This window comes from Rhodococcus sp. HM1 (genome assembly GCF_023218075.1).
Classification (GTDB): domain Bacteria; phylum Actinomycetota; class Actinomycetes; order Mycobacteriales; family Mycobacteriaceae; genus Rhodococcus.
Genome location: NZ_JALPTB010000002.1, coordinates 1 through 57,671 on the forward strand (window position 1 = coordinate 1; position 57,671 = coordinate 57,671).

General features: G+C 68.4%; 49 protein-coding genes (1 of these 49 running past the window's edge). 29 read left to right on the forward strand and 20 right to left on the reverse strand.

Translation table 11 applies throughout. From position 1 onward, the window contains the following. Positions 1-166 (reverse strand): DUF1707 domain-containing protein (locus M1M07_RS01120; RefSeq protein WP_248673173.1); only part of this gene is annotated, 166 nt, incomplete at its 3' end. Between the two features lie 98 nt (positions 167-264). Here M1M07_RS01120 and M1M07_RS01125 point away from each other — a divergent pair. Both M1M07_RS01125 and hutH read left to right on the forward strand, forming a co-directional pair. Then, entirely contained in the window at positions 265-870 is a 606-nt protein-coding gene (locus tag M1M07_RS01125; RefSeq protein ID WP_197256024.1) for a PadR family transcriptional regulator, read from the forward strand. Positions 871-872: 2 nt separating this feature from the next. Next, complete coding sequence (hutH, locus tag M1M07_RS01130; protein WP_197256023.1) at positions 873-2,414, forward strand: histidine ammonia-lyase; 1,542 nt, start codon at positions 873-875, stop codon at positions 2,412-2,414. An 18-nt stretch (positions 2,415-2,432) separates the two neighbouring features. On the opposite strand, the gene M1M07_RS01135 is transcribed toward hutH, so the two are convergent. The 4 genes from M1M07_RS01135 to M1M07_RS01150 all read right to left on the reverse strand — a co-directional run bounded on the left by M1M07_RS01135 (position 2,433) and on the right by M1M07_RS01150 (position 7,623). Next, positions 2,433-3,674 carry an FAD-binding oxidoreductase gene (locus M1M07_RS01135; RefSeq protein WP_248673027.1) on the reverse strand — a complete coding sequence of 414 codons (1,242 nt, stop codon included), beginning with the start codon at positions 3,672-3,674 and terminating at the stop codon, positions 2,433-2,435. A 110-nt stretch (positions 3,675-3,784) separates the two neighbouring features. Further along, positions 3,785-4,753: a formimidoylglutamase gene (gene hutG, locus M1M07_RS01140; protein ID WP_197256021.1), complete on the reverse strand. Its 969-nt coding sequence runs from the start codon at positions 4,751-4,753 to the stop codon at positions 3,785-3,787. Beyond that, positions 4,750-5,931 (reverse strand): imidazolonepropionase, encoded by a 1,182-nt coding sequence (gene hutI / locus M1M07_RS01145; protein ID WP_248673028.1) that lies wholly within the window; start codon positions 5,929-5,931, stop codon positions 4,750-4,752. Before hutI ends, hutG begins: the two co-directional genes overlap by 4 nt. Positions 5,932-5,934: 3 nt before the next feature. Further along, positions 5,935-7,623, reverse strand: coding sequence for a urocanate hydratase (locus M1M07_RS01150; RefSeq protein ID WP_248673029.1), 1,689 nt, complete (start codon positions 7,621-7,623; stop codon positions 5,935-5,937). 216 nt (positions 7,624-7,839) lie between these two features. Between M1M07_RS01150 and M1M07_RS01155 the strand changes: the two genes are divergently transcribed. The 6 genes from M1M07_RS01155 to M1M07_RS01180 all read left to right on the forward strand — a co-directional run bounded on the left by M1M07_RS01155 (position 7,840) and on the right by M1M07_RS01180 (position 15,618). Next, positions 7,840-8,640, forward strand: a complete 801-nt coding sequence (locus M1M07_RS01155) for an SDR family oxidoreductase (protein ID WP_248673030.1) — start codon at positions 7,840-7,842, stop codon at positions 8,638-8,640. 99 nt (positions 8,641-8,739) lie between these two features. Beyond that, positions 8,740-10,707: a molecular chaperone HtpG gene (gene htpG, locus M1M07_RS01160; RefSeq protein ID WP_248673031.1), complete on the forward strand. Its 1,968-nt coding sequence runs from the start codon at positions 8,740-8,742 to the stop codon at positions 10,705-10,707. Positions 10,708-10,735: 28 nt separating this feature from the next. Beyond that, entirely contained in the window at positions 10,736-11,512 is a 777-nt protein-coding gene (locus M1M07_RS01165; RefSeq protein ID WP_248673032.1) for an HAD-IIA family hydrolase, read from the forward strand. A 132-nt stretch (positions 11,513-11,644) separates the two neighbouring features. Next, on the forward strand, positions 11,645-12,175 hold the full coding sequence (locus tag M1M07_RS01170; protein ID WP_197256010.1) for a DUF6764 family protein: 531 nt from the start codon (positions 11,645-11,647) through the stop codon (positions 12,173-12,175). Positions 12,176-12,465: 290 nt separating this feature from the next. Next, positions 12,466-14,088: a chaperonin GroEL gene (groL, locus tag M1M07_RS01175; RefSeq protein WP_197256008.1), complete on the forward strand. Its 1,623-nt coding sequence runs from the start codon at positions 12,466-12,468 to the stop codon at positions 14,086-14,088. A gap of 495 nt (positions 14,089-14,583) precedes the next feature. Next, the gene (locus M1M07_RS01180) at positions 14,584-15,618 is read left to right on the forward strand and encodes an alpha/beta hydrolase family protein (RefSeq protein ID WP_248673033.1); all 1,035 of its coding nucleotides are present in this window, start codon (positions 14,584-14,586) and stop codon (positions 15,616-15,618) included. A 14-nt stretch (positions 15,619-15,632) separates the two neighbouring features. Here the strand turns inward: M1M07_RS01180 and M1M07_RS01185 are convergent, their stop codons facing one another. Next, positions 15,633-16,850, reverse strand: coding sequence for an erythromycin esterase family protein (locus M1M07_RS01185; protein ID WP_197256004.1), 1,218 nt, complete (start codon positions 16,848-16,850; stop codon positions 15,633-15,635). Between the two features lie 116 nt (positions 16,851-16,966). Between M1M07_RS01185 and M1M07_RS01190 the strand changes: the two genes are divergently transcribed. Continuing rightward, positions 16,967-17,680 carry a MerR family transcriptional regulator gene (locus tag M1M07_RS01190; RefSeq protein ID WP_197256028.1) on the forward strand — a complete coding sequence of 238 codons (714 nt, stop codon included), beginning with the start codon at positions 16,967-16,969 and terminating at the stop codon, positions 17,678-17,680. 10 nt (positions 17,681-17,690) lie between these two features. Here M1M07_RS01190 and M1M07_RS01195 read toward each other — a convergent pair whose 3' ends face one another. Continuing rightward, positions 17,691-18,686 (reverse strand): bile acid:sodium symporter family protein, encoded by a 996-nt coding sequence (locus M1M07_RS01195; protein WP_248673034.1) that lies wholly within the window; start codon positions 18,684-18,686, stop codon positions 17,691-17,693. Positions 18,687-18,770: 84 nt separating this feature from the next. Between M1M07_RS01195 and M1M07_RS01200 the strand changes: the two genes are divergently transcribed. Beyond that, positions 18,771-19,643: a LysR family transcriptional regulator gene (locus M1M07_RS01200; RefSeq protein WP_248673035.1), complete on the forward strand. Its 873-nt coding sequence runs from the start codon at positions 18,771-18,773 to the stop codon at positions 19,641-19,643. A 12-nt stretch (positions 19,644-19,655) separates the two neighbouring features. Here the strand turns inward: M1M07_RS01200 and M1M07_RS01205 are convergent, their stop codons facing one another. Continuing rightward, on the reverse strand, positions 19,656-19,859 hold the full coding sequence (locus M1M07_RS01205) for a PspC domain-containing protein (protein WP_197255997.1): 204 nt from the start codon (positions 19,857-19,859) through the stop codon (positions 19,656-19,658). Positions 19,860-19,943: 84 nt separating this feature from the next. Further along, the gene (locus M1M07_RS01210) at positions 19,944-20,327 is read right to left on the reverse strand and encodes a phage holin family protein (protein WP_197255995.1); all 384 of its coding nucleotides are present in this window, start codon (positions 20,325-20,327) and stop codon (positions 19,944-19,946) included. 118 nt (positions 20,328-20,445) lie between these two features. Between M1M07_RS01210 and M1M07_RS01215 the strand changes: the two genes are divergently transcribed. Both M1M07_RS01215 and M1M07_RS01220 read left to right on the forward strand, forming a co-directional pair. Continuing rightward, on the forward strand, positions 20,446-21,291 hold the full coding sequence (locus tag M1M07_RS01215) for a nitroreductase family protein (RefSeq protein WP_248673036.1): 846 nt from the start codon (positions 20,446-20,448) through the stop codon (positions 21,289-21,291). Positions 21,292-21,637: 346 nt separating this feature from the next. Continuing rightward, a complete protein-coding gene (locus tag M1M07_RS01220) occupies positions 21,638-22,597 on the forward strand; it encodes an alpha/beta hydrolase family protein (protein ID WP_248673174.1) in 960 nt (319 codons plus the stop codon). A gap of 36 nt (positions 22,598-22,633) precedes the next feature. On the opposite strand, the gene M1M07_RS01225 is transcribed toward M1M07_RS01220, so the two are convergent. After that, on the reverse strand, positions 22,634-22,960 hold the full coding sequence (locus tag M1M07_RS01225; RefSeq protein ID WP_197255991.1) for a hypothetical protein: 327 nt from the start codon (positions 22,958-22,960) through the stop codon (positions 22,634-22,636). Between the two features lie 194 nt (positions 22,961-23,154). Between M1M07_RS01225 and M1M07_RS01230 the strand changes: the two genes are divergently transcribed. The 3 genes from M1M07_RS01230 (at position 23,155) to M1M07_RS01240 (ending at position 26,130) form a co-directional block, all read left to right on the forward strand. Continuing rightward, entirely contained in the window at positions 23,155-24,288 is a 1,134-nt protein-coding gene (locus M1M07_RS01230; RefSeq protein WP_248673037.1) for a patatin-like phospholipase family protein, read from the forward strand. A gap of 88 nt (positions 24,289-24,376) precedes the next feature. Further along, positions 24,377-25,258 carry a phosphatidylinositol mannoside acyltransferase gene (locus tag M1M07_RS01235; RefSeq protein ID WP_248673038.1) on the forward strand — a complete coding sequence of 294 codons (882 nt, stop codon included), beginning with the start codon at positions 24,377-24,379 and terminating at the stop codon, positions 25,256-25,258. Between the two features lie 14 nt (positions 25,259-25,272). Next, positions 25,273-26,130: an alpha/beta fold hydrolase gene (locus M1M07_RS01240; RefSeq protein ID WP_248673039.1), complete on the forward strand. Its 858-nt coding sequence runs from the start codon at positions 25,273-25,275 to the stop codon at positions 26,128-26,130. A gap of 13 nt (positions 26,131-26,143) precedes the next feature. Here M1M07_RS01240 and M1M07_RS01245 read toward each other — a convergent pair whose 3' ends face one another. Continuing rightward, a complete protein-coding gene (locus tag M1M07_RS01245; protein ID WP_248673040.1) occupies positions 26,144-28,183 on the reverse strand; it encodes a prolyl oligopeptidase family protein in 2,040 nt (679 codons plus the stop codon). 36 nt (positions 28,184-28,219) lie between these two features. On the opposite strand from M1M07_RS01245, the gene M1M07_RS01250 reads away from it, so the two are divergent. Then, positions 28,220-29,503, forward strand: coding sequence for a wax ester/triacylglycerol synthase family O-acyltransferase (locus M1M07_RS01250; RefSeq protein WP_248673041.1), 1,284 nt, complete (start codon positions 28,220-28,222; stop codon positions 29,501-29,503). A 470-nt stretch (positions 29,504-29,973) separates the two neighbouring features. Here the strand turns inward: M1M07_RS01250 and M1M07_RS01255 are convergent, their stop codons facing one another. Further along, positions 29,974-30,642: a hemerythrin domain-containing protein gene (locus tag M1M07_RS01255; RefSeq protein WP_248673042.1), complete on the reverse strand. Its 669-nt coding sequence runs from the start codon at positions 30,640-30,642 to the stop codon at positions 29,974-29,976. Positions 30,643-30,759: 117 nt separating this feature from the next. On the opposite strand from M1M07_RS01255, the gene M1M07_RS01260 reads away from it, so the two are divergent. Beyond that, complete coding sequence (locus M1M07_RS01260; protein ID WP_248673043.1) at positions 30,760-31,452, forward strand: hypothetical protein; 693 nt, start codon at positions 30,760-30,762, stop codon at positions 31,450-31,452. On the opposite strand, the gene M1M07_RS01265 is transcribed toward M1M07_RS01260, so the two are convergent. From M1M07_RS01265 to M1M07_RS01275, 3 genes are all read right to left on the reverse strand, one after another. Beyond that, positions 31,370-34,669 carry a BTAD domain-containing putative transcriptional regulator gene (locus tag M1M07_RS01265; protein ID WP_248673044.1) on the reverse strand — a complete coding sequence of 1,100 codons (3,300 nt, stop codon included), beginning with the start codon at positions 34,667-34,669 and terminating at the stop codon, positions 31,370-31,372. The genes M1M07_RS01260 and M1M07_RS01265 overlap by 83 nt on opposite strands. Positions 34,670-35,063: 394 nt before the next feature. Then, positions 35,064-35,861 carry a FadR/GntR family transcriptional regulator gene (locus M1M07_RS01270; RefSeq protein ID WP_248673045.1) on the reverse strand — a complete coding sequence of 266 codons (798 nt, stop codon included), beginning with the start codon at positions 35,859-35,861 and terminating at the stop codon, positions 35,064-35,066. Between the two features lie 133 nt (positions 35,862-35,994). Further along, positions 35,995-37,071, reverse strand: a complete 1,077-nt coding sequence (locus tag M1M07_RS01275; RefSeq protein ID WP_248673046.1) for an NADH:flavin oxidoreductase/NADH oxidase — start codon at positions 37,069-37,071, stop codon at positions 35,995-35,997. 172 nt (positions 37,072-37,243) lie between these two features. Here M1M07_RS01275 and M1M07_RS01280 point away from each other — a divergent pair, with 172 nt between their 5' ends. Genes M1M07_RS01280 through M1M07_RS01290 form a run of 3 tightly spaced genes read left to right on the forward strand, consistent with a single transcriptional unit; the run spans position 37,244 to position 41,358 of the window. Further along, the gene (locus tag M1M07_RS01280; RefSeq protein ID WP_248673047.1) at positions 37,244-38,230 is read left to right on the forward strand and encodes a nitronate monooxygenase family protein; all 987 of its coding nucleotides are present in this window, start codon (positions 37,244-37,246) and stop codon (positions 38,228-38,230) included. Between the two features lie 8 nt (positions 38,231-38,238). Continuing rightward, positions 38,239-39,024, forward strand: coding sequence for an enoyl-CoA hydratase-related protein (locus M1M07_RS01285; protein ID WP_248673048.1), 786 nt, complete (start codon positions 38,239-38,241; stop codon positions 39,022-39,024). Positions 39,025-39,063: 39 nt separating this feature from the next. Beyond that, on the forward strand, positions 39,064-41,358 hold the full coding sequence (locus tag M1M07_RS01290; RefSeq protein ID WP_248673049.1) for an acyl-CoA dehydrogenase family protein: 2,295 nt from the start codon (positions 39,064-39,066) through the stop codon (positions 41,356-41,358). A 215-nt stretch (positions 41,359-41,573) separates the two neighbouring features. Here M1M07_RS01290 and M1M07_RS01295 read toward each other — a convergent pair whose 3' ends face one another. Both M1M07_RS01295 and M1M07_RS01300 read right to left on the reverse strand, forming a co-directional pair. Then, positions 41,574-44,021, reverse strand: a complete 2,448-nt coding sequence (locus M1M07_RS01295; protein WP_248673050.1) for a CoA transferase — start codon at positions 44,019-44,021, stop codon at positions 41,574-41,576. Between the two features lie 186 nt (positions 44,022-44,207). Then, positions 44,208-45,104: an acyl-CoA thioesterase II gene (locus tag M1M07_RS01300; protein WP_248673051.1), complete on the reverse strand. Its 897-nt coding sequence runs from the start codon at positions 45,102-45,104 to the stop codon at positions 44,208-44,210. Between the two features lie 57 nt (positions 45,105-45,161). On the opposite strand from M1M07_RS01300, the gene M1M07_RS01305 reads away from it, so the two are divergent. The 6 genes from M1M07_RS01305 (at position 45,162) to M1M07_RS01330 (ending at position 51,148) form a co-directional block, all read left to right on the forward strand. Further along, on the forward strand, positions 45,162-46,187 hold the full coding sequence (locus M1M07_RS01305; protein WP_248673052.1) for an aldo/keto reductase: 1,026 nt from the start codon (positions 45,162-45,164) through the stop codon (positions 46,185-46,187). A gap of 103 nt (positions 46,188-46,290) precedes the next feature. Then, the gene (locus tag M1M07_RS01310) at positions 46,291-47,316 is read left to right on the forward strand and encodes a phosphotransferase family protein (protein WP_248673053.1); all 1,026 of its coding nucleotides are present in this window, start codon (positions 46,291-46,293) and stop codon (positions 47,314-47,316) included. A 48-nt stretch (positions 47,317-47,364) separates the two neighbouring features. Beyond that, positions 47,365-48,669 carry an acyl-CoA dehydrogenase family protein gene (locus M1M07_RS01315; RefSeq protein ID WP_248673054.1) on the forward strand — a complete coding sequence of 435 codons (1,305 nt, stop codon included), beginning with the start codon at positions 47,365-47,367 and terminating at the stop codon, positions 48,667-48,669. Continuing rightward, positions 48,666-49,412, forward strand: coding sequence for an SDR family NAD(P)-dependent oxidoreductase (locus tag M1M07_RS01320; RefSeq protein WP_248673055.1), 747 nt, complete (start codon positions 48,666-48,668; stop codon positions 49,410-49,412). The genes M1M07_RS01315 and M1M07_RS01320 overlap by 4 nt, the downstream gene beginning before the upstream one ends. Positions 49,413-49,450: 38 nt before the next feature. Then, a complete protein-coding gene (locus tag M1M07_RS01325; protein ID WP_248673056.1) occupies positions 49,451-50,425 on the forward strand; it encodes an NADPH:quinone oxidoreductase family protein in 975 nt (324 codons plus the stop codon). Positions 50,426-50,464: 39 nt separating this feature from the next. Further along, positions 50,465-51,148: a TetR/AcrR family transcriptional regulator gene (locus M1M07_RS01330; RefSeq protein ID WP_248673057.1), complete on the forward strand. Its 684-nt coding sequence runs from the start codon at positions 50,465-50,467 to the stop codon at positions 51,146-51,148. A gap of 108 nt (positions 51,149-51,256) precedes the next feature. Here the strand turns inward: M1M07_RS01330 and M1M07_RS01335 are convergent, their stop codons facing one another. Both M1M07_RS01335 and M1M07_RS01340 read right to left on the reverse strand, forming a co-directional pair. Beyond that, a complete protein-coding gene (locus M1M07_RS01335; protein ID WP_248673058.1) occupies positions 51,257-53,407 on the reverse strand; it encodes an acyl-CoA dehydrogenase in 2,151 nt (716 codons plus the stop codon). 37 nt (positions 53,408-53,444) lie between these two features. Continuing rightward, positions 53,445-54,203, reverse strand: a complete 759-nt coding sequence (locus M1M07_RS01340) for an SDR family NAD(P)-dependent oxidoreductase (RefSeq protein WP_248673059.1) — start codon at positions 54,201-54,203, stop codon at positions 53,445-53,447. A 209-nt stretch (positions 54,204-54,412) separates the two neighbouring features. Here M1M07_RS01340 and M1M07_RS01345 point away from each other — a divergent pair, with 209 nt between their 5' ends. Next, positions 54,413-54,721, forward strand: coding sequence for a hypothetical protein (locus M1M07_RS01345; protein ID WP_248673060.1), 309 nt, complete (start codon positions 54,413-54,415; stop codon positions 54,719-54,721). Positions 54,722-54,760: 39 nt separating this feature from the next. Beyond that, on the forward strand, positions 54,761-56,269 hold the full coding sequence (locus tag M1M07_RS01350; protein ID WP_248673061.1) for a class I adenylate-forming enzyme family protein: 1,509 nt from the start codon (positions 54,761-54,763) through the stop codon (positions 56,267-56,269). Between the two features lie 65 nt (positions 56,270-56,334). Here the strand turns inward: M1M07_RS01350 and M1M07_RS01355 are convergent, their stop codons facing one another. Further along, complete coding sequence (locus M1M07_RS01355; RefSeq protein ID WP_248673062.1) at positions 56,335-57,138, reverse strand: FadR/GntR family transcriptional regulator; 804 nt, start codon at positions 57,136-57,138, stop codon at positions 56,335-56,337. Positions 57,139-57,319: 181 nt separating this feature from the next. Here M1M07_RS01355 and M1M07_RS01360 point away from each other — a divergent pair, with 181 nt between their 5' ends. Beyond that, positions 57,320-57,671 carry the 5' end (the start) of a MaoC family dehydratase N-terminal domain-containing protein gene (locus M1M07_RS01360; RefSeq protein WP_248673063.1) on the forward strand. 929 nt of this gene lie beyond the right edge of the window, so the window shows 352 of its 1,281 coding nt (coding positions 1-352); the start codon lies at positions 57,320-57,322; the stop codon falls past the right edge of the window.

Here is a 57,671-nt window from a genome sequence, read left to right on the forward strand (position 1 = left end):
GGTCCTCGGTGACGGCCCGGTAGACCTGCGCGACGCGGTCGTCGAACTCGGTCAGGGTCAGGCGGCCCGCGCCGACATGGGTGCCGAGGATCTGGACGAGCCGTTCGCGGTCGGCGTCGGAGATGCGGAGGCCGGCGATGGGGGTTTCGGGGGCGAGTGCGTCCATCGGGATCCCTCCCAGGATCTTCCATTGTGGAATGTCGCGTAAACCAGCATGCGATATGCCACAGTGGAATGTCAACCCCTCGGCGGAAGGAACCCGCGATGACAGGCCGTCCCCTCAACGCGACCGCGGCGTCGCTGCTCGGATTCCTGCACGAGGGCCCGAAGACCGGATGGGACCTGGTCGCGACCGCGCAGGACCGTATCGGCAAGTTCTGGTCCCTGACGACCAGCCAGGTGTACCGGGAACTCGCGGCGATGGAGACCGCGGGATTGATCGTGGCGGGGGAGAAGGGCCCGCGCGACCGCAAGCCCTACTCCCTCACCGACGCCGGCCGTCGCGCCTTCGCGGACTGGATCGTCCGGGAACCCGGCCCCGAGAACATCCGGTACCCGCTGCTGCTGACCGTCGCCTTCGGTGGCCATCTGCCGCCCGAGCGTCTCGCCGAGATGCTCGCCGCCCACCGCACCGCCCACGAACAACGCCTCTCCGAATACGAAGAACTCGCCGCGCTCGACGGAATCGACCCCTACTTCGGAGCGACCCTCGACTTCGGCGTGCTCTACGAACGCGCGGTGCTCGACTGGTTCGACCGCGTCGGGGACCGCCTGACCGGCCCGAACCCGAAAGGCGACACCCCGAGCGAGGACGGCGTCCACAATGACCTCGAAGCCCACAACGACCTCGAAAGCGAATCCGGGAGGTAGCAGTGGCCGGTGAGGTCGTCGTCGGAATCGGACCCGTCACCCCCGACGAGGTGGTGCGGGTCGCGCGCGGCGACGCGTCGGTCCGGTTGTCCGACGAGGCGCTCACCGCGATCGCCGACGGCCGAGCCCTCGTAGACGCGCTGGCCCGCGGCTCCCGGCCGGTGTACGGCATCTCCACCGGGTTCGGTGCCCTCGCCGTCCGGCACATTCCCGCCGAGGACCGGGCCCGGCTGCAGCGCAGCGTCGTGCGCTCCCATGCCGCGGGCACGGGCCCCGAGGTCGAGCGGGAGGTGGTGCGGGCGATGATGCTGCTGCGCCTGTCCACCCTCGCGACGGGTCGCACCGGCGTCCGCGTCGACACCGCCGTCGCGTACGCGGCCATGCTCGATGCGGGGATCACCCCGATCGTGCCGGAGCACGGCAGTCTCGGCTGTTCCGGCGACCTGGCGCCCCTCGCGCACGTCGCGCTCGCGCTGACCGGGGAGGGCACGGTTCGCGACCGCGCCGGTGTCGTCCTGCCCGCGGTGGAGGCGCTCGCCGAGGCGGGATGCATGCCGGTCGTTCTCGCCGAGAAGGAAGGCCTGGCGCTGATCAACGGCACCGACGGCATGCTCGGCATGCTCGTGCTCGCGTGCCGCGATCTCGCCGACCTGCTGCGGCTCGCCGACATCGCCGCGGCCATGAGCGTCGAAGCGCTGCTCGGGACCGACCGGGTCTTCGCCGCCGACCTGATCGCGCTGCGTCCGCACCCCGGCCAGGCGACCGCGGCGGCGAACATGGCCCGCCTGCTCGCCGGCTCCGGGATCGTCGCCAGCCACCGCACCGACGACTGCCCGATCGTGCAGGACGCGTACTCGCTGCGCTGCGCCCCACAGGTCGCCGGTGCGGCCCGCGACACCCTCGCCCACGCCGAACAGGTCGCGAGCCGCGAATTGTGCTCGGCCATAGACAATCCCGTCGTCACTGCAGATGGCCGGATCGAATCGAACGGCAACTTCCACGGGGCTCCGCTCGGCTACGTCCTCGATTTCCTTGCCATCGCCGTGGCCGATGTCGCGAGCATGAGCGAACGTCGCACGGATCGGCTGCTCGACGTCGCGCGCAACCACGGTCTGCCGCCGTTCCTCGCCGACGATCCCGGGGTCGACAGCGGCCACATGATCGCGCAGTACACGCAGGCCGGAATCGTCGCGGAGCTGAAAAGACTTGCGGCACCGGCGAGTGTCGATTCGATTCCGTCGTCGGCGATGCAGGAGGACCATGTTTCGATGGGGTGGTCCGCGGCCCGCAAACTTCGCCGCGCTCTGGACGGACTGACGCGGGTGTTGTCGATCGAAATTCTCACCGCTGCACGGGCGTTGGACCTTCGTTCCCCGCTGACCCCGGCGCCGGGCACCGCGGCGGTCCGGGATGCGTTGCGTCGCCGCGTGCCCGGACCCGGAACGGACCGGCACCTCGCGCCGGAGATCGACGAGGCGATGGCCATGGCCGCGTCGGGTGAACTTGTCGCCGCGGCCGAGGCGGTCGTCGGTCCGTTGCCGTGACGGTCGACCCGGCGACACTCATCGCAGGGGATCGAAACGGCGCAGAAGTGGATCCGGAATACCGGTCGCCATCAACTCCGCGAGCAGTCGGCCGGTCAGCGGACCGAGCGCGACACCCCACATGCCGTGCCCGCCCGCGACGAACACCCGCGGCGACAGGGTTTCGCCGATCAGCGGCAGACCGTCGGCGGTGCACGGACGCGACCCAACCCACTCCTCTTTCGTTGCGGACCAATCGATTCCGCTGAGCAACGGGCGGGTGGCATCGATGATCGCCTGCACTCGACGTGGATCGAACGGGGCGTCGGGGCTACGGAACTCCATCATCCCGGCGATCCGCAGCCGGTCGTGCAGCGGTGTGCACGCGACCCGCTGGGTCGGAAAGTAGATCGGATTCTTGGGCAGTTCCGCGGGGTGGACGCTGAAGCTGTAGCCGCGACCGGCCTGCACGATCGTCCGCACCCCGAAGGGCCGCGCCAGATCCCCGAGCCGCGCGCCCGTCGCGAGCACCACCGCGTCCGCCGAGTAGGCCTGCCCGTCCGGGCCGGTGACCTCCACGGACTCCGCGCGCGCACGTACCGACTCGGTGTCGAACCCTTCGACGATCTCACCGCCGCGTTCGCGCACGGAGTCGGCCAGGGCCGCGAGAAAGCGGGGCGGATCGATGAACCGCTGCCCCCGGATCAGCACCCCCACTCGCACGGCCTCGCCGAGCAGCGGCTCGAGCGACCGCACGGTGTCACGATCGAGAAGTTCGTAGTCGACCTCGCCGCCGGCGGCCCGCACGTGCTCGAACTCGTCGAGCAGGCCCTGCCGATCCGACTCGGACACGAACGCGGCCAGGAACGGATCGGCGGTGCGGGTCTGCTCGGTGAGCCCGCCGCGGATCAGGTCGTCGTAGGCGTCCAGCGCGACCCGGTTGGCCTGCGCGAACACCGCCATCGAGGCACGCCAGCGGCCGGGCGTGCAGTTGCGGGCGAAACCGGCGAGGAACCGGAGCAACCGCAGGTCGGTGGTCGGCGGCACGTACACCGGCGACGACGGAGTCAGCGCCGACCGCAGTCCGTAGCGCAGCACCGACGGCTCGGGCAGCGGCAGCGTCAACGCCGGAGCCAACCACCCCGCGTTGCCCCACGAGGCGTCCGCGGCGACACCCTCGCGGTCGAGCACCGTGACCTCGACCTCGCGCTCCTGCAGGAACCAGGCGGTGGACAGTCCGACGACACCGGCACCGACGACGATCACCCGACGAACGGTCATGACGCACTCCCGTATCCGAAATGCCCCATCCGGTTCCATCATGCACGCGTGTGCGCGACCGGGGCGGCGAACATCGGCTCGGATCCCGGGTCGTGGGGCGTGTCCCGGTTCTAGCGAGTGCCGGTGGGTCTTCCGGTGACGATCCGGTGCACGAGGCGCGCCGCGGTGCGCGCCGTCCGGTCGTCGATGTCGAAGGCCGGGTTGAGCTCGGCGACCTCGGCGACGGCGAGCCGGCCGCTGCGCGCCACCAGATCGCACACGTGCTGGACCACCTCGAGTGGAACCCCGTACGCGGCCGGGGCGCTGACGCCCGGCGCGATCGCGGCCGGGAGGACGTCCAGGTCGACGGTCAGGTGGACCAGGTCCACCGTCGCGAGGAACTCGCCGACGAACGTCTCGACGTCGGGCAGATGCGCGATGCGGCACTCGTCGTCGAGCAGGTATCGCACCCCGAGTTCGGAGGCGGTCGTGAACAGCGCGGTCGTGTTGCTCGGCTGCGCGATCCCCACCACCGCATACCGCAGATCCCGACCCCGCGACTTCTCCTCGCGCGCCATCTGCAGGAATGGGGTACCCGAACTCGGTGTCGCATCGGCCCGCAGGTCGAAGTGCGCGTCGAGGTTCAGCACGCCGCAGCGCGCGCCGTCACGCACGGCCGCGCTGCCCGCGATGCCCAGGTAGGTGCCGTACGCGACCTCGTGCCCGCCCCCGAGGACCGTGACGGGGTGTCCGTGGTCGAGCAGTGTGGTCACCGCGGCGCCGAGGCGGCGCTGTGCTCCCTCGAGGTCGCCACCGGCGACGACCACGTCGCCCGCGTCGTACACCGTCGACGGTCCGGACGGCGGCACCGCCAGCGACGCGAGCCCCGCGCGCAGTGCGGCCGGTCCGTCGGCGGCACCGGGCCGGCCCCGGTTGCGGCGCACGCCTTCGTCGCTGCGGAACCCGATCAATACGGGAGTCCCGGGTTCCGGGTCGTCGGGCCACGGCGTGACGGCACCGTGCCAGCGCAGGTGCTCCCGGCCCGGGCCGTCGTCGCGGCCGGTCCACGACTGCGCCGGCACATCCGTCCGCAGGATCATAGGCGAATTCCGTCCTTCCACACGTGCGAGACGAGGTGCACGCCCGGCCGGTACGCGAGGTGCACGTGCGAGGGGGCGTCGAGCGCGATCACATCCGCCCGGCAGCCGGGTCTCAGCACGCCGATATCGTTGCGGCGCAGCGCGTGTGCTCCGCCCGCGGTAGCGGACCACACCGCCTCGTCTGGGCTCATGTGCATCTCGCGTACCGCCAGCGCGATGCACAGGGGCATGCTCGTCGTGTACGAGGTGCCGGGGTTGCAGTCGGTCGCCACCGCGACCGTCACACCGGAGTCGAGCAGTCGTCGGGAATTGGGATACGTTTCCCGCGTGGAGAATTCGGCTCCCGGGAGCAAGGTTGCGACCGTGGTGCTGTCGGCCAGCGCCGCGATGTCGTCCGCGCTGGTGTGCGTGACGTGATCGACCGACGCCGCGCCGGTTTCGACGGCGATCCGCACGCCCTCGCCCGGACCGAGCTGGTTGCCGTGCACCCGCGGGACCATCCCCGCCGCGACACCGGCGCTGAGCACCGCGCGGCATTGGTCGGCGTCGAACGCGCCGCGCTCGCAGAACACGTCGATCCACTTCGCGTGGGGCGCGCACGCAGGGATCATCTCCTCGATCACCATGCGCACGTAGTCGTCTGTGCGGCCGTCGAATTCGGGCGGAGTGACGTGCGCGGCGAGCAGCGTCGTCTCCGGCGTGTGTGCCGCGGCCAGGCGCAGGCTGCGCAGTTCGTCGGCGACGGTCTGGCCGTATCCGGACTTGCATTCGATCGTCGTCGTCCCCGACCGGCGGGCCTCGGTCACCAACCGGGTCGCGGTCGCGTTCAGCTCCGCGTCGGTCGCCGCGCGGGTCGCCGCGATCGTCGAGCGGATACCTCCCGCGGTGTAGGGCTGCCCGGCCATCCGGGACGCGAACTCCTCGGCGCGGTCGCCGGCGAAGACCGGATGCGTGTGGCTGTCGACGAATCCGGGAAGTACCGTGCGGCCGTCCAGGTCGAGACGAAAGACATTGTCGGCGTGCGGTTCCCGACCGCTGCTGCCCACCCATTGCACGACACCGTCCCCGAGCAGGAGCGCCGCGTCTCGCAACAGGCCCAGCCGGCCCACCCCGATATCGGGATCGTTGGTGACGAGGACACCGATGCCGTCGAGCAGCGTCCACGGACCCGAGGTCACGACTCACCGCTCCTGCATGGGGATGCGCAGGCCGTGCCGGGCGGCGACCTCACCGGCCTTGTCGTAGCCGGCGTCGACGTGCCGCAGCACGCCGGTCGCGGGATCGTTGGTGAGCACCCGCTCGAGTTTGCGGGCGGCGAGCTCGGTGCCGTCGGCGACGCAGACCTGACCAGCGTGGATGGACCGGCCCATGCCGACGCCGCCGCCGTGGTGGATCGACACCCAGGTCGCTCCCGACGCGGTGTTGACCAGCGCGTTGAGCAGCGGCCAGTCGGCGATCGCGTCGGAGCCGTCGGCCATCGCCTCCGTCTCGCGGTAGGGCGACGCCACCGACCCGGCGTCCAGGTGGTCGCGGCCGATGACGATCGGCGCGGACACCTCACCGGAGGCCACCATCTCGTTGAATCGCAGGCCCGCCCGGTGCCGCTCGCCGTACCCGAGCCAGCAGATCCGCGCCGGCAGACCCTCGAACTGCACCTTCTCCCCGGCCAGGCGCAGCCACCGCGTCAGATGCGTGTTGTCCGGGAACAATTCGGCGACCGCCCGATCGGTCGCGGCGATGTCGGCGGGGTCGCCCGACAGTGCCGCCCACCGGAACGGGCCGCGCCCCTCCTCGAACAGCGGCCGGATGTAGGCGGGGACGAAGCCGGGGAAGGCGAACGCGCGGTCGTAGCCCCCCTTGCGGGCCTCGTCGCGGATCGAATTGCCGTAGTCGAACACCTCGGCGCCGCGGTCGAGGAATCCGACCATGGCCTCGACGTGCCGTGCCATCGACGCGCGTGCCTGCTCGGTGAACCAGGCCGGGTCCTTCTCGCTCAGCCGGTGCCAGTCCTCGAGTTCCACCCCGAGCGGAAGGTAGGACAGCGGGTCGTGCGCGGAGGTCTGATCCGTGACGATATCGATCGGCGCGCCGCGCTCGAGAAGTCGCGGGAATGCGTGGGCGGCGTTGGCGACCACCCCGATCGACAACGGGGTGCGGGCCTCGCGCGCGGCGACCGCCAGTTCGAGTCCGGCTTCGAGGGTGTCGGCGCGCACGTCGAGATAGCCGTGGTCCAGGCGTCTTTCGATGCGAGCCGGGTCGACGTCGACGCACAGGGCGACACCGTCGTGCATCGTGATCGCCAGCGGTTGCGCGCCGCCCATTCCGCCGAGGCCCGCGGTGAGGGTGAGGGTGCCCGCGAGGGTGCCGCCGCTGTCCGGGTAGCGCCCCGAGGCGGCGAGCTTCCGCGCGACCGCCCCGAACGTCTCGTAGGTGCCCTGGAGGATGCCCTGCGAGCCGATGTAGATCCACGAACCTGCCGTCATCTGCCCGTACATGATGAGACCGAGCGCCTCGAGCCGGCGGAACTCCTCCCAGTTCGCCCAGTCGCCGACCAGATTCGAGTTCGCGATCAGCACCCGCGGAGCCCACTCGTGGGTGCGCAGGACCCCGACGGGCTTGCCGGACTGGACGAGCAGGGTCTCGTCGTCGGCGAGGGTCTCGAGCGCGGCGACGATCGCGTCGAACGCCGCCCAGCTACGGGCGGCGCGCCCCGTTCCGCCGTAGACCACGAGATCGTCGGGGCGTTCGGCGACCTCCGGATCCAGATTGTTCATCAGCATGCGCAGCGCGGCCTCCTGCTGCCAGCCGCGACAGTGCAGGTCGCGGCCGCGGGGAGCGCGGACGGGCCGGGCGCCGGGCAGGTTCGTCATGATCACCTCGCGGTGTTCGGGCCTGTACCGATTACACCCTCTCGGTGCCGTGATGCGGTGGCGAAGCGCCGATTCGGCGCCGGTGTGCCGAAGTGGCGCCTCCGACCGCCATTTCGGCACACCGGCAGCGCAGCTGCTTGACCATCGCCAAGAATGATGTTCTGCTTTACGGAAACATCATTCTCGTCGAGGTTTCGCAGCAGGAGGTGGAAGCAAGTGGACCTGGGTTCCGCGCGCCACGCATTCGTCACCGGCGGCGCCAGTGGTATCGGCAGGGGTATCGCCGAGGCGCTCGCCGACGCCGGGGTGCGTGTCACGATCGCCGACATCGACCGGGAGGCAACCGAAGCGGTCGTCGCCACCCGCCCGGACGACTTCGCCGGGCTCGACCTCGACGTGCGCGACCGCGCGGCCTGGCGTGAGGCGAAGGCCCGGTCGGAAGCGGTGTTCGGGCCCGTCGACATCCTTGTCAACAACGCGGGAATCGGATTCAACGGCCGGGACTTCGCCGACCTGGACCCGGAGGTGTTCGACCGGATCATCGACATCGACCTGACGGGAGTGTTCAACGGGATCTCCACGTTCGCGGCCGACCTGCGCGTCCGCGGGCGGGGCCACATCGTCAACACCGCGTCCGTGATGGCCCTGACCGCGGGTGCGCCGGGCCGCGGGGCCTACAGTGCGGCCAAGAGCGCGGTCGTGGCGATGTCCGAGGCGCTGCGGCAGGAGATGGCGCCCCACGGGGTGGGGGTGTCGGTGCTGTGCCCCGGACTGGTCCGGTCCAACCTCGACAGCACCACCACCCGGCTGGGCGGTCAGGTCGAGAACGTCGCCCACATCAAGGGCGACGGCAGCCTCGGCATGGACCCGGCGGAGGCCGGCGCGCGGGTGCTCGACGGCATCGCCCGCGACCTTCCGTACATCCTCACGCACCCGCACTATCTGTCCCACGTCGAGGCGCGCATGGATTCGCTCCGCCGCTGTTTCGCGGAGGCGGAATCCGTCCGTGTGCCGTAGTGGCGCCCCTGACCGCCACAAAGGCACACGAGCAGCGAAGCTGCCTGCCGTCATCAGTAGGATCGACGGTCGTCAGTTCTGCTTCGAAGGGGACCGAAAATGAGCACAAACGTCGAACAGCGTGAGTTCCAGGCCGAGGCCCGGCAGCTGCTGGACCTGATGATCCATTCGATCTATTCGAACAAGGACACGTTTCTGCGGGAACTCGTCTCCAACGCGTCCGACGCGCTGGACAAGCTGCGACTGGAGTCGTTCCACAACAAGGACCTGGAGGTCGACACCTCCGATCTGCACATCGACCTCGAGGTCGACAAGGACAAGCGGACCCTCACCGTCCGGGACAACGGCATCGGCATGTCCCGCCACGAAGTGATCGACCTCATCGGCACACTCGCCAAGTCCGGCACCGGGGAACTGCGCCGCAAGCTGAAGGAAGCCAAGGACGCCGCCGCGTCGGAGGAACTGATCGGCCAGTTCGGCATCGGCTTCTACTCGGCGTTCATGGTCGCCGACAATGTCACCCTGGTCACCCGCCGGGCGGGGGAGGAGACTGGCACGCGCTGGGAATCCGGCGGCGAGTCGACCTACACGATCGCCGCCGTCGAGGACGTGCCGCAGGGCACCTCCGTCACCCTGCACCTCAAGCCGGAGGACGCCGACGACCACCTCTACGACTACACCTCCCCGAGCAAGCTGCGCGAGATCGTCAAGAAGTACTCGGACTTCATCGCCTGGCCGATCCGGATGGAGATCGAACGCACGAAGACCACCCCCGCCGAGGACGGCGGCGAACCCGTCGTCGAGACGGTCGTCGAAACCGAAACCCTCAACTCCGGCAAGGCCCTGTGGGCGCGTTCCCGGGAGGAGGTGTCCGACGAGGAGTACAAGGACTTCTACCGGCACGTCTCCCACGCCTGGGACGACCCGCTCGAGATCATCCCGATGAAGGCCGAGGGCACCTTCGAATACCAGGCGCTGCTGTTCCTTCCGTCGCACGCTCCGTTCGACCTGTTCATGCGCGAACGCAAGTCCGGCGTCCAGCTGTACGTCAAGCGGGTGTTCATCATGGACGACTGCGAAGAGCTGATGCCGGAGTACCTGCGCTTCGTCAAGGGTGTCGTCGACGCACAGGACCTCTCGCTCAACGTCTCTCGCGAGATCCTGCAGCAGGACCGCCAGATCAGGGCGATCCGGCGCCGGCTCACCAAGAAGGTGCTGTCCACGATCAAGGACATGCTCGCCAACGACCGCGACAAGTACCGCACGTTCTGGGCGGAGTTCGGTCGCGTCGTCAAGGAAGGCCTGATCTCCGACACCGACAACCGCGAGACCCTGCTGGCGCTGTCGTCGTTCGACTCCACCGCGAGCACGGAGGCCGGCGCCGACCCTGACGCGACTGCGACGCAGACCACGCTCGCCGAGTACGTCGAGCGGATGAAGGAAGGCCAGGAGGACATCTTCTACCTGACCGGCGAGTCGCGGCAGCAGCTCGAGAACTCCCCGCACATGGAGGCGTTCCGCGCCAAGGGCATCGAGGTGCTGCTGCTCACCGACCCGGTCGACGAGATGTGGACGTCGTCGGTGCCGGAGTTCGAGGGCAAGGCGCTGCGCTCGATCGCCAAGGGCGAGGTGGACCTCGGCAGCGAGGACGAGAAGAAGGCCGCCGAGGCGGAACGCGAGGAGAAGGAGAAGGGCTTCGCGGACCTGCTCGAATGGCTGAAGAACACGCTCGACGAGCACATCAAGGAGGTGCGCCTGTCGTCGCGGCTGACGACGTCCCCGGCATGCATCGTCGGTGACACGTTCAGCATGTCGCCCGCCCTCGAGCGCATGTACCGGGCATCGGGACAGGCGCTGCCTCCGATGAAGCGGATCCTCGAGCTGAACCCGGACCATCCGTTGGTGACCGGTCTGCGTACCGCGCACGAGCAGCGCAGCGACGACCCGGCGCTCGCCGAGACCGCCGAATTGCTGTACGGCACCGCGGTGCTCGCCGAGGGCGGCGAACTCGACGAGCCGGCTCGCTTCGCGCGGTTGCTCGCCGACAAGCTCGCCCGCAGCCTGTAGCGCGACGCGGGCCGATAAGCTCGGCGTCATGAGCGGCGTGGACGGGGTTCTGTTCGACATCGAAGGCGTGATCGTCCTGTCGTGGGACCCCGTCCCCGGCGCCGCGGACGTGCTCGCGGGTCTGCGCGACCGCGGCCTCGCGCGCGCGTTCCTCACCAACACGACCTCCCGCACCCGCGCCGAGATCGCGGGCCGGCTCACCGAACTGGGCATGCCCGTCGACGAGTCGGAGATCGTCACCGCCGCCTCGCTCACCGCCGAATACCTGCGGCAGACCTATCCCGGTCGCCGGTGCTGGCTGCTCAACCACGGCAACGTCGACGCCGATCTCGCCGGCGTCGTCCGCGACGACGACGATCCGGAGGTCGTCGTCCTCGGTGGCGCCGGGCCCGAGTTCACGCACCGGGCGCTGAGCCGGGTCGCGGAACTGATGCTCGACGGGGTGCCCGTCGTCGCGATGCACCGGGCCGGCGCGTGGCAGGCGTCGGACGGTCTGCGCCTCGACACCGGCACCTACCTGGCGGGTCTCGAGGAGCTGTCGGGGCGCAGCGTCGTCGCGGTCGGGAAGCCGTCCATGCAGGGTTTCCTCGAGGCCGCCGAATTGATGGGCACCGACGCGGACCGCATCGTCGTGGTCGGCGACGATCTGGGCGCCGAGGTGATCCCCGGGCAGCGGCTCGGGATGTCCGGAGTGCTCGTGCGCACGGGCAAGTTCCGCCAGTCGGTGCTCGATCTGGCCGTCGACAGGCCCGATCACGTCATCGATTCGATCGCCGATCTTCCGGCCCTGCTGGACCGGCTGTAGCGGCCGCCGGCACCGTCGGGCGCTGTGACCCATCCCACTCGGGCGGGTCCTTTCGGGACGGGATACGCTCGCGCCCCGGGGGTCTCTCCTCCGGTATCCGATCAGTCTCGAACCAGTTCTCGAGGAGCTGCCTTGATCATTCGTTCCTTCCGCTCCGTTCGTCCCGGCCGTCGCGCGGCGCGTGCCGGTGTGGTCGCCGCCCTGGGTGTGGCGGCCGCGTCCCTGCTCGGAGTGGGTGCCGCGACGGCTGCGCCGGTGACCTGTGTGTCGCCGCCGTCGGAGAATCAGATCCTCGTGTCGGACACCGCGAGTTGCGGTGCCAAGGCGGAGATCGGCAGCACGGCCCGCGCGGCGGCGGCGGACAGCGGCACCGCGGTGTCGGTCGCGAACGCGGCCGGGGCGGCCGAGGCGCAGGCGACCGGGTTCGGCACCGCGCTGAGTGCCGCGCGGGACGGCGGACGTTCGTTTGCCTTCGCGCTCGGTGGCGGTCTGAGCCATTCGTCGGCGCAGGGTCCGTCGGTGATCACCCTGTCGCTCGCGGGCTGGGGATCGGGTGCGACCGCCGACGAAACCGGCGTCACGTGCGTCGGTGCCCAGTCGTTCGCGGTGAACACCGGGTCGGGTCAGTGGTGCGCGGTCGGTGTGGGGTCCACGCGCCGCTGATCGGTACCCATCGACCGGGTGTGGCGACCCTTGCACTCGCCACACCCGAGTGCTAAAAATGCAGTTGGCACTCACGCTGAGTGAGTGCCAGGTCGGGATGGTGAGGCCGGGAATATCGACACCCCTGGTCGTCCGTCGCGGGCACTGCTTCCGACCGAGCCAACACGGGGCGTCCCGACGAGCGGTCGTCCTGTGAACGGACCGACCCGACTCGGGTCGAGCCGTGAATGGGCCGACCCGACGAGCGGTCGTCCTAGGTGTCACCCCGATATCCGGAGGATCACTTCGCAATGGCCAAGATCATCGCGTTCGACGAAGAGGCCCGTCGCGGTCTCGAGCGGGGCCTGAACAGCCTCGCCGACGCTGTCAAGGTGACGTTGGGCCCCAAGGGTCGCAACGTCGTGCTCGAGAAGAAGTGGGGCGCCCCCACGATCACCAACGATGGTGTGTCCATCGCCAAGGAGATCGAGCTCGAGGATCCGTACGAGAAGATCGGCGCAGAGCTGGTCAAGGAAGTTGCCAAGAAGACCGACGACGTCGCGGGTGACGGCACCACCACCGCCACCGTCCTCGCTCAGGCGCTCGTTCGCGAAGGTCTGCGCAACGTCGCTGCCGGCGCCAACCCGCTGGGTCTGAAGCGCGGCATCGAGAAGGCCGTCGAGGCCGTCACCGCCAAGCTGCTCGACACCGCCAAGGAGGTCGAGACCAAGGAGCAGATCGCTGCCACCGCGGGCATCTCCGCCGGTGACCCCGCGATCGGTGAGCTCATCGCCGAGGCCATCGACAAGGTGGGCAAGGAAGGTGTCATCACCGTCGAGGAGTCCAACACCTTCGGCCTCCAGCTCGAGCTGACCGAGGGCATGCGCTTCGACAAGGGCTACATCTCCCTCTACTTCGCCACCGACGCCGAGCGTCAGGAGGCCGTGCTCGAGGATCCCTACATCCTGCTCGTCAGCTCCAAGATCTCCACGGTCAAGGACCTGCTGCCGCTGCTCGAGAAGGTCATCCAGTCGGGCAAGCCGCTGCTGATCATCGCCGAGGACGTCGAGGGTGAGGCTCTGTCCACCCTGGTCCTGAACAAGATCCGTGGCACCTTCAAGTCGGTCGCCGTCAAGGCTCCGGGCTTCGGTGACCGTCGCAAGGCCCAGCTCGCCGACATCGCCATCCTCACCGGTGGCGAGGTCGTCAGCGAAGAGGTCGGCCTGTCCCTCGAGACCGCCGGCATCGAGCTGCTCGGCAAGGCCCGCAAGGTCGTCGTCACCAAGGACGAGACCACCATCGTCGAGGGCGCGGGCGATCCCGACGCCATCGCCGGTCGCGTCAACCAGATCCGCGCCGAGATCGAGGCGTCGGATTCGGACTACGACCGCGAGAAGCTGCAGGAGCGTCTGGCCAAGCTGGCCGGCGGTGTCGCGGTCATCAAGGCCGGCGCTGCCACCGAGGTCGAGCTCAAGGAGCGCAAGCACCGCATCGAGGATGCCGTCCGCAACGCGAAGGCTGCCGTCGAGGAGGGCATCGTCGCCGGTGGTGGCGTGGCCCTGCTGCAGGCCGCTCCGGTTCTCGACGACCTGAAGCTCGAGGGTGACGAGGCCACGGGTGCCAACATCGTCAAGGTTGCCCTCGAGGCTCCGCTGAAGCAGATCGCGTTCAACGCCGGCCTCGAGCCCGGCGTCGTCGCGGAGAAGGTTCGCAACCTGCCCGCCGGCAGCGGCCTCAACGCCGCCACCGGTGAGTACGAGGACCTCCTCGCCGCCGGCATCAACGACCCGGTCAAGGTCACCCGCTCGGCGCTGCAGAACGCGGCGTCCATCGCGGCCCTGTTCCTGACCACCGAGGCCGTTGTCGCCGACAAGCCGGAGAAGGCCGCGCCCGTCGCGGACCCGACCGGCGGCATGGGCGGCATGGACTTCTGAGTCCGGCTCACCAGCTCGCGCGAAGCCCGATCCCACACCGTGGGGTCGGGCTTCGCCCGTTTTAGCTGACCGAGCCCCGTCCGAAACACGTGAACAATTCCGTTCGACCTATTTTTCTGTGAATTCTTCACAACATGTCGATGCGCTGCCTGTGGGCTGAAACAGTGATATAACCCTTCTGTCCGAAATTTCGTTTCAGTAACAAGGGGAGAATCCATGCTGCTTCTGCTGCTCCAGTGGGCTGCCGCCAACCCTGACTTCATCCAGGTTCTCGACAGCTTCAGCGACGTCGCCATCGGCTAGGAGACGCCGCCATCGGCTAGAAAAGGAGTTCCGCTGTGGAACCAATGGGGCTGTTCGAATTCCTGGACTTCCTGGTGCTTGCCTTCTCGGCATTCGGTTCCTCGTAGACTGGGTTCGTTCCCGACATCGAACCGTGACCGCAGCGGTATTTTTCCGCCGCTGCGGTCACGCGTGAAAGGCTCTTTCCTTTACATGCGCTCCACCCTCCGTTCCCGGACCGTCATCGCCGGACTCGCCCTGCTCTCCCTCGCCGGCCCGACCGCCGTCGCCACCGCCGAACCCGTCCCCTCCGACGCCGGGACCGTGGACGCGGCCTCGACCGGTGCCTACGTCGACCACATCGACCGGATCACCGATCGCAAGGTCACCGCGCACGTCTACTCGCCGTCCATGGGGCGCACGATCCCGCTCGAGGTCCTGCTTCCGGCCGACACGACCACGCCGAAGCCCGTCCTGTACCTGCTCAACGGGGCCGGCGGCGGCGAGGACAATGCCACCTGGACGCAGAAGACCGACGTCGAGTCCTTCTTCGCGGACAAGGGCGTCTACGTGATCACGCCGATCGGCGGCGCCTTCTCGTACTACACCGACTGGCAGAAGGACGATCCGGTCCTCGGCCGGAACAAGTGGGCCACCTTCCTCACCCGGGAACTGCCGCCGGTCGTCGACGCCACGTTCGCGACCACCGGCGCCAACGCGATCGCCGGCCTGTCGTCGTCGGCGACCTCGGTTCTCGACCTGGCCATCGCCCGTCCCGGCCTGTACCGCGCCGTCGGTTCCTACAGCGGTTGCGCGTCCACCAGCGACGAACTGGGCCGGGCCTACGTGACGACCGTCGTCGAATCGCGAGGCGACGGCAACGTGGAGAACATGTGGGGTCCGGCAGACGACCCGGACTGGGTCGCCCACGACGCCATCGTCAATGCGGAGAAGCTGCGCGGCACCGACCTGTACGTATCGAGCGGGACCGGACTGCCCGGCCAGTACGAGCGCCTCGATCAGGCCCAGGTGAACGGCGACGTGGAGGCGCTCGCCAATCAGATCCTCGTCGGCGGGGCCATCGAGGCCGCGACGGACGAGTGCACGCACCGGTTCGTGAACCGGCTCGGTGAACTCGACATCCCGGTGCAGGCCGTGTTCCGCCCGGTCGGCACCCACTCGTGGGGCTACTGGCAGGACGACCTGCACCAGTCGTGGCCGATGATCGAGGCCGCCCTGAACCGGTAGACGGGCCGCCGCTTCTACCAGTACTGCTTCCGCGTCCCGTCGGTGTCGGCGACGAACACGACGGCGTCGGCACCGGCGACCGCGGCCGGCGTCAACGGAATGTGGCCGGGCACGATCGGCTCGCCCGCACCGACGGACGACGGCAGCGCAGCCCGCAGCTCCGGCACCGGGAACAGGGCTTTCCGGCCGGTCGCCGCGGCGAGCGCGTGCTGGAGGGTGCCCGATTCCGGGCGGGGTGCGGCGTCGGTCGCCACGAACACGTAGCGCTCACCGAGTTCGAGCCCGGCCAGCGCACCGGCACTGCACCAGCTCGCATTCTCCGGCCCGACCTGCATCCCGGACTCCGCCCGCTGCAGGTGCGCGTTGTGCGCGAACAGCAGGATCGGTCCGCGCCGCTGTTCCTGCGCGACGAGCGCGAGCAGGTTCGCGGCCATCATCTCGGCGCGGATCCCGAGCAGATTCCCGATCCGGTCGGGTCCGGCCGTCGCCATGGCCGCGTGATAGCGCAGCAGGCCCGACGCGGTGCGGGCGTGCGCGACGGCGTCCTCGTATCCGTCCGGGTCGGCGGGCCGCAGGAGAGGTCCCGCGCGGTGCAGCGCACCGGCGAGATCGTCGGCGACGAGGCGAAGCTCCCGCGCCCGATCCGAATTGCCGATCGAGACGGCAGGATCGAACATCGCCGCCTCGTTCGTCCAGTCCGCGTCGTCGCCGAGCAGCGCGTCGAGATCCCGGATCGACGCCGGTCGCAGCGGCGCGGGCAGGTATTCGACGACCGTGGACAGTGCGCGGCGCGGGCTCGGTGCCGCGGAGAACTCCAGCGGCGCGTCGAAGCCGTGGAAGCGAACCCGATCCTCCGGGGCGACGCCGGAGTTGTGCGCGCGGAGCCAGTCGACGAGTTCGCGGTTGCCCGGCACGGCACCGAAACCGTGACTGAACCCGGTCGCGAGCACCGTCTCGAGCTCCGCGGGCGCCCCGCACACGTAGTCGTCGACGATCGACGCGGCGAAGATGTCGGTTTCGAGCGCGATCGACCGGAATCCCCGGTCGACCAGGTGACTCAGAAAATCGTTGCGCAGCAACGGAAACGCCTCGATACCGTGGGTCGGCTCACCGAGTGCGAGCACGGCCGGTGGCTCGGGCCGCGCGGCGAGCAGTTCGTCGAGTACCCGGCCGAGGCTCTCGCGGTCGTCGAGTGGGCGGGCGATTTCCTGCAGCGATGTGGTGGTCGGCATGAACACTCCTCTGGCGGAAGTACCTACCCCGTCGACAGTATCGTTGAAGGATCGGGTGAGACTTTCACGAAGATCACCTGTGGTTTCCGGTTCGAAGTCTCAAACGGAGGTGCGCCCTGCGACCCGTCGACCTGGCCCGCGAGCACGGACTGTCGGCGCAGGCGATCCGCAACTACGAGGACGCGGGCATCCTGCCGCCGGCCGAGCGCAGCGCCACCGGATACCGCCGATACACACAGGTGCACGCGCATGCCCTGCGTGCCTTTCTCGCGTTGCGCGCCGGGCACGGCCACGGGCAGGCGGCGGAGATCATGCGCCGCGTCAACCGCGGTGACGCCGAGTCCGCCTGTCGTCTCATCGACACCGCCCACGTCGACCTGCTGACCGAGCGGGAAACCCGTGCCGAGGTAGCGTCGGCGCTCGGTGCCCTGTCCACCGCGACCCCGGCTCCGAGCGGTGGGCCGCTGTCCGTCGGCGAACTCGCGTACCGGCTCGGCGTGCACCGGGCCACGCTGCGCGCGTGGGAAGCCGAAGGCATCCTGCGTCCCGGCCGCGACCGTGCCACCGGCTACCGCAACTACGGGCCGGACTGTGTGCGGGACGCCGAGATCGCGCGGCAGTTGCGGCGCGGCGGATATCCGCTGATCCGGATCGCGCGGTTCGTCGATTCGGTGCGTGAGGCGGGCGGGACCGAGGAACTGCGGGTCTTCCTCGAGTCCTGGCAGGACCGGCTCGGCGCGCGCAGCCGCAGTCTTCTCGCCGGCGCGGCGCGGCTCGACGCCTATCTCACCCTGATGGAGAAGGCGGGTCCGGCCGCTTCCCGGCGGTGAGGTCCCGTCGTCAGGACACGGTCACCGGGACCGGTTCGGCGACGTTCTTGGCGAGACGCGCCGCGATCGCGGCGCACACCAGCAGCTGAATCTGATGGAAGAGCATCAGCGGCAGCACGATCAGCCCGATCGGCTGACCGGGGAACAGGACCGTCGCCATCGGCAGGCCGGTCGCGAGGGACTTCGTCGACCCGCAGAACAGGATCGCGGTGCGGTCCTCGTAGGTGAAACCGAGACGGCGCGACCCGAACCACGTGAGCGCAAGGACGAGTGCGAGCAGGACGATGCACACGGCCGCCAGAGCCAGCAGGCGCGCGATCGACAGGCTCGACCAGATGCCCTCGTTCATGCCGCGGCTGAACGCGACGTACACCACGAGCAGGATCGCGCCGCGGTCGACGAGTTTGAGGGCCTTGCCGTGCTCCTTCACCCACGTGCCGATCCAGCGGCGCAGCACCTGGCCGGCCGCGAACGGCACGAGCAGCATGAGCACGATGTCCAGCACCGCGGAGGCGCTGAACGTCACGCCCTGCGTCGCCATGGTCAGCGCGACCAGAACCGGGGTGACGAAGATGCCGAGCAGGCTCGACGCGGACGCGCTGACGATCGCCCCGGGAATGTTGCCGCGCGCGACCGAGACCAGCGCGATCGACGACTGCACCGTCGAGGGCAGCAGGCACAGGTACAGCACCCCGATGTACAGCGGGTCCGTCAGCAGCCACGGCACCAGTGCCTTCGCGGCCAGCCCGAGCAGCGGGAAGAACACGAACGTGGTGGCGAGGATCGTGGTGTGCAGCCGCCAGTGCTTGAGGCCGTCGACCGCCTCGCGGGTGGACAGGCGCGCGCCGTACAGGAAGAACAGCAGGCCGATCGCGATCTTGGACGCCCACGTGAACCCGGTGAGTACGACTCCGCCGGCGGGCAGCAGCGCGGCGACGGCGACCGTCGCGAGGATGCCGACCAGGAACGGGTCGAGTCGGTTCAGCACGGGAATCTTCGAGAGCATGGTTAGACGGTAGGGGAACAACCGCTGATTTACAGAACCGATCACCACGATTACTGTCATCACAAATCGTGATCGGAGGCGATCGTGTTCGACCCGGTGCAGCTGCGGAGTTTCCTCGCCGTCGAGCGCGACCGCAGTTTCAGTGCCGCCGCGCGGCGGCTGGGTCTGCGCCAATCCACCGTCAGCCAGCACGTCGCCAAGCTCGAGCAGGCCGTGGGCCGGCGGCTGTTCCTGCGGGACACCCATACCGTCGAGCCGACCGCCGACGGTAGTGCGATGGTCGGTTTCGCCCGCGACATCCTCGACCGGCACGACGCCGCACGCCGCTACTTCCAGGACTCCCCGGTCAGCGGCCGGCTGCGGTTCGGGGCGTCCGAGGACCTGGTACTGCACGAACTCCCGGCGATCCTCGGCGAGTTCCGGCGCAGCCACCCGCGGGTGGATCTCGAACTCACCGTCGCGCTGAGCGAGGAACTGCACCGGCGCCTCGACGACGGCGAACTCGACCTGATGTTCGGCAAACGCCGGCCGGGGGAGCAGCACGGGGAACTGATCTTCCGCGACCGTCTCGCGTTCCTGGCCGCCCCCGGCTTCACGCTCGAGCCGGACGGACCGGTGCCGCTGGTGACCTATCCGCCTCCGTCGCTGACCCGGGAGATCGCGCTCGATGTGCTGCAACGCGCCGGATTCGGCGCGCGTATCACGTGCGTCGCGGACAGTCTCAACGGCCTGCGCGCGGCGGCGCTGGCCGGGCTCGGCGTCGTGCTGCACGCGCGCAGTCTCCCGCCCGCCGGTCTCGAACCGGTGCGGGCGGGAACGCGACGGCTCCCCGACGCCGGCGATCTCGAGTTCGTGCTGCTGGCGCGGCGCTCGGTTCTCGGGGAACCGGCGCGGGCGTTGCGCTCGGCGATCCTGGACAACGCCCACCGACTGGGCCGGGACACCGGACTCCGGTGACGGCCGTACCCGTCACTCCGGCAGCAGCATCCACAGGGCCAGGTAGACCAGTGCGGCACCGCCGCCGGTGACGAAGGCGGCGACGACGACACCCGCACGGACGAGATTGACGTCGACGTTGAAGTATTCGGCGAGGCCGCCGCACACGCCACCGAGCATGCGCTGCGTGCGGGAACGGACGAAGGGGCGGGGCGTGGAGTTGCTTTCGAATGTCATGCCTACAGCGTGCCGCCGGGAGGCACTCGGGCACATCCGGTGACCCCCCGATTCCGACCCTGATCTTTCGCCTCGGGGTCGCTCCTACTTGCGGGCGGCGAGCGTCTTCCTGAAGATCACCATCGGCAGCAGCAGGCGGGCGATCACCGACACCGCCCACACGATCACGGTTGCGAGGACCCACGTCGTGATACCGCTGATCTTCAGGCCGTCGCTGACGAGTGCGGTGACGATCAGCGCGACCAGCGTCGAAACGAGGGCGCTGCTGCCGAGCAGCACGGGTGCCTTCGTCACCGAAACCTGGCGGATGAGCGGGTCGATGACGACCGCGACGACCGTGAAGATCACCACGGCGATGAGGAACGCAACTGGGGTGAGAGACATGTCGGGGAGCACCCACGCCCCGACGATCAGGGCGATCGCGTTGGCGATCAGGGCGACGACCGCAGTCGCGAGGAGTCGCATCATGCGGTCAGAGTAGACCCGCCGAGCCCGAATCGTCTGGAATCGCGGTGAGGCGAACCCTGGGCGGTGTCGGGCCGGCCCGGCAGGATGGGGAAGCGTTCGCTGCAGAAAGGACACTCAGATGACCGACACCGTTGTCGCCGGCCGCCGCGCCGCGCTCGCCCTGCGCTACGGCACCGCCGAGGCCGAACGCGCCGAGCTGGCCGGAGAGCTCGTGTGGAACGAGGTGCTCGCCACGCAGCTCGCGCACCGGTCGGTGCGGAAGTTCCTGCCGGACAGCGTGTCCGAAGAACAGTTGCGCGCGATCGTCGCGGCGGCGTCGTCCGCGGCGAGCTCGAGCAACCTGCAGTTGTGGAGTGTCGTGGCGGTGACCGACCGGGATCGGCTCGGCCGGATCGCGGCTCTCGCCGGGAACCAGGACGCGGTCCGCAACGCGCCTCTGCTGCTGGTGTGGGTCGCGGACCTCGCGCGCGCCGGCCGCATCGCCGAGCAGAACGATCGCGACCTCGTCAATGCAGGCTTCGTGGAATCGGCGCTGCTCGGAGTGGTCGACGCGACGCTCGCGGCACAGAACGCCGCACTCGCCGCGGAATCGTTGGGCCTCGGCACCGTGTACATCGGGGCGATCCGGAACCACCCCACCGAGCTCGCTGAGGAGCTGAACCTGCCGGCCCACAGTTTCGCGGTGGTCGGGCTCGTCGTCGGGCATCCGGATCCCACCGCAGCCGCCGAGGTCAAGCCGCGGCTGGGCGTCGATGTCGTGCTGCACCGCGAACAGTACGACCTGGAGGCGCAGGAAGCCGGCACCGCCGAGTACGAGGCTCGCATCTCCGCGTTCTACCGCGAGCAGGGCCTGGCGGACAGCTGGATCGAGCGGGTGGTGGGCCGGTTCGCGACACCGGGGGCACTCGGGGTCCGGGAAGGGCTGAAGGAAGCGCTCGAACGCCGGGGGTTCGATCTGAACTGACCGACCGTACGAACGCGAATGCGGGTGAGCGCTGCTCGCCCGCATTCGTCGTTTCCACCCGCCTTCGCATGTCGCGAATCGGTATTTCTCCGGATTCGATCAAAATGTCTTCCCTGTCCGACTTTGCCTGATAGTTTCTCGCCCGTGACCGAATGGTTACCTGATCCACCGTTCGATATGAGGGGGTGAGAGGCGTGGAGATTCTCGAGATCATCATCCAACTTCTGCTGTCGAACTCCTGACGGCCCACAGCGGCGACCGCGGCGCAACCGCCGTGGTCGCCGCATACATTTCGACGAAAAGGCATGTGGTGCATCGTATCCCGAGTCTGCTGGGCGCCCTGGTGATGCTCGCGGCGGCGGTCGGGTCCCTCGGGCCGCCGGCCACGGCGCAACCGGCAACCGGCGCACGCCTCGTCCGGGTCGAGACCGTCGATACCCGGCAGCAGATTCTGATCGTCCACTCCGCCGCGATGGACCGGGAGATTCCCGTACGGGTGATTCTTCCGTCCGACAGGTCGCGCCCGCGCCCCACCCTGTACCTGCTCAACGGGTACACCGGGGGGGAAGAACCCGGCAACTGGCACGATCGCACCGACGTCGTCGCGTTCTTCGCGGACAAGAACGTCAACGTCGTCACCCCGATCGGTGGTCGGGCCAGTTACTACACCGATTGGCGCAGTGACGATCCCGTGCTCGGACGCCACAAGTGGTCGACGTTCCTCACTCGTGAGCTTCCGCCGATCGTCGATGCCACTCTCGGCACATCCGGTCGCAACGCGATCGCCGGCGTGTCGGCCTCGGCGACCTCGGTCCTCAATCTCGCCGTGGAAAGCCCCGGACTGTATCGCGCGGTCGGTGCATACAGCGGGTGCCCCTCCACGAGCGACCCGGTGAGCAGACGCTTCGTCGAAATGGTCGTCGAGGGACGGGGGCGGGGTGACGTGACGAACATGTGGGGTCCCGTCGGGGATCCGGCGTGGGCCGCGCACGATCCCTACCTCAACGCCGAGCGACTGCGCGGCCTCGAACTCTACATCTCCAGTGGCACGGGGCTTCCCGGGTACGACGACACGCTGGACGGCCGTGAGGTCGCGGGCGATCCGCTCGTGCTCGTCCGGCAGGCCGGTACCGGCGGGGTCATCGAGGCCGCGACCGGTGAATGCACGCGGCGGTTCGTCGCGAGACTCGACGAACTCGGCATTCCCGCCCACGTCGAGCTCCGCCCCACCGGGACCCATTCGTGGACCTACTGGCAGGACGACCTGCACCGGTCGTGGCCGGTCTTCGACCGCGCCCTGCGCTGACCACCGCCGTAGGTTCCGGCCGGTGGCCCATCACGGTCAGTTGCACACCACGACGAGGCCGAGACCCCGCCAGACCTGGGTCTCGATCCGGTCGAACTCGTGGTCGTCGCGGTCGTAGACGGTGTCGGTCTCGGTGCGGTAGCCGCGGTCGCGCTGCTCGGTGACCGTGCACGAATCCGAGGAGATGCCGGAGCGGTTGAGCACCGTGTACGGCACGCCTTCGGCGTCGAGGGTTGCGCGGGCTGCGGATTCGCTCATCCCGACCACGTACGGAGCCGACGCGGCGGACGCGGCGGGGCCCCCGAGGAGCAGGGCGGCTGCGGTGGCTGCGGTGACGGCGGCGGCGGAAACGATGGTGCGCATGGTGATCCTTTCGGAGATGCGAACAGGCGTGCAGAACAGGAAAGTGTTGGTGCGAACGGGATGTGGGCTGTGATCCCGAACCGTTCCCATCGTGGCTCGACAGCCGCACCGGGCACATCGGGTGAGCCACCCATCTGCACCCTGAATTCGCGGGTCGGGGTTTCTCGGGGAACGGGCGCGGTACCGTCGAAGCCATGGCCGAACCGAAACGGGTAGCTCTGGCACTCGGCAGTGGGGGTGCGCGCGGATACGCGCACATCGGAGCGATCCAGGCTGTGACCGGCCGCGGCCTCGAGATCGTCGGTATCGCGGGATCGTCGATGGGTGCGCTGGTCGGCGGGCTGTACGCGGCGGGCAAGCTCGACGAGTACACCGACTGGGCGCTGACCCTCACCCAGCTCGACGTGGTGCGGCTGCTGGACGTGTCGGTGACGTCAGCGGGCGCCATCCGCGCCGAGAAGGTGCTCGCCCGGGTCCGCGAGATCCTCGGCGACGTGCAGATCGAGGACCTGCCGCTCCCGTTCACCGCGGTCGCGACCGATCTGGCTGCGGGACGGCCGGTGTGGTTCCAGCGAGGTCCGCTCGACGTCGCCATCCGCGCCTCGATCGCGATTCCCGGCGTCATCACTCCGGCGGTCCTCAACGGCCGGGTGCTCATCGACGGGGGCACGCTCGCGCCGTTGCCGGTCGCGCCGACCGTGGCGCTGGCGTCGGACCTGACGATCGGGATCAGTCTCAGCGGTGAGGAACGCGGCCTCGCGTCCCCGGTGAACGTCAGCGCCGAACCGCGCCCGGTCGAGGAATGGATCGGCCGCTTCCGCCGCAGTGCCGGATTCCTGCTCGAACGCGACATCGTGCGATCGGTCGTGGGCCGGTTCGGTTCGGCCCGGGCCCATACGGATTCGGGCCCTGCCGACTCCGGTAACGGCGCGTACTCCGAAATCACTGCCGACTCCGATGCCGCTGCCGACGAGGAGGTGTTCGAGCCGCCCGTCGACCCGGCGCTCGAAGCCGCCGCGGTGGCGTCCGGGGGTGTCGCCGCGCCGAAACTCGGCCGCGTCGCGGTGATGAGCCGGTCGATCGACATCATGCAGTCGGTGCTGGCCCGGCATCAGCTCGCCGCGTACCCACCGGATGTGCTGGTCGAAATACCGCGCAGCGCATGCCGCAGCCTCGATTTCCACAAGGCCGCCGAGATGATCGAACTCGGCCGGACACTGACCGAAGCGGCTCTCGACAACGCCGGGTTCCTCGAGGCGCGGGCCGGTGGCGAGCACGGTCCTCCGCAACCGGGCGATCACGGACCCGCAGAGGGATCGCCGGAATAGCCGGGGATCGTGCCCCCGACTCGGCGCAATGCCGGTGTGTTCGCGGTCGAGGGGAGGACACTCGGGTGATGAGGCGTGGTGATGGCCGGTGAACGCGAAGGATCGAACCTGGGACCTCGGTTACGCGGCCGCGTGGCGGCTGGTGCGCGCACTGCCGGATCGCTGGGCGCTGCGCCTGTTCTATCTCGCGGCCGATCGCGCCGCTCGCAACGGTGGACCGGATCAGTTGCGGCGCAACCTGTCCCGTGTTCTCGCCATTCCGGCGGAGGAGATCCCCGACGAGCTGGTGCGCGCGAGCCTGCGTTCGTACGCGCGCTACTGGTGCGAGGCCTTCCGGCTTCCGTCGATGGATCCGGTCCGGCTCGCCGACGACATCGAAACCTCCGCCACCGGACTCGAACACATCCACGAATCGGTCGAGCGCGGCAAGGGTGCGGTGCTGGCCCTCCCGCACAGCGGAAACTGGGATCTGGCGGGCGTCTGGGTGACGCAGCGGGTGGGCTCGCCGGTCGTCGTCGCCGAGCGACTGCGGCCGGATTCGCTGTTCCGGCGCTTCGTACGGTTCCGTGAGGGATTGGGATTCGAGATCATTCCGCTCACCGGCACCGAGACGCCACCGCTCGAGCAGTTGGCGGCACGGCTGCGCGAGGGCCGGATGGTCGGGCTGCTCGCCGAACGCGACATGACCGGCACGGGTGTGCCGGTCACCTTCTTCGGCGAACCGGCCCGCATGCCGGCCGGTCCCGCCCGGCTCGCGATCGACACCGGTGCGCCGCTGCTGCCGGTGAACTGCTGGTTCACGCCGAACGGTTGGGGTTTCCAGGTGGGCCCGCCCATCGAGGCCGTCGACGGTGTGCAGGGCACGACGCAGGCGCTGGCCGACCGGTTCGCCGCCGCGATCGCCGCGCATCCTGCCGACTGGCACATGCTGCAACGGGTGTGGACCGCCGACTTCGACGGCCACCGATGATCTACTCTGAGCCGGTGGAGACCGTACCGATCCAGCTGCCGGGGGGTACCACCGCGCCGGTCCGCCTGTTTCCGGGCCCGGACCACGAGCACGAGACGCGACGGGACGCCGCGAGGATCGTGGTGGTCGTCGTCCCCGGGCTCGGAATCCCGGCCGGCTACTACGAACCGTTCGCCGACGCGCTTACCGGACACGGCTTCGATGTCGCGATCTGCGAGCTCCGCGGGCAGGGCGACAGCCGGCCGCGCCCGGACGCCGACAGCGTCTACGGCTACCACGAGCTGGTGTCCGTGGACTTCCCCGCGATGTTCGAGGTCGTCCGCGAACGATTCCCCGATTCGACCCCGTACCTGCTGGGACATTCGATGGGCGGCCAACTCGGGGTGCTCTACGCGTCGCGGGTCCGCGGCCGCCTCGGCGGACTGATCCTCGTCGCCTCCGGAACCCCCTACTACCGGCACTTCCCGGGCTCCCGCGGACCCGGCCTGCTGCTCGGGTCCGCGGCCATGTCGATCACCGCGAGCGTCGCGGGATTCTGGCCCGGCGACCGGCTCGACATCGGGGGGTTCGGACGCCAGTCCCGCGTGCTCATCTCGGACTGGGCGCGCCTGGCCCGCAGCGGACGATTCGAGCCTTACGGCGCCGACATCGACTACGAGGAGCGCCTCGCGCGGCTGAAGCTGCCGGTGCTGTCGATCACCATCGAGAACGACGACATGACCCCGGTCGCCGCGGCCCGGCATCTGCTCGAGAAGCTCCCCGCGGCCGAGGTCACCACCTGGCACCTCGACCGTCCGCTCGGGCACAACGGCTGGATCCGGGACAACGCGGAGATCGTCGAGCGGGTCGCGGCCTGGTTGCACGACCGCTGACCCGCCCCCGTTGTCAGCGGAGCTTGTCCTCCAGGAACGTGAACGTCAGCGCCGACTTGAACGCGGCCTGCGCGTTGTCCGCCGCGCCGCCGTGCCCGCCCTCGATGTTCTCGTAGTACCGCACCTGATGTCCCTGCTCCTCGAGGCGGGCGACCATCTTCCGGGCGTGGCCGGGATGCACCCGGTCGTCGCGGGTCGAGGTGGTGATCAGGATCGGCGGGTACGTCGCCTCGGGATCGACGTTCTGATAGGGGGAGTACTCCTTCAGGAACGCCCACTCGTCCGGGTTGTCGGGGTCGCCGTACTCGGCCGTCCACGACGCGCCCGCGAGCAGCAGGTGGTACCGCTTCATGTCCAGCAGGGGCACCTGGCACACGATCGCCCCGAACAGCGACGGGTAGCGGGTGAGCATCACGCCCATCAGCAGACCACCGTTGCTGCCGCCCTGGATACCGAGCTTCTCCGCGGTGGTGATGCCCCGCGCGACGAGGTCCTTCCCGACCGCCGCGAAGTCCTCGAACACCTTGTGCCGGTTCTCCTTCAGCGCCTGCGTGTGCCAGGTGGGGCCGTACTCGCCGCCACCGCGGATGTTCGCGATCACATAGGTGTAGCCGCGTTCGAGCCATGCCCGGCCGATACCGCCTCCGTAGGCGGGCACCAGCGAGTTCTCGAATCCACCGTAGCCGTACAGCAGGGTCGGCGACGGGGTGTCGGTGTTGCTGCCCACCACGAAGTACGGCACCTGGGTTCCGTCGTCGGACGTCGCGAAATACTGTGTGACGGAAATGTTCTCGGCGTCGAAGAACGAGGGCGCCTGCTTGATCGCCGTCAGCGGACCGCCGACCGTCCCGGACAGCAGAGTCGCCGGGACGGTGAAACCGCTGGAGTTGAGGAAGAAGTCGTCGCTCTCGAGGGGATCGACGTCGATGATCGAGGTGGACGTCGCCGGCGGAACGCCCTCGAGCGGGCGGTCCTCCCACCCGTGCGGCCCCGGCGTGAGCACCCGCACCTCGGTCTGCACGTCGCGCAGCGTCACGAGCAGCAGGTGGTTGCGGGTCCACGCGTACTGCTCGAGCGAGGTGTGCTCGTCCGGGGTGAACAGCACCGTGAACTCGCGTGATCCCGCCAGGAACGCCGGATAGTTCGTGGCCAGCAGTGCGCCGGCCGGGTATCCCAGCCACGGCGACCGGGTGCGCACCAGCAGATGGTCGCGGTAGACCCCGGCACCGGCGTCGTCCGGCACCTCGAGCTTCACCAGTTCGCCGTCGTCGGTCAGCTCGAACCGGTGCGCGTTGTAGAAGTCCAGGGCCCGTTCGACGAAGGTCCGCTCGTATCCGGGCGTGCGGTCGTACGACGCGCCCACCGCCACGTCGGTCTTCTCGCCCTCGAACACGATCTCCGCCTCGGAGACCGGGGTGCCACGCCGCCACCGCTTCGCGATCCTCGGATATCCCGAATCGGTGAGTGACCCGTCACCGAAATCGGTACCGACGTATACGGAGTCCGCGTCGATCCACCCGATGTCCGTCTTCGCCTCGGGCAGTTCGAAACTGTCCGCACCCGACACGAACTGCCGTGTGACCAGATCGAATTCGCGGATCACGGTGGCGTCCGCGCCGCCGCGCGACAATCCGATCAACGCGCGCGTGTGGTCGGGACGCAGCACCTGCGCGCTCGACCACACCCAGTTCTCGCCCTCCTGCTCGGCGAGCGCGTCCAGATCGACGAGCACGTCCCACTCCGGGTCGTCGCGCAGGTACTGGTCCATCGTGGTGCGGCGCCACAGCCCCCGGACGTGCTCCGCGTCCCGCCAATAGTTGTAGAGATACTCCGCGCGTCGCCGGGCGTAGGGAATCCGCGCATCGGTGTCGAGCACCTCCCGGATCCGGGACTGCAACGTCTCGAACTCGTCGGTGCGGGTGTACTCGTCGACGGTGAGTGCGTTCCGGGTGCGCACCCAGTCCAGCTGCTGCTCGCCGGTGACGTCCTCGAGCCAGAGGTACGGGTCGGTCGGGTCGGAGGCCGTGGCTTGGGAGTTCGTCGAAGAGGTCATGTGGCTATTTCTACCCGGACCGGCACACTTGCGGGCATGCAGCTGCATCCAACCGACGCGCGCCGCGACTGGCTCGGCGATCGTCTGCCCAGCGATCTGTTCCTCGTGTACTGCTTCGACGCGCCGTCCGTGCCGCCAGAACGGGTGCTCGCCGACCTCGCCGCGCGGGCCGCGAGGATCGGGGACCTGCGCACCCGGGCCGTCGACGTTCCGGGCCTGCTCGACTACCCGTACTGGACGAACCGCGAGATCGGAGACGACCAGTTCAGGACCCATCCCGGCGGTGACTGGGCTGCGGTGACGGCCCTGCTCGGCACGCTCGTCGAGGGCCGGGTCGACATCCGGGTCTCGCCGTGGCGGCTGCACCTGATCCCCGACGTCACGGGCGCACCCGGGGGAGACGGGGCCGCGCTGCTCGCGGTGCTGCAGATCTCGCACGCGTTCGCCGACGGAGTGCGCGCGTCGGCGTTGGCGCGTGCCCTGTTCGGGAAGGACGCGCCGCCGCACACCGAGGCGCCCCGCGCCCCGGCGCCGCCGGCCATGCTCGTGCGCGCGGCGGCGAAACTGCCGGGACAGATCGTCGGGGTGGTCGCCGACGGGGTGAGGGCGAGCCGGGCCGAGCAGGAACTGGCCGGACCGGGCGTGCCGTCCCCGGCGCCGGGCTGCCCGCTCGTCGCGGTGAACACCGCGCCCGGTCCCCGCCGCACGGTGCGGACCCTCGTGTGCGACGCCGCCGGCCTGCGGCGCGCCGGCACCGTCACGGTCGCGGCGCTGGCCGCGATCGGTCCGGCCCTGGCCGCGTTCCTGGACGTGGACGCCCTCGGAGCGGAGGTTCCGGTGGCGGTGCCGACGAGGGGCAGCGAACGGAACGCGTACCGCAGTGTCGGGGTCGCACTTCGCCCGGACCTCCGCGACAGCGGCGAACGGGCCGCGGCGATCGCCGCCGAACTGGAGTTGCGGCGCCGCCGCGCCGCGCACCCGGCGATGGCGGTGCGGTCCCGGACCGAGGATCACGTGCCCGCGCCGCTGCTGCGTTTCGGGATCGACCGCACCGACCTGTCCGTCGTTCCGCCGACCGTCACCGGGAACACCGTGGTGTCGAGCGTGAACCGCGGCGCCGCCGACCTCGTGCTCGGCGGCGGCGCGGTGCGGTTCACCACCGGATACCCGAGCCTGTCACCGGTGATGGCACTGACCCACGGCGTGCACGGCATCGGCGACGCCGTCGCGGTCTCGGTCACGACGAGCCCCGACGTGCTCGACGACGCCGCACTCGACCGGTACGTGGATCTGCTCCGGAGATCGCTCGCCGGGCTGTAGGCCGGGTGCGGCACTGTAGGCCGGGTGCAAGCACCAGGGGGCCCGTCAGCGGAAGTAGTCGCCGAATCCGAAGATCGCGTCGAAGGCGCTCGTGGGGGCAGCACGTCCACGTAGTTGACGCGGTAGTCCGGATACGAGGTGCGCATCAGGGCGTGCACGAACTGCGTCGCGTGGATCGCGTCCACGGCGTCGATCGTGACGGTGAGGTGGACCAGAGCGTTGTCGCTGCGGCCCACGCAACCGTGATGCGGAACGATCGGCTCGAGGAAGTCGTCGTCGCTCAGAAGATCGACGAGCACATCGAGTTCGATCATTGCGTTGTATTCCATGTGTGTCCTCCCGTGTCGAACACCCGAGCGGCCTCGCGCCGCGCGGGTTGAATTCGATCGGGAACACGCACGGCGACATCATGCCCGAGTCCCGGAGAGTCCGCACGGGGGAGCGGGCGGCGTGTCACACAGCCCCTTGTCTCACACAGCGGCCCCGAACACCGCTCGTTCGCGGCGACGCTGCTTGCGTGCGAGCACGGAGACCAGCGCGCGCAGGAAGAACGGCAGTTCCTTGCGGGCCCGCTCGGCTTCTTCGGGGGTCATGACCGCGAAGACCCGGGTGAGGTCGAAGTCCATGCGAGCGCCGCGTTGCGCGCCCTTCTCGAAGGTCTGCCATGCCTCGGCGGACACGTAGCCGGTGATCAGCGGAAACACGGTGCGTTCCTCGTCGGCGATGTGTTCGTCGAGCATCGCCCGGAGCCGGCGGACGGTCTGCGCGAATTCGGCGACCGCGGTCTTCTGCGGCAGTGCCCCCGCCGAGCGGACGAGATCGTCGAGGAGCGGGTCGAGCTCGTCGTGATCGTCCGTCAGCTCGGTGAAATCGACGTGCGGGCCCGCCGACTCGGTGATCAGGGGCCACAACGAGAAGTCCTCGACGTTGTGGTGATGGTGGAGACTCGCGGCGAAGAGGGAGACGTAGCCGGAGATCGCGGCGCACCGGGCGTGGTCGAAACGCGACCGGTCGGCGACCATTTCGTCGGCGAGACGGGAGAGCCGGGCGAGGTCGTGGACGATCACGCGGTGCGCGAGACGCATACCGAGCAGTTCTTCATCCGTGGTGAGGCGCGGAGCCTTGGTCAGAGATGTCATGTCGGTAGCGTGCCCGCCGGTGCTTGGCTGCGACTTGGTGATCGCTTGGTCGGGACGATCACCCCCCGGTGCGGGCGCGGAAAGTGGCGACCAAGTGCCGGTATCCACAGTGGGGCAATGACCATCACACCTTCACTTCTCTACCGTCTCAGCGCCGCGGGCGCCATCGCCGCGTTCGCGCTCAACCTGACCGGGGGCCTGCTGCACCCGGTCGTCGACGGCAACGCGCATTCCGCCGAGTCGCTGACGTCGGGGTTCAGCCCGTGGGCGCAGATGCTGTTGCTGTTCGGTACGGTCGTCCAGCTGATCGCCCTGCCGGGTGTCTACGCGTGGTTCTCCGCGAAGGCCGGACTCGCGGGGCTGATCGGCTTCGTCCTGCTCTACGGCTCGTCGATGCTCGTGTCGCTCACGCACCTGACGATCGAGGCATTCGCCTCCTACGAACTCGCGGCGAACCCGGCGACCGCCCACCTCGTCCCCGCGGACGGTTCCCTGTTCCCCTCGACGGCGTTCACCGTGCTGCAGACCGCGAGCGGGCTGACGTTCATGCTCAGCATGGTCGTGTTCGGCGTGTGCCTGCTCCGCACGGGCGCCGTTCCCCGCTGGATCGGCGCGATTATGACCGCCGGCGGTCTGGTTCTGCTCCTGCCGCTGCCCGAGCTGCCCGGCGTGAGCGGACTGGTGATCGAGTTGCCGCGGGGGCTGGCGTTCGCCGCGATCGGGGTTCTCATTCTGCGGGCGAACGGTCGTCCGCCGGTGGAGACGGCGCCGGCGACCTCGCATCGTGCAGGCGCTCCGCTAGCCGTGTGACCAGTTCCGATGCGGCGGCCCGCCATCGGGCCGCCGCATCGCCGTCTCCGACGGCCTCGGCGGTCTCGGCCAGCGCGACGTCGACGGGGCCCGCGTAGAACGAACCGGAGTCGAGGCCGGCGATGCGGCCCGAGAACGGGAGGAGTTGGGCGTGCAGTTCTCGAGCGGTCGCCGCGTCGGCGAGACGAGCGGCCACCCGGGCACGGAACGTGGTCATCGCCAGCCAGTAGTAGTCGCGCGGATACGGCCGGCTTCCCTCCCACAGCTGCCGGGCGCGGTCGGTGTCGCCCCGGTCCAGAAGCGCCAGGATCAGTGGGAACCGGACCGAGTGGGGACGCACCCCCTCGATCAGCTCGAGCTCTTCGACCAGTGGCGACAGGTCGCCGCGTGCCACGGCGACACCGATACGGCCGATGGTGCCGATCCACTGCGCGACAACCATGCCCTGGGCGTGCATCGTCGCCGAGATCTCGTCGTATCGGCGCAGTCCGGACTCGACGCGACCGGCCATCAACTCCACCATCGCATCGAACACGGCGAGCACCCCGAGCATCTGTACCAGCTGATGGCCGGCCGCGTATGTGGTTGCGACGGAAGCGCTCTCGTATGCCTGATCGAAGTCGGTGACGGCCGTGGCGGCGAGGAACCGCTGGAAGTGGGCGACCGAGACGAACCCCTCGTCGCCCACCTTCTGCGCGACGTCGAGCAGTTGCCGGGAGTTCCCGAGCCGCTCGTCGACCAGATCGGGACCGAACGCGACGTAACCGACGGCGTTGAGCGCCCGCATCATCGTCGTCGGGTCGCCGGATTCCTGGGCCAGGGTGCGGGCCTCCACGGCCGCCGCGAGGCTCCCTGCGTCGTCCAGGCCTTCGAGTTCGAACACCTTCGCTACCAGCAGCAGGGCGCGGGTCGCGGTCGGGAGTGCAGGATCGGCGAGAGCGGTGTCGATCTCGTCGAGAATCTCGGTGTCCGGCTCGGGGTCGACCCGGATCGTCCAGACCACCGGCGCAGTCCACGACACGAGCGCGCGCACGAGAGAATCGCGGTCGCCGAGGGCGCGGGCCGCCCGCACCGCGCGGACCCGGGTGTCGCGTGCCCCGCCGATGTCGCCCGTGCGGGCCTGCGATCCCACCTGGCCGATCAGGATCTCCAGCAGGAGACGGCTGTTCGGTTCGCTCGCGGTCTCCGACAACGACCGGGCCGCGGCCCACAATGCGAACGCGTCCTTGAACGAGGACTGCCGCTCGGCGGCCCGGGCACCCGCAACCACGTACTCCGCGCACCGCTCCGCGGTGGCGGGCGTCGCCGCGGCGATCGCGTGGTGTGCGAGGACCGTCGGGTCGGAGTGATCTCGCCGCGCGAGCATGTCGAGTGCTGCGGCGTGAATCCGCCTGCGCCGCATGGCGGGCAGGGCGTCGTAGAGGGCTTCGCGCACGAGATCGTGGCTGAACCGCAGACGATCGGGCGCGGGTTCGACGAGAATTCCGGTGACCACCGCCGGTTCGAGTGCGTCGATCACGCTCTCGTCGTCCATGTCGCTGACGGCGCCGAGGACGGACAGGTCGAAGTCGCGACCGAGCACGGCACCGCGTCGCAGCGCGACGACCGTCCGCTCGGGGAGGCGTGAGATGCGGCGCGCGAGGACGTTTCGCACCCCGTCGGGAACCGTGGCACGCACAGCACCGACGCCAGGCGGTGTCCCGAGTGTGCCGACGCCTTCCGAGGCGATCAGGCGGCAGTACTCCTCGAGGAAGAGCGGGTTGCCGCCCGTGCGGTCGACGAGCTCGATCAGCACGTCCTCGTCGAGGTCGGCCGACCCCGCCCGGCGAGCGATCGTGCGGGCCTCCTCCCGGCCCACTCCGTGCAGTGTGATCCGGGCTCCCGGAATCCCGGCGGTCGCAGCCCATGTCGCGCGCAGATCGTCGGTGACCTCGCTGGGACGGAACGTGGCCACGACGAGGGTCGCCGAGTCCCGGGCCGAGGCGGCGACGTGCCGAAGCACCTGCAGGGTCGGTTCGTCGGCCCGGTGGACGTCGTCGAGGACGAGGACGGTCGTCTGCTCGGGCCGGGACAGCAGGTGCTCAAGCGCGCGGCTCAGCTCGAACGGTGATGCGGGCGGCTCCTGTCCGCCGAGTCCGCGCAGGATCTCGGTCCACGGCCAGGCGGGCGGTGCACCGTCCACCTCGGGGCATCCACCCCACGCACCGAGCCGGCCCTCGGCCGTGGTCCGGTGCAGGAACGCGCGGGCGAGCGCGCTCTTTCCCTCGCCCGCGTCGCCCGCGATCCACACCAGGTGCAGCCCGTTCGTCTCCGATCGGTGCGCCGCGTCGTACAGTTGGGCGAGTTCGCCGTCCCTGCCGACGATGTCGCCGGAATCCGGGTGTTGCTGGGGGACAGACGATTCGACGCGCAGCGGGATGTCCGCCCGTTCGGGTGACAACGACGGCCGCTGCTGCAGGATGTCGCGTTCGAGTTGCTGCAGTTCGGGGGAGGGGTCGACTCCCAGCTCGTCGAGCAGGTATTCGCGGGTGCGGCGCAGCGTGGCCAGTGCGTCGGCTTGGCGACCGCAGCGATACTGCGCCGACGCCAGTAGCCGGACCGCGAATTCGCGCTCCGGATGCTCGGCGACGTGAGGGTCGAGCTGATCGGCCGCGAGTTCGACACGGCCCTCGTCGAGATAGGCGTGGGCGCGCGCTTCGAGCGCCGTGGCGTACACCTGCATCAGACGTGCGCTCTCGACCCGAGCCCAGTCCGCGTCGAGGTGTTCGTGGTAGGGGATGCCCTTCCACCGGTCCAGCGCCTGCGACAGGATCTCGATCCGCGACGCGCGGTCGGCGGCGGTGAGCCCCTCGGTGACGAGCCGGTCGAAATGCCACGCGTCGACCGCTTCGGTGGGCAACCGCAGCGCGTAGCCGGGTGGGGCGCTCACAATGACGGTCGCCGGTGTTCTCGGTGCGCGGGCGGGTTCGAGCAGGCGCCGCAGGTTCGAGACGTGCACCTGGAGCGCGGCCAGTGCCTTCGGTGGCGGCCCGCCGGACCACAGGTCCTCGATCAGAAGATCGGTCGAGACGACCTGACCAGAGGCGACGAGGAGCCGACCGAGAACCGCACGGGCCCCCGGACCGCCGAGGGACACCATGCGGTCGCAGACCGTGACCTCGGTCGAGCCCAGCACGCTGATGCGAACGGGCCCGGCCGACGGTGTCTTCGCTGTCATGATCGGCCCAGATTAACGGCGGTGCAGGCCGATCGCGAGTCTCGTCGGCCGCGTACCGCTGTGGTCGGCCCGACCGCCGCTCGGCGAACCTATGTCGACTGATCGGCGGCGAGTGCGTCGGAGGAACGGCGCAGGAGTTCGACCGCCTCCGCGCGCTCGGATTCGGACCAGGCGGTCATGGCGATCGTTGCCGCCGACGTGGCTCTGACCGATGAAGATCTGGCCGCGATCGACCGCATCGCTCCCGAGGGTGGGATCGGCGGCCGCATGTAGCCCTCCGTGTCCCATGTAGCCCGCCGCGTCTGTAGCCCGCCGCGTCCAAGCCCCCGACCGCAACGGCGCGTCGTCGCACCGCGCCGGCAGGATCGGTCACCGGCTCGGTGAGGCACCGCATTCAGTCCAGGATGTCGCGGACCTTCGTGCTCTCACGACCGAACAGGACCAATTCCCGCGCGACGGTCATGTGCTTCTGCCAGTGGGTGAACGCTCCGGCGCCGTCTCGGGTCCGGAGCAACTTGATGAGCTTGCGCTGGGAGCGGACGAACAGCTTGTAGTTCGCCTCGTACCTCTCGGTGTCGGTCTCCAAGCGTTCGCGTGTCACGTTCATGGTGTGTCGCTCGTAGATCTCGTGCAGCATTCCCGCGATCAATGCAAGTGTCGCGTTCCCGGCCTTCTGAACCATGAGGAGATGGAACTCGGCTGCAGCCTGTCCGAACGAGTTGGACGCGAAAGACGACGGGATCGCTTCGTCGACGAAGCGTTCGAGTTCGTCGAAATCCTCGTCGGTGCCGACCTCGGCGAGAAGGCGCGCCGCGAACGGCTCGATCGCCTCGCGGGCAACATACACATCCGCGACGGTGGCACCCGTCAACTCGAGCAGAAGCGAGGCAGGGCGGGCGACGACCTCCGGTCCGGGCACGCACACCCGCGCGCCCGAGCGGGAGCCACGGCGGACCTCGACGAGCCGCTCGGCCTCGAGAACGCGGACCGCTTCGCGGAGCGTCGGACGGCTCACGGAGAAATGCTCCATGAGTTCGGCCTCGTGGGGCAGGTGATCGCCGTCCTTGAGCTCGCCGTCGACGATCATGCGGCGCAGTTTCCGTGCGACGAGTTCGGCAGTCTTGGGGGTGCGGATCGCTCGTCCGGTCGCAGCGCGTGCGTCGAAAACCGGAGCCAACGCTTCGTCGGTCACGAGTTGACACCTTCCTGCATCTCAAGGGCACATAGCCCACCTAGTAAACGTACAGGCAAGCGTACGCTCCGTATCGTCGGCCGCCGCAATCCAAGTGCGAGGCGCATGACCCGCGTCACCGCAAACGAGATTCTCACGGGATGCTGCCGCGATAGCGGGCGGTCGCGTACGGAGCCGGCCAGCGCAACTCCGAGCGCAATTCCACAGCAGCACGATAAGGCCAATGCGGTTCGCGAAGCAGTTGTCGGCCCACCATCACGACATCCGCTCCGCCGTCCACCAGAATTTGCTCGGCCTGCACCGCTTCGGTTATCAGTCCGACCGCGGCGACCGGGATTGAACCGGCGGAGCGCACCGCTCGGGCGAATGGGACCTGATACCCCGGGCCGACGGTGATCTTCTGGTGGGCGACCATCCCACCGCTCGAGATGTCCATGAGATCCACCCCGGTGCCGTCGAGAAGGCGGCACAGTTCCATGGAATCGTGGACGGTCCAGCCGTCTTCGGCCCAGTCGGTTGCCGAGATGCGAACGAACAACGGAACGTCCTCGGGAATCGCCGCGCGGACGGCGGCGACGATCTCGACCAGGAAACGGCACCGGTTCTCGAACGATCCGCCGTATTCGTCGGTGCGGTCGTTGCCGAGGGGGGAGAGGAACTCGTTGATCAGGTAGCCGTGGGCCGCATGGATCTCGACAACTTCGAAACCCGCGTCGATCGACCGCCTCGCGGCCGCGGCAAACGTGTCGACTAGCGCCGCGATCTCCGTGCGAGTGAGTGCGTGCGGTTCGGGCAGTCCCTCGTATGCGAGAGCCGAGGGCGCGATTGTCTGCCACCCACCGTTTTCGGGAGGGAGGGGAACGCCGCGCCGGCTCACGCAGCCCTTCCTGCCCGAATGGGCGAGCTGGATTGCGGGTACCGCCCCCATGTCGGAGATGAAGCGGGTGATCCGCTTCCAGGCGGAGGCCTGCTCGGCGTTCCAGATTCCGGTATCGGCGGGACCGAGCCGTCCGGCGGGTTCGACTGCACATGCCTCGGTCATCACGAGGCCGGCGCCCCCGCGCGCCATTCCGCCGAGGTGTGCGAGATGCCAATCCGTCGGAACGCCGTCCGTCCCCGCGGCATACTGCGCCATCGGTGCTACCCACAATCGATTTCGGAACGTCTTGCTGCGCAGCGTATACGGCGAGAACAACAGGCTTTCGGTCATTGTTTCTCCGAGTCGGTCGTGGAGCTTGTTCCCGAGGATGCCGAGACCTGCGTCGGCGGCACCCAGGATTGCTTGCACCGGTAAACATAGTGAACTATGTTATCTAAGTAAAGGTGGGATTGGGCCCAGAGACGATGCGCCGGGCGACCGGCGGACTCCACAAGGAGCGGCAATGTTGAAAACGCGGTTCACCGAGGAATTCGGTATCGAGCACCCGATTGTCCAGGGCGGAATGATGTGGGTCGGCCGCGCCGAACTCGCGGCGGCGGTGTCCAACGGCGGCGGGCTCGGCATCATCACGGCCCTCACTCAACCGACTCCGGAGGCGCTGGTCGAGGAGATCGAGCGGTGCCGGACACTGACCGACAAGCCGTTCGGTGTCAACCTCACCTTGACACTGTCGATCAATCCGCCGCCCTATGCGGAGTACCGGCAGGCGATCATCGATTCCGGTGTCACGATCGTCGAGACCGCCGGTTCCGATCCGACCGTGCACGTCGAGCATTTCAAGCAGCACGACATCAAGGTCATCCACAAGTGCACGAGCGTCCGGCACGCCCTCAAGGCGCAGCGAATCGGCGTCGATGCGGTGAGCATCGACGGATTCGAGGCCGCAGGTCACCCCGGTGAGGACGACGTCCCCGGCCTGGTCTTGATCCCCGCGTCCGCCGACGCCCTCGAAATTCCCTTCATCGCGTCCGGCGGTTTCGCCGACGGCCGCGGGCTCGCGGCGGCTCTCACGCTCGGCGCCGACGGCATCAACATGGGCACCCGGTTCATGTGCACCGAGGAGAGTCCGATCCACGAGAACATCAAGCAGCAGATCGTCGGAGCGAGCGAACTCGACACCCAGCTGATCTTCCGTCAGCTGCGCAACACGATGCGCGCGGCGAAGAACTCGGTCAGTGAGGAGGTCGTTGACATCCTGAACAAGGGCGGGCGTTTCAAGGACGTCAAGGATCTCGTCGCGGGAACCCGCGGACGGAAGGTCTACGAGAACGGTGATCCTGAGGCCGGGATCTGGACCGTCGGTCTCGCACAGGGGCTGATTCGCGACGTTCCGCCCGCAGGGGAACTGGTGCAGCGCATTGCGGCGGACGCCGAGCAGATTCTGCGTGGTGTCGCCGGTCGAATTGTCGACCCGGCCCCGGTCGCCTGAGGATCACGATGGCCCACGACATCAACTCGGCAGATCGGCCGTCCGACGAAGAAGCCCCGCTGCTGGTCACCAAGGACGGCGCGGTCGTCGTCCTGACCCTCAACCGGCCGGATCGGCGCAATGCCCTCAACCGTGCGATGCGCAAAGCCCTCAAGAAGGAACTGTGGCGCGCCGACGGCGACGACGACGTGCGCGTCGTGGTCATCACGGGCGCGGGCACCTCGTTCTCGTCCGGTGTGGACCTTCCCGAAGCGCTGTCGGGACCGCCGCCGCGCACCGAAGGAGTGACCCCGACGCAGGTGATCCGGGGTACCTCCAAACCTGTGATCGCAGCGGTCAACGGTCCGTGTTACACCGGAGGCTACGAACTGGCGGTGAACTGCTCCTTCATCATTGCCTCGGAGAGAGCCGAATTCGCGGACACCCACGCCCAGATCGGGTTGCTCAACGGCTGGGGTGGCAGCGCGATGCTGCCGCGCATGATCGGCCTGCCCGCTGCGATCCAGTTCATTCTCAGCGGTGAGCCGATCGACGGCGCGACCGCCGCGCGCATCGGTTTGGCCAACGAGGTTGTGCCGCACGAGGATCTGATGACGCGCACGCTCGACATCGCCGGCCGGATCGCGGCCGGACACCCCGGGGCCGTGCAGCGCATGCTGCGACTTCTCAAGGAAGGCGCCGGTACCTCGCTGTCGCACGCACTCGGTCTCGAAGCCGAGGCCTCCGTGACCTATCGCTCGGACGGTGCCGACGTGGGTGCGCGCTTCAGCAAGCGACGCGCCGAAAAGAACTGACCCACAAGCTACAAGACGATCATCAGGAGGGGTGGCGTAGTGGAAGAGAATGCCACGGCGATACTCGAAGCGTCGACAGGAGACTGGCGCAGCAGACTGGCTGCCCTCCTCGACGACTATCGGAAGCGCCCGCGACCGGCGACATCCCGCGAGCGCTTCGGTGCAGCCATCGCATGGCAGTCCGAACTCGTCGATGCAGGACTGGCCGCTCCCGGTTGGCCGAGCTCCGTCGGTGGCATGGCGCTGTCGCTCGAGGATCAGCTCGACTACTACCGGATGACGACCGAGGCCGGCGCACCCAAGCATCCGTGCGGGCTGTCGTTCATCGTCGCGCCGACGATCATCGTGCACGGAACGCAGGAGCAGAAGGACAGGTTCCTCGAGCCGCTGTTGCGCGCCGACGAGTTCTGGTGCCAGGGCTTCTCGGAGCCGGGCGCGGGCAGTGACCTCGCCTCGTTGTCGACGCGTGCGGTGCGCGACGGTGACAACTACCGGGTCACCGGCCAGAAGATCTGGACGACGATGGCCGACAAGGCCGACTGGATCTTCACCCTGGTCCGGACCGGCCCGCCAGGCCGTGGCACCTCGGGAATCACGTATCTCCTGATTCCCATGAACTCGCCCGGCATCGAGGTGCGCCCGTTGCGCGACGCCGCAGGTGGCTACCACTTCGCCGAGGTCTTCTTCGACGATGTCGTCGTTCCGGTCGCCAACCGGGTCGGGGAGGAGGGCGGCGGCTGGTCGATCATGCGCACCTCGCTCGGCCACGAGCGTGCCACGGCCTTCCTGGCCGACGAGTTCCGCTACCGATCCACGGTCGACAAGGTCTTCCGGCTCGCGGCCGAGCAGGGTTACGCCGCAGATCCGCTGGTGCGGCAGGAGCTCGCGAAGGTCGAAACGTCGGTCCGTGAGATCGCCGCGAACAGTGCCCGCGCCCTCGATGCGGTTCTGCGCAACGAGGATCCGGGTGGCGTCGCATCGGTGAACCGGCTCGTGAAGTCCGAGTTCGAACAGCACATGCACCGGCTCGCTCTGCGCCTCACGGGGTCCGCGGCCGTGCTGAACACGCGTTCCGAGGGCGTCGTCGAGAACGGGCGCTGGTCGTACGGGTACCTGATGGCGCGCGCTGCGACGATCGGCGCCGGTACGGCGGAGATCCAGCGCAACACCATCGCCGAGAACGTGCTGGGCCTGCCGTCGCATCGTGGTGAGGGACGCCGTGACCCGGTCGTCGCGCCGGGACGTCCGCTCACCGCTCCGGACGAGGACGAGGCGGCGCTGCGCGAGGTGCTCGGTGACCTGGTCTCCTCGTATGTGGACACCGAGAAACTGCTCGCCCGCGAGTCCACACCCGGCGACTACGACATCGGACTCTGGGACGAACTCGTGAAGTTCGGACTGCCGGGTCTGTCCGCGCCGGATTCGCTCGGCGGCGGAGGCCAGCCGCTCCGACTGCTGTGTGCTGCAGTCGAGACAGTCGCTTACCACCTCGGCCCGGTTCCGCTGGTGCCCACCGCGATCACCCTCGAGGTTCTCGTCGCGGCCGGCGCCGAGGGCGTGGCGCGAGCCATAATCAACGGTGCCACAGCAACATTCGTCGTTCCTGTCGACGACAAGGGTTGGGTGACCGATTCGGGACTGCCCGTCCTCGACGGTGGTCGGCTGACCGGCCGGGTCGAACGTGTCGCGGGCGGCCCGGTCGCCGACGTGCTCGTGGTGCTCGCCACCGACGCGGCCACCGGGGACCGCGTACTCGTTTCGGTGCAACCCACGGATGTCACGGTCACCGTGCAGAACTCGGTGGATCTGACCGCGACCGTGGCAATCGTCACCGCCAACGGTGCGCCGGCCACGGTGCTCGCCGAAGGGGAATCCGTCGACAACGCACTCACCCGCGCGCGTCGCGTCGCGCAGTTGCTCGTTGCGGCGGACTCGGTGGGTGTCGCCAACCGAGCGCTCGCGATGGCCGTGGACTGGGCGGGTCAGCGCGAACAGTTCGGCCAGCCGATCGGTTCCTACCAGGCGATCTCGCACCGCTGTGCCTACATGCTTGTCGGTGCGGAAGGTGCTCGCGGGCAGGTGCTTTCGGCTGCGGATCGAACGGCCGACGATCCCGATCGGTCGACGGCGTCGAATCTGGCCACCGCCGCTGCGCTCGACGCCGCGCTCGATGCGGCCGAGGGTTGCATTCAGATCCACGGTGGCATCGGATTCACGTGGGAGCATCCGGCGCATCTGCTGCTGCGCCGCGCGACGGCCAACCAGGCCTGGATCGGCCGCCCGCACGTACTGCGCGACCGCGCGGTCGGTGAGGTGTTCGAGCGCCTGCACTGACCGCACGCATCCTGCGGCCGATCCGGCGCGGCAGAGACGAACCCCCACCTCGACTCCTCGAGGTGGGGGTTCGTCGTCGCTGGGGAGGGATGTCAAGGCGGGACCGAGATCACGGCGGGGACCGAGGACCGATGAGGTCGGTGGCTGCGAGAGCGGCAACGGAGAAGGGCCGGCACCCTGTCGGATACCGGCCCTCGTCGCCGTCGACGCTCGGGTCAGGCGACGATGTTCTTGTCCCGCAGTTCGGCGATCCGCTCGGGGGTGAAGCCGAGTTCGCCGAGAACGGCGTCGGTGTGCTCACCGATCGTGCAACCGGCGTCGGCCTTGACCCCCGACCGCGAGAACGTGGTCAGGGGGGCGAGGCGGCGATGCTCGTCGAAAATGGGGCTCTCGGCGAGGACGGTGTACCCGGCATCGAAGTACACGTCTTCGTGCAGCTCGCGCTCGGCGGTCTGCTCGGCGACTGCGACGCATCCGACGTCCATCGCGGTCAGGGTCTTCTCCCACTCCGACTTCGATCGGGTACGGAACAGTGCGGCGAGCGTCTCGCCGAGGCTCTCGTCGGCGGCCTTGCGGGCGGCGGCGGTAGCGAATGTCTCCTGGGTGAGCTCGGCGGGGGAACCCAGAGCCTCGACCAGCGGCGCCCACTCGGATTCCTGCGGGGCGGCGAGGAAGATCCAGCCGTCCGAGGTCTCGTAGAGGCGGTACAGAGCGCTGAGGCCGAGCAGTTCCGGGTCCGACACCGGCGGCTCGGGACGCTGCGCGTAGTCGACGTTGCGATCCATCAGCGCATAGGTGGCAGAGGACAGCATCGTCGTGGTCAGCTCGCCCAGTGCACGGCCGCGACGTCGGGCGAGGATGCCGAGCAGCAGCACCGTGCCCACGGCGAGCGCCGCGACACCGTCGGCCTGGACCGACGGGTTCGCGCCTGCGGTGTGGCGACGGATCGAGGCGCGCTTGATTCCCTCGAGGTCGGTGCCGTGAAGGTTCAGGCCGCCCAGATCGCTCATGCTCAGACCGGACGCAGCGCCGACGGACGGCGCGTAGGCCGGACGGCCCCCGTACGGCCCGCCCGTGCCGTATCCGGGTGCGTTGAGATAGATCAGATCGGGGTTGAGCTCCTGGAGGGTCGCGGCGTCGACACCGATGCGTTTCGCGGCGCCCGCCCGGTAGCTCTGGAGCACGATGTCCACGTTCTTCGCGATCTCGTGCACGATCGCGAGTCCCTCGGGGGTGTTGATGTCGAGAGCGATGGATTCCTTGCCCTGCAACACTTTCGCTCCGCCCGCTTCGGGAAAGGCGACGAGTCCGCGGATCGAGTCTCCGGTCAGGGGCTCGACCTTGATGACGCGGGCACCGAGATCGGTCAGGAGGGTCGCGCCGTATGGCGCGGCGAACATCGAGCCGAGTTCGAGGACCGTCACTCCGGTGAGGGGAAGTTCGCCGGCCGGTGCCGCCATCGGCTCGGCGGTTGGGTTCCCGTTCGCGAGTGTGGCGACGATGTCGTCGGTGTCCGCACCCAGACGAGGTGCGGGCCGGAGCTCACTCAGCGGCGCACCGTCGACGTGGACGAGCGTCGACGGCTGCCGGACCGGGCCGAACTCCGGATCGTCGATCGTGACCACCCGTCCGTCGTGCTGAAGCTGAGGATGATCGAGTGCTGCGACCGGATCGTTGAAGATCTCGGCACTGACATCGGGGTTGGTGTCGAAGACGTGCTGCCATTCGGCGAGAGTGCGCTCACGCACCTTCGACAGCATCAACTCCCACAGCTCGACTCGCCGTTCGACGTCCTCGAACAGGGGTACTCCCTGCCAGTAGGGGTCCGTGAAGACGTGCGCGAGACCGAATTCGGTCATCATCGCGAAGAAGAGCCGGGGCTCGGTCTGGGCGAACTGGAGCCAGTGCCCGTCCTTCGTCTGTGCGACGAGCAGCGGGTAGATCAGGGGCGCTGCGGGGCGGTCCTGATCGTCGAAGGCGGACATCGGCTGGAATGCGTCGGGCCAGCGCTTGCACACGAGTTCGAAGAACCAGTTGTAGGTGTCCATCGAGGCGGCCCCGCGCAGCAGATCGGCTTCGACATGCTGTCCGGCACCGCTGGATTCGCGCTCGTAGAGCGCCGCGAGGATGCCCTGCAGTGCCGTCTGGGCCGCACCCCAGGAAGCCCACGGGGTCGGGGTGAAGGACGGCCCGGGCCGCTCCGACATCTTGGCCTTGCCGTGGAAGATACCCATCCGGGCGAGAACCAGCGCTTCGTACCCCTTGTCGTTCGACCACGGACCGCGAGTGCCCCAACCGGTGATCGAGGCGCTGACGAGACGGGAATTGAGCGCGTTCAGCTGCTCCGGGGTCAGTCCCAGGCGTCCGAGTGCGGAGGGCCGGGAGGTCGTGATCAGAACGTCCGCGGTCCGGACGAGGGAGTGCAGTGTGGCGAGGTCCCGCTCGTCGTGGAGGTCGAGCGTGATGCTCCTTTTTCCGCGGGCGAGCGCCGGCCAGCCGGTCAGGGTGCGGAGCGGGCTGCCGGACGGTGGTTCGACCATCACGACGTCCGCTCCGGCGTCGGCGAGGAAGACGCTCGCGTACGCGCCGGGCGTCGTAGTCGAGAGATCCAGGACTGTCAGACCTGCAAGGGGTGCGGTGGACGAGGAAGATACGGCGTTCACTTCAGACCTTTCGAAGGGGTACGCGAACGTGCGATGTGACATTTATAACTAACTAAGTGCACTACGTCTACAAGTTCATGAAAGTGCATCACTCAAGCCTTCTTGTGTCACTCCGGTCGCAGCGCAGCGCAGCGACTGGAAGGGGCACGCCGGCCGCGCCGACGTGCCCCTTCGTCCTGTGCCGGATCAGTCCCGAAACCGGAGCAGGCCCTCCTGTGTCGTGCTGGCGATGAGGGTGCCCCGTCGATCGAACAGGTGTCCGTGGGCCAGGCCGCGTCCGCCGCCCATCCAGGTGCCGCGCTGCTCGTACAGGTGCCAGTCGTCGGCGCGGAACGGCGCGTGGAACCAGACCGTGTGGTCGAGGCTTGCGAGTTGGAGTCCGGGCGTCTCGATGTGCCGAGCATGCGGAGGCAGGGTGGAGGAGATCAGGAACAGGTCCGAGCAGTATGCGAAACCTGCTGCTTGCGTGAGGGGTTCGGCTTCGAGCGGTTCGACGGTCCGGATCCACGCGCGCTGCCGGGGTGGGCGGGCTTCACCGCGGCGGTTCGCCAGCCGTGGGTATTCCTCGGGGAATCGGAAATCGACGCCGATATTCGAGAGGAGGGGGACCAGCCACCCGGCTTCGCTCAGTTCCGCAGCGCTCAGACTGTCCTCGATGGGTGGAAGCAGTTCCGGGGCGACGGCTGCCGTGCTCGCCGGCTCCTGGTGCTCGAGGCCGGTCTCGGCGCGCTGGAACGAGACGGTCGCGGAGAAGATCGTCCGGCCGTCCTGCAGGCCGCGCACATGCCTGGTCGTGAAGCTTCCGCCGTCGCGGAGCCGTTCGACCCGGTAGGTCACGGGTATATCGGTACGGCCGGGCTGGAGGAAATGTCCGTGGAGGGAGTGGACCGGCCTGTCGGGGGCGACGGTGGATCCCGCTGCGACCAGGGCCTGGCCGAGGGCCTGGCCTCCGTACATGCGCGGAGATCCGGTGTGGGCACTGCCCTCGAACGTGTCCTCGTCGACGCGAACCAGATCCAGGATGCGGGCAACGGGCGGCCGGCGGATGGCTCTCAGCTGCTCCAGGGATATTGCAGTCGTCATAGTTAACGAATATAACGAGGTTTAATAAATCGAGTCGAGATGTCGGATGGAGCAATCATGGAGTATCGCTATCTGGGGCGAACCGGAGTGCAGGTGTCGGCCCTGTGCCTGGGCGCGATGTCCCTGGGCCCGATGGGCAACGACGATGTGCAGGAGTGCACGTCGATCGTGCACCGCGCACTCGACGCCGGTGTGAACATGATCGACACCGCCGACGTCTACTCCGGCGGGAGGTCGGAGGAAATCGTCGGTGCGGCCATCGCCGGGCGGAGGGACGACGTCGTTCTCGCCACCAAGTTCTTCAATCCCATGGGCCGCGAGCGAAATCGGCGAGGTGCATCCCGCCGGTGGATCGTGCAGGCGTGCGAGGACAGCCTGCGCCGACTGAACGTCGACCACATCGACCTCTATCAGGTGCATCGGCACGACGAGGATACCGACCTGGACGAAACTCTGTCGGCGCTGTCGGACCTGGTGCGGTCCGGCAAGGTTCGGATGATCGGTTCGTCGACGTTCTCGGCGGAGACGATCGTCGAGGCGCAGTGGGCCGCCGATCGTCGCGGACATGTCCCGTTCCGTACCGAACAGCCGCCCTATTCGATTTTCGTCCGCGGCGCCGAGCGTGACGTCTTCCCTACCTGTCAGCGATACGGGATGGGGACCCTGGTCTGGAGTCCTCTCAACGGCGGATGGCTCACCGGCAAGTACCGGGACGGCGAAGAGCCTGCCGCCGATTCTCGATTCGCGCGTGTGCCGCGGGGCGCGTGGCGCACGGACTCTCCCGGTGCCCGTCGGAAGCTCGATGCGGTTGCCGAACTCGAGGTGATCGCGCGGGATGCCGGCACCGATCTCATCGGGCTGTCCCTCGCGTTCGCGATGCGGCACCCGGCCGTGACATCGGTGATCCTCGGGCCCCGCACGATGGGACAGCTCGAAAGTCAGTTTCCTGCAAGCGAAGTCGTCCTGTCGGACGAAACGCTCGATCGGATCGACAAGGTGGTGGCGCCCGGTACGACCATTTCGCGCGGCGACCTTGCCTTCGAGCCTCGCGCCGTTCGTGACGCGCGGTTGCGCCGCCGTTGACGAACCGTTGACAGTCGGAGGTTGATCAGAATACTGTTCTCAGAATTGCAATCTGAGAACAGTATTCCTGGTTTTCCGGGATGCCTCATGAAAGGCGATCCATATGACGTCGCTCGACGACAAGCACCTGCTCGCCGACCTGGCGCTGCGCGCCACCCGTGCGGGGCGGGAATGGCGAGACGGCCTCACGGTCTCCGGCGTCCGTCCCCTGACCGGCGGCTCGTCGAGCCTGACGTTCATCGCGGACGCCTCGTCGTCCGAGGGGGTCGAGCAGGTTGTCCTCAAGGTCGCGCCTCCCGGACTCGAACCCGTCCGCAATCGCGACGTCGTCCGGCAGGGGCGGTTGATGAACGCACTGCACGGGGTCCCGGGCGTGAAGGTGCCGGCGGTGTACTTCTCTGCGGACGGCGAGTCCCTCGAGGTGCCTCCGTTCGTCGCGATGGAATTCGTGACGGGGGAGTGTGTCGAGCCTCTTCTCGAGGACGCGCGATCGGATGAACTCCGCGCACAGACGCATGCGCGATTCCTCGACGCCGCCCGGATGCTCGGCAACCTGCATCGCGTGTCGCACGAGGACGTGGGGCTGGGATGCGAACCCGTCGTCACCCTGGAGTCTGAAATCGACCGTTGGACAAAGGCGTTCACCGCGGTCCCCGAGGACCTACAGGGGGACTACCGGGTCTGTGAGAAGGCGTTGCGCGCCACGATTCCGGCCCCGATGGCGCCTGTCGTCAACCACGGCGACTTCCGACTCGGCAACACCCTGTGTGACGGCGACCGGGTCACGTCCATCATCGACTGGGAGATCTGGTCGGTCGGCGATCCCCGGATCGATCTGACCTGGCTGACCTACTTCACCGACGAGGCCCGTCATCCCGCCCGCCCGCACGACGAACCGTGCGGAGCCCCGAGTATCGAGGCCGTCGTCCGGGAGTACGAGCGGTCGTTCGGCGGGACCGTTCCGGACCTGGCGTGGTTCGACGCCCTCACGCGGTACAAGGAGGCAGCCGCCACGGCACTGCTGATCAAGCGGGCCCGCAAGCACAACACGATGAACCCGTCGTTCGCGCGGATGGAACCGGCGCTGCCGGATCTCCTGCGCGAGGCGCTCACCCTCGTCGGCGCCTGAGCCGAGCGCAGCCCGTAGACCACGAACCACACGCAGGAGGAACCAACCATGTGGGATTTTCAGACGGAACCCGAGTTCCAGGCGAAGCTCGACTGGGTCGAGACCTTCGTCCGCGAGGAGTGCGAGCCGCTCGACCTGCTCTTCCCCCACCTCGGTCAGCCTTACAACACGGAGAACAAGGCCGCCCGTGCGATCCTGAAGCCTCTCCAGGACCGGGTGAAGGAGCAGGGCCTGTGGGCCTGCCACCTCGGACCCGAGCTGGGCGGTCAGGGATACGGCCAGCTCAAGCTGGCTCTGCTGAACGAGATCCTCGGCCGCTCCATGTGGGCCCCGACCGTTTTCGGCACCGCAGCGCCCGACACCGGAAACGCCGAGATCCTCGCGATGTTCGGCACCGACGAACAGAAGGCGCGTTACCTGCAGCCGCTGCTGGATGGCGACATCGTCTCGTGCTTCTCGATGACCGAACCCCAGGCGGGCGCCGACCCCAAGGAGTTCGTGTGCTCGGCCCGCAAGGACGGTGACGAATGGGTTATCAGCGGCGAGAAGTGGTTCTCGTCCAACGCGCGCTACGCGTCGTTCTTCATCGTTATGGCGGTGACCGACCCCGAGGCCTCGCCGTACCGGCGGATGTCGATGTTCGTCGTGCCCGCCGAGACGCCGGGAATCGAGATCCTCCGCAACGTCGCCGTGATGGGTGATCGCGAGGAACTCGACGAGGGGACACACGGCTACATCCGATACAACGACGTGCGCGTGCCGGCCGACGCGATCCTCGGGGGCCCGGGACAGGGCTTCGAGGTAGCGCAGGCACGCCTCGGTGGCGGCCGAGTTCACCACGCGATGCGCACCGTCGGCAAATGCCAGCGTGCCTTCGACATGATGGCAGAACGGGCGCTCTCGCGAACCACGCAGGGAGAGACTCTCGCGAAGAAGCAGCTCGTCCAGCAGTTCATAGCGGACTCCGCCATCGAACTCGCACAGTTCAGGTTGCTGGTGCTCAACACAGCCTGGGTCATCGACACCCAGCCGCACGGCGCCGCTCGCACGCAGATCGCGATGTGCAAGGTCGCGATGGCGAAGGTCTATCACGACGTCGTTCACCGGGCGATCCAGGTGCACGGCTCGCTCGGAGTCACCATCGAATTGCCGCTGCACGAGATGTGGGCGAATTCGTTGTCTCTCGGTCTGGCCGACGGACCCACCGAGGTTCACAAGGTCGCGGTTGCCCGCGGGATCTTGAAGGACTACAGCCCGGTCGAGGGTCTGTTTCCGTCCGAGCACATCCCCACCCGACTCGCCGCGGCGAAGGTCAAGCATGCCGACGTTCTCGAGAAGTACGGAATCGCATGAGCGACAGTCTTTTCGATCTCGAGGGAAAGGTCGCGTTGGTCACCGGCGGCAGCCGCGGACTCGGGCGCCAGATGGTGCTCGCCTTCGCGAAGGCCGGCGCCGACGTGGTGATCACCAGCCGCAAGATCGACGCGTGCGCCGCACTCGCCGCGGAGGTGGAGGCACTCGGACGCAAGGCGCTTCCGGTCGCGTGCCACGTCGGGAAGTGGGAAGAGATCGACGCACTGGTCGAGGCGGCCTACGAGACGTTCGGCAAGGTCGACGTACTCGTCAACAATGCGGGGATGTCGCCGGTCGCGCCGTCCTCGGCGGAGACGAGCGAAGAACTCTTCGACAAGGTCGTCGGAGTGAACTTCAAGGGCCCGTTCCGGCTCACCTCGCTGGTCGGAGAGCGTATGGCCGCGGGAGGTGGCGGATCGATCATCAACGTGTCCTCGTCCGGCGCGATCTTCCCCGCCCCGAAGTTCGGGCCCTATGCGGGTGCGAAGGCCGCTCTGAATGCTCTCACCGGGGTGTTCGCGCGCGAGTTCGGTCCGACGGTCCGGGTCAACACCATCTCGGCGGGGCCGTTCCTCACTGACATCGCCGACGCGTGGCCCGAGGAGTCGCGTCGCTCGACCCGCAGCGCCATCGGTCGCCCAGGGCAGCCGGAGGAGATCGTCACCACGGCGCTGTACCTCGCGAGCCCGGCGTCGAGCTACACGACGGGGTCGTTCGTCCGTGTCGACGGGGGTCTGTACTGATGCGGCACTGCACACCCGGCCGGGCGGGGTGGTAGACGATGCGTGCCGCCCGGTGTGACAGCTACGGTCCGCCCGACGTGGTGACGGTCCGCGATGTCCCGGACCCGACCCCCGGTCCCGGTGAGGTCGTCGTGGAGGTCCGGGCCGCGGCCGTCAACTTTCCCGATGTGCTGATGGTCGCCGACAAGTACCAGGTGTCCCTGCCTACCCCGTTCACGCCCGGTAGTGAGTTCGCCGGTGTCGTGCGGGCAGTGGGCGAGGGGGTCCGGTCGGTCGAAGCCGGCGATGCGGTCATGGGTTCGGCGATGAGCGGCGCCTTCGCGGAACTGATCTGCGTTCCCGCGGAGGGGCTCACCCCGGTGCCCGAAGGACTGGACTGGCCTTCCGCGGCCGCGTTCCGGGTCACGTACACCACCGCCTACCACGCCCTGGTCACCGCCGCAGGTGTGCGTCCGGGCGAGTGGGTTGTCGTGCTCGGTGCGGCCGGGGGAGTGGGAACCGCAACCGTCGACATCGCACACCGGCTCGGCGCCCGGGTCGTCGCGTGCGCATCGACTCACGAGCGCCTGTCGGCCGTGGCGGGCGCCGAAGCAGGGATCGCCTACGACTCCGAGGATCTCAAGGCGCGGATCAAGGAGATCACCGGCGGGGGCGCACAGGTCGTGATCGACCCGGTCGGTGGCAGGTACGCGGAGCCGGCGCTGCGGGCGTTGGCCCCCGGGGGCCGGTTCGTCACCGTCGGTTATGCCGCGGGCGAGATCCCGCGCATCCCGCTGAATCTGGTTCTCCTGAAGGATCTGACGGTGCGCGGCGTCGAACTGCGGACCCTTGCCCAGCGCCACCCGGATGCTCCTGCGGGCGCGGCGCGTGCCCTCGCCGATCTCGTCGCAGGGGGGATGCGGCCGCTCGTCTCGCGGGTCTTCGACCTCGACCACGTCACCGATGCGTTGAACAGTCTGAGCGATCGGACCGCGGTCGGGAAGGTCGTCGTCGCGATCGGCGACGGCTGCTAATCTCAGAATCGCATTCTCAAAGTTCTCGGAGGTAGGGAGGTGGCGTCGATCGTGTCCACCATCCACAGTGACGCGCTCGACGCGGACTTCCTGGTGGTCTCCGGGGGACGGCAGTTGCGGCGCGCGGTCCGTCCGGCCCGCCAGGAGGCCTACGACGCCGAGGTACGGACTCTGATCCGGGCTACCTCGGAGGTCATGCTGCGGAAGGGCTGCACCGAGGTTCCCAAGGTCAGCGAGATCGTCCACGAGGCGGGCATCACGAACCAGGCGTTCTATCGGCACTTCCGAAGCCGCGACGACGTCATCGTCGCCACCTACGAGCAGGGGCTGGTCACCGTCTACGCCTACCTTCGCCATCGCGTCGGCAAGGAGTCCTCCTGGCAGGGCAAACTCGACGCGTGGATCGACGGGATACTCGCGCAGATCGAAGACCCGCGCCTGGCCGATCTGAGCACCGTCATCCAATGGAACGTCGCTCAGATCGCAAGGGACAAGACGGAAATCGAGCCGGTGGGGAAGAATCTCATCCGCTCGCTCCTCTCGTCGATCATGGCAGAGGCGGGCGTGGCCGAACCCGATCGGCAGGCGTTGTTCGTCGACACCCTCGTGACCGGTGTCGCGGCCCAGTGCATGAACTCGGGCAGGCAACCGACTCCCGCAGACAGGGATGCGCTCGTCCGCTTCTGCCGGTCCGGGACCTTGGACGCCCTCGACGGTCGATGACCACTCCGCCACGCCCTGTTCGTGCACATCGATCTCGGCGTGAAGCGCGGAACACGGGGGCCGGACACTGTGTCCGGCCCCCGGTATTCCGTAGTCGAGGGCAGTGCCTCAGTTGGCGATCTGCTCGCGGGGCAGACCCAGCAGCCGCTCCGCGATGACGTTGCGGTTGATCTCGGACGTGCCACCGGCAATGGTCATCGCACGCGAGATCAGGTAGTTGTATGCGAGCTGCGGCTCGTCGCCGGCCACCACCGCGGGTCCGGCGATGCGCAGTGCGAGTTCACCGACGTGCTGGGAGTGCTCCGCAGCGAGCATCTTCGTGATGCTGCCTTCCGGGCCGGGATCGCTTCCTGTCACCGCACGCACGACGTGCCGGACGTTGAGCACGCCCATCGCCTGTTCGCGGGCAGCGAGTCCGGCGATCGCGCGAGTAACCGTCACGTCCCCGGGGGCGTACTTCGACGCCACCGGGAGCAACGAGTACGCCGATCGCTCGTCGCCACCGGTGCTTCCGCCGCCGATGGAGACACGCTCGTTGCCGAGCGTTGCCCGTGCCACGGTCCAGCCGTTGTCGACGGCGCCCACGACGTCGGCATCCGGGACGAACACATCGTCGAAGAAGACCTCGTTGAAGACCGCGTCGCCGGTGATCTCGCGCAGCGGCCGCACCGTCACCCCGGGCGCCGTCAGATCGACGACGACCGCGGTGATGCCCTTGTGCTTCGGCACGTCGCGGTTGGTGCGGATTGTTGCCAGACCGCGGTTGCAGTTCTGCGCGTTGGACGTCCATACTTTCTGGCCCGTGATGCGCCAGCCGCCCTCGACCTTCACTCCGCGCGTGGCGACGGCGGCGGCGTCGGAACCGGCGCCGGGCTCGGAGAAGAGCTGGCACCAGACCAGATCCCCCATGAGGCCCGGCCGGATCCACCGCTCGATCTGCTCGGGGGTGCCGTGCTGGGTGAGGGTGAGGAGGATCCAGGCACCGATCCCGAGGTTCGGCAGCTCTACGCCGGAGAACTCCTCATCGATCACGAGCTGTTCGACCGGGGACGCGGCGCGCCCGAACGGCTCCGACCAGTGCGGCATGAGGTAACCGGAATCGACGAGAAGCGCCCGCCGCTCGGCCTCCGCCGCCGCGTTGTACTTCTGCACGAATTCGCGGGCCTGAGTGCGGTAGATCTCTGCCTCCGCGGGCAGATCGACCGCGTAGTGCCGCCGGACCCCGGAGGTACCCGATTCGACGATCGAGTCAAGTGCACCGTCGACATCGCCGAACAGCGACCGCAGGGCGTGGGCGCGACGCAGGAACAGGTGGCAGTCGTGTTCCCATGTGAAACCGACGCCACCGTGGATCTGAATGCTCTTCTCCGCGTTGGTGACGTACGAGTCGAAGGCGATCACACGCGCGGCGTCGAGCGCGAGCTTTGCCTGGTCGCCGTCGGTTCCGGCACGCGCCGCATCCCACGCCACCGCGATCGCGAGTTCGCTCGTCGCCAGCATGTTCGCGAGGTGGTGCTTGATCGCCTGGAACGAGCCGATGGCCCGGCCGAACTGCTCGCGGACCTTCGCGTACGCGAGTGCCGTCTCGAGAGTCGCCTGGGTACCACCTGCGGCCTCGGCGGCCGCGATCACGCGCGCGGTATGCCGGGCGATCCGTGCTCCCCCCGCGACGACTGCCCGAACGCTCGCGTTCTCGAGCACGACTCGGGCGAGGCGCAGGCCCGGGTCGAAGTCGGGTGCAGGGACGAGGGTGACGGCCTGATCGTCGGGTGAGACGAGAACGAGGTCGTCCCCGGTGACCAGGGCGAGCACGGTCGCACCGAGGGCGCCCACAACGAGGCCCGCGTCACCGGAAACGGTGGTGCCGGACAGGGTCGCGGTGCCGGCGACTCCTAGGCCCGCGATCGTGCTGCCGTCGGCGAATCCGGGGAGCCAATCCGTCTGCTGCTGCTCGTCGCCGGCGGCAACAAGTGCCGCCGACGTGGCGACCGACGCGAGAAACGGTACCGGGACGAGTTGCCGGCCGAGTTCCTCGGCGACGATCGCGACTTCGGGGAGGGCGACATCTGCGCCGCCGAATCGTGTCGGCAGGTGCAACCCGAGCCAGCCGAGGTCGGCAAACTGCTTCCAGAGAGTCGAGGTATCGGTGTTCGGGTCGTCGACCACCCGCCGCGCGAGGGCGGCGGCGTCGTGGCCCGAGAGGAATGATCGGACGGCGTCCGCGATGTCGCGGTGGTCGTCGGTGATCGCGAGTGGCATGAGCGTTCTTCCTTGTGAGTTGTCGAGTGGTTCTCGATCAGCGCGGAGCGAACCGCTGGCCGGCATCCAGACGCAGGCACTGGCCGTTGAGCATGGCGTTGTCGACGATTGCGAGGGCGAGTTTGGCATATTCCTCGGGCCGGCCCATCCGCTTCGGGAAAGCGGCGTCCTCGACCAGGGGAGCGACGCGGTCGTCCGGGATTCCGGCGGTCGCGCCGGTGGCGAACAGACTCGGTGCGATCGCGAGGACACGGATGCCGTTCGGACCGAGGTCGCGTGCCATCGTCAGGGCCATTCCGGCGATGCCGGCCTTGGCGGCCGTGTAGGCGACCTGACCGATCTGACCCTCGAAGGCGGCGATCGACGAGGTGTTGATGATGACGCCGCGCTCCTCGTCCTCGGGCTCGTTGAGGGCCATATGCGCAGCGGCGAGGCGGTTGAGGTTGAATGTCGCGATCAGGTTCAGATCGACGATGGCGCGGAAGGTTTCGAGGTCGTGGGGACCGCTGCGGCCGAGGGTCTTCTTCGCAGATCCTCCACCGGCAGTGGTGACGATGATGTGCAGGCCACCGAGGTCGGTGACGGCCTTGTTCAAGGTCTCCTCGACGCCGGTGAAGTCGGTGATGTCGGCCGGATGGAAGACCGCACCGATCTCGGCCGCGACCTCTGCGCCGCTACTGCTCTCGCGATCGAGAATCGCGACCTGAGCCCCCTGCGCGACGAGCGCCTGTGCGGTTGCCTTTCCCATGCCGGAGGCACCCCCGACCACGATGGCCTTCTTGCCGCTGATGTTCATCTCTGCTCCTGATGCTGGGTGGACGGGTCGCTCGAGGGCCACAGCGTTCCTGGGTTCCCCGTCGTCGACCGCTTGTTCTTAGATCACTTATAGTACTATCTTAACTATGTGATGCGCGCTACTGTGGTGACGCGGAGTCGTCCGGGATCAGGACTCGGAGTCCGGGTCGTCGGAGTGGCCCCGTGGAACTTGCTCGAAGTGGAGGAATCGTGATTCTCAAGGTCGGTCAGTCGTTGGCCAGCTCTGTCGACAGCACCACCGTGATGGTGGTCCGGGCGCCCCGGGCAGACGTGTCGCTGACGTGCGGCGGTGTGGAAATGGTGGTCGGGAAGAAGGGCGAGGGCGACGGTTCCGCCATCGATCCCGCCTTCGTCGGCGGCGCACAACTCGGCAAGCGCTACGCGGACGACGAGGTGGGGCTCGAAATTCTGTGCACGAAGCCCGGTACAGGCCGACTGGACCTGGACGGACGCGCATTGCCGCTGAAGGCCGCCAAGCCGTTGCCGTCCTCGGACTGACGCGCGTTCGCCGACCCGATTCCTCGACTGGAGTAATTGATGAATCTGACGATGTTGCTGGACATGGCCGTCGACGGCTTCGGAGACCGAATCGTGATCGGGACTCGTGATGCCGGGATCTCTGCGTCGCGGCTGCAGGAGCTCTCGATCGCGGGGGCTGCCGCGATCGAGGATGCCGGTGCCGACGCCGTCGTATACCTCGCGGTCAACGGCCCCGCGTTTCCCGTGGCCATGTTCTCGGCAGCACGCGCGGGCGTGCCGCTCGTGCCGGTGAACTACCGGCTCGGCCGCGAGCAACTCGATGCGTTGCTCGCCAATCATCCGAGGGCGCTCGGCATCGCCGACCCGGGCCAGACCGAAGCTCTCGAGCGGGCGGGCCTGCCGGTCCGGACGCCCCGGCAGTGGCTGCAGGAACTCGCGACGTCACCGGTCACGGACGCGGAGGACAATGTGGTCGACGTCGACATCCCGGCTGTCGTCATCTACACCTCCGGTACCACGTCCGCCCCCAAGGGGGTCTTGCTCCGCCACGAGAACCTCACGTCGTATGTGCTGGGCTCTGTCGAATTCGCTTCTGCAGAGGAGGCCGATGCCGCGTTGGTGAGCGTTCCCCCTTATCACATTGCAGCAGTCGCGAACGTCATCACGAACCTGTATGCGGGGCGGCGCACCATGGTGCTCGAGCAGTTCACACCGGAGCAGTGGCTCGACACTGTCCGGCGTGAGGAGATCACGAACGCACTGGTGGTCCCCACCATGCTTGCGCGAATCATCGAATCGGAGGCCGACAAGGACGTTCCGAGCCTGCGCGGACTCGCATACGGTGGCGCGCCGATGCCGGCGCGGGTCCTCGAACGTGCGCTGCGGCTGTGGCCTGACACGGGCTTCGTCAACGCCTACGGGCTCACGGAAACCAGTTCGACCGTCGCTGTCCTCGGTCCCGAGGATCATCGCGCGGCGCTCGCGAGCGACGACGAGAAGGTCCGGGCGCGGCTCGGATCCGTGGGGCGCGTGGTTCCCGGCGTCGATCTCGAGATCCGCGACGTCGACGACACTCCTGTGCCTCCCGGGGTAACCGGACGGATCTGTGTGCGAGGCGAGCAGGTGTCAGCGGAATACGCAGGCATCGGCCGCATGGTCGACGACCGCGGGTTCTTCGATACGCGCGACAAGGGCTACCTCGACGAGGACGGATTCCTCTTCGTGGGCGGGCGTGTCGACGACACGATCATTCGTGGAGCAGAGAACATCGCGCCGGCCGAGATCGAGGATGTCATGCTCAGGCACCCCGCCGTGATGGACGTCGCGGTCGTCGGCATTCCGGACGAGGAGTGGGGCCAGCGGATCGAAGCCGCCGTCGTCCTGGACCCCGGAGCCACCGTCGACGTCGAGGAGCTCCGGAACTTCGTGCGAGAGTCGTTGCGCAGCAGTAAAACTCCCGAGAGGATCGTGTTCTGGGACGAACTTCCCCGAACCGAGACCGGCAAGCTCGTGCGCAGGCACGTGGTTGCACGTCTCGAGAACTCGGAGGACGCTGCAAGCGTCTGAGAACGAAAGCGGCGGTCCGGCCGGTGCCCACCGGCCGGACCGTCGTATTCGTGAGGGGCGGCGCTCTACTCGAACATGTCGACGACCGCGGTCCGGCCGGCGTCGTTTCCGAGGACGAGCTTGCGCACTGCGGTCAGATGCGCCGCCCAGTGCGCCTCGGCGCCCGCTCCGTCGTCGGCTTCGAGGAGATCGACGAGCTTCTCGTACGAGCGGATATTTCGGAGAAAATGCCGCCACACCCCGGGGAGATGGTTGCCCTGGGCAATGGCGGTCGCCTGGTGGGTCGCGACGATGTCCCGAAGCACCCCCGCCTGGACGCTCAGGGCCTTGTTGCCGCACCGGTCCGTGATCGTGGACTGGAAACGGATGGTCAGGTCGGCCCAGTGTCGGGGCCCTCTGCTGGTGCTCAGATCCTTCTCGGTCACAGCGCGCATGCTCGCGAGGCACGAGCGGAGTTCCGCGACGTCCTCGTCGGTGCGACGTTCGGCGAACAGACGTGCGCAGACCGGTTCGAAGACGATTCGGGCAGCGTAGATCTCCTCGAGCGTCGTGCCGTTCATCTGGAGAATCAATCCGACGCTCCGTGCCGCCACGGAGATGTCGGGTCTCGAGACGACCGCACCGCCGTGGCCTCCCCGTTTCCGTTGGATGAGGGATTCGGCCTCGAGCAGGCGGAATGCTTCCCTCAATGTGGCGCGGGAGACGCCGAAATCCTCCATGAGTGTCGCTTCCGGAGGAAGCATGTCACCGGTCGCGAGTTCGCCGCGCACGATCTCGCGGCGCAGTCGCGCAGCAACGAGTTCGGCGGTCTTGGGGATTCGTACCGACCCCGACATGGCCCCGAGGGATGAGAATGCGCGCGTACTCATCGCTCGAGCCTACGTCCCGCCGGTCGTCATTCCGCGACAGATGGCATCTGCCGCTTTACATCTCTCACTAGGTGCACTTACTGTGGGGGAGTAGGCGGGGTGGACGACCGTGTCGAGAAATGCAGCCGCTTCCCAGTGCCTGCCGCCCGCGGCGCCCCCGAAAAGACCCTGGAGGTACTTCATGAGCACGTCTGACACGACAGAGAAGAATCCCGAGATCTACACCTTCAAGGACGAGGACGTCCAGCGGGCGAAGGATCTCGTGGGTGTCTACCATGCGGTGACACAGCGAGAGCAGTACACGCGGGCGACCCCGGACATCATGCGGAACTTCGCTCGCAGCTACGGCGATGACAATCCGCTGTTCGTGGACGAGGAGTACGGTCTCGACACCCGCTGGGGTGGGCAGATCGCCCCGCCGATGATCAACATCGCGCTCACCAAGGAACTGCTCGCGGATCCGGTGCCTCGCGAGCAGCGACGTCCGTCGTTCCGCGGCATTCACGTCTTCGTTTCGGGAACCACCACCAATT

Coding starts and splice junctions, on each gene's coding strand:
- M1M07_RS01215 (WP_248673036.1), top strand. CDS start 20,446: ATGACCGACACCGTTGTCGCCGGCCGCCGCGCCGCGCTCGCCCTGCGC.
- M1M07_RS01305 (WP_248673052.1), top strand. CDS start 45,162: ATGGAGTATCGCTATCTGGGGCGAACCGGAGTGCAGGTGTCGGCCCTG.
- M1M07_RS01260 (WP_248673043.1), top strand. CDS start 30,760: ATGACCATCACACCTTCACTTCTCTACCGTCTCAGCGCCGCGGGCGCC.
- M1M07_RS01185 (WP_197256004.1), bottom strand. CDS start 16,850: ATGCCGACCACCACATCGCTGCAGGAAATCGCCCGCCCACTCGACGAC.
- M1M07_RS01355 (WP_248673062.1), bottom strand. CDS start 57,138: ATGAGTACGCGCGCATTCTCATCCCTCGGGGCCATGTCGGGGTCGGTA.
- M1M07_RS01280 (WP_248673047.1), top strand. CDS start 37,244: ATGTTGAAAACGCGGTTCACCGAGGAATTCGGTATCGAGCACCCGATT.
- M1M07_RS01300 (WP_248673051.1), bottom strand. CDS start 45,104: ATGACGACTGCAATATCCCTGGAGCAGCTGAGAGCCATCCGCCGGCCG.
- M1M07_RS01225 (WP_197255991.1), bottom strand. CDS start 22,960: ATGCGCACCATCGTTTCCGCCGCCGCCGTCACCGCAGCCACCGCAGCC.
- M1M07_RS01285 (WP_248673048.1), top strand. CDS start 38,239: ATGGCCCACGACATCAACTCGGCAGATCGGCCGTCCGACGAAGAAGCC.
- M1M07_RS01135 (WP_248673027.1), bottom strand. CDS start 3,674: ATGACCGTTCGTCGGGTGATCGTCGTCGGTGCCGGTGTCGTCGGACTG.
- M1M07_RS01210 (WP_197255995.1), bottom strand. CDS start 20,327: ATGATGCGACTCCTCGCGACTGCGGTCGTCGCCCTGATCGCCAACGCG.
- M1M07_RS01220 (WP_248673174.1), top strand. CDS start 21,638: ATGCTCGCGGCGGCGGTCGGGTCCCTCGGGCCGCCGGCCACGGCGCAA.
- htpG (WP_248673031.1), top strand. CDS start 8,740: ATGAGCACAAACGTCGAACAGCGTGAGTTCCAGGCCGAGGCCCGGCAG.
- M1M07_RS01180 (WP_248673033.1), top strand. CDS start 14,584: ATGCGCTCCACCCTCCGTTCCCGGACCGTCATCGCCGGACTCGCCCTG.
- hutG (WP_197256021.1), bottom strand. CDS start 4,753: ATGATCCTGCGGACGGATGTGCCGGCGCAGTCGTGGACCGGCCGCGAC.
- M1M07_RS01125 (WP_197256024.1), top strand. CDS start 265: ATGACAGGCCGTCCCCTCAACGCGACCGCGGCGTCGCTGCTCGGATTC.
- M1M07_RS01150 (WP_248673029.1), bottom strand. CDS start 7,623: ATGACGAACCTGCCCGGCGCCCGGCCCGTCCGCGCTCCCCGCGGCCGC.
- M1M07_RS01165 (WP_248673032.1), top strand. CDS start 10,736: ATGAGCGGCGTGGACGGGGTTCTGTTCGACATCGAAGGCGTGATCGTC.
- M1M07_RS01315 (WP_248673054.1), top strand. CDS start 47,365: ATGTGGGATTTTCAGACGGAACCCGAGTTCCAGGCGAAGCTCGACTGG.
- M1M07_RS01350 (WP_248673061.1), top strand. CDS start 54,761: ATGAATCTGACGATGTTGCTGGACATGGCCGTCGACGGCTTCGGAGAC.
- M1M07_RS01310 (WP_248673053.1), top strand. CDS start 46,291: ATGACGTCGCTCGACGACAAGCACCTGCTCGCCGACCTGGCGCTGCGC.
- M1M07_RS01275 (WP_248673046.1), bottom strand. CDS start 37,071: ATGACCGAAAGCCTGTTGTTCTCGCCGTATACGCTGCGCAGCAAGACG.
- M1M07_RS01255 (WP_248673042.1), bottom strand. CDS start 30,642: ATGACATCTCTGACCAAGGCTCCGCGCCTCACCACGGATGAAGAACTG.
- M1M07_RS01250 (WP_248673041.1), top strand. CDS start 28,220: ATGCAGCTGCATCCAACCGACGCGCGCCGCGACTGGCTCGGCGATCGT.
- M1M07_RS01335 (WP_248673058.1), bottom strand. CDS start 53,407: ATGCCACTCGCGATCACCGACGACCACCGCGACATCGCGGACGCCGTC.
- M1M07_RS01340 (WP_248673059.1), bottom strand. CDS start 54,203: ATGAACATCAGCGGCAAGAAGGCCATCGTGGTCGGGGGTGCCTCCGGC.
- groL (WP_197256008.1), top strand. CDS start 12,466: ATGGCCAAGATCATCGCGTTCGACGAAGAGGCCCGTCGCGGTCTCGAG.
- M1M07_RS01205 (WP_197255997.1), bottom strand. CDS start 19,859: ATGACATTCGAAAGCAACTCCACGCCCCGCCCCTTCGTCCGTTCCCGC.
- M1M07_RS01265 (WP_248673044.1), bottom strand. CDS start 34,669: ATGACAGCGAAGACACCGTCGGCCGGGCCCGTTCGCATCAGCGTGCTG.
- M1M07_RS01325 (WP_248673056.1), top strand. CDS start 49,451: ATGCGTGCCGCCCGGTGTGACAGCTACGGTCCGCCCGACGTGGTGACG.
- M1M07_RS01320 (WP_248673055.1), top strand. CDS start 48,666: ATGAGCGACAGTCTTTTCGATCTCGAGGGAAAGGTCGCGTTGGTCACC.
- M1M07_RS01245 (WP_248673040.1), bottom strand. CDS start 28,183: ATGACCTCTTCGACGAACTCCCAAGCCACGGCCTCCGACCCGACCGAC.
- M1M07_RS01195 (WP_248673034.1), bottom strand. CDS start 18,686: ATGCTCTCGAAGATTCCCGTGCTGAACCGACTCGACCCGTTCCTGGTC.
- M1M07_RS01230 (WP_248673037.1), top strand. CDS start 23,155: ATGGCCGAACCGAAACGGGTAGCTCTGGCACTCGGCAGTGGGGGTGCG.